This window comes from Stenotrophomonas humi (assembly GCF_001431415.1).
GTDB classification, from domain to species: Bacteria; Pseudomonadota; Gammaproteobacteria; order Xanthomonadales; family Xanthomonadaceae; genus Stenotrophomonas; species Stenotrophomonas humi.
This window is the reverse complement of sequence record NZ_LDJI01000021.1, coordinates 1-54,766: the sequence shown is the minus strand read 5'-3', so window position 1 is coordinate 54,766 and position 54,766 is coordinate 1. Positions and strand designations below refer to the sequence as shown.

The following is a 54,766-nucleotide window of genomic DNA, read 5'->3' as shown; positions in this document are numbered from 1 at the left end:
CCGCCATGCGCTGAACCTGGAATCGGTCATCACCTATGAAGGCACCGAGACCGTGCACCAGCTGGTGATCGGCCGCGAGCTGACCGGCATCAACGCGTTCTGATCAATGGACGGCCTGCACGAAACAATGCAGGCCGTCTGTCTGCGGCGGATTCCACGGGGTATGCCGCAGGCGCAGGACTTCAAGCTCCGGCAGCTGCCGTTGCCGGCAGTCGGTGATGGCCAATTGCGGATGCAAGTGCAGTGGTTGTCACTGGATCCGTTCCTGCGGGCGCAGCTGGGGGGGCGTTATGCGGTGCCGCGTCCGCCGTTGGGCAGCATCGTGCCGGGCTATGGCATCGGCACGGTGGTGGAAGATCGCAGTGGATGCTTCGCCGCCGGTGATGTGGTCAGTGGGCTGACCGGCTGGGCCGAACAGGCGGTACTCGATGCCAAGGTCGTGTCGCGCGTGGACACCGCGCTGGCCCCGGTCAGCACTGCCGTCGGTGTGCTCGGCATTCCAGGCCTCACCGCATGGGCCGGTGTGCGCCGCATTCTTGAACCAAAACCCGGCCAAACCATCCTTGTCTCCACCGCTGCTGGTGCAGTGGGCAGCACTGTGGGGCAGCTGTGCAAGGCGGCGGGTTGCCGCGTGATCGGTATCGCCGGCAGTGCGCGGAAATGCGCCATCGTGGTCGAGCAGTATGGCTTCGATGCCTGCGTGAACTATCGCGATGCGGATTTCCCGCAAGCGCTGCGTAACGCATGCCCCGATGGCGTCGATGGCTACTTCGACAATGTAGGCGGCGCCGTGTTGGAAGCTGCGTTGTCGTTGCTGCGCCTGCATGCGCGCGTGGTGCTGTGCGGCCTGAGTGACCAGTACAACCGCGCCGAGCGCCCGCCCGGGCCCAATCTCGGGCCGGTGATCGCCGCACGTGCACGACTGGAAGGATTGGTGGTGTACGACCACCTGGCGGATTTTGATCGCTGCCGTGGCGAACTGGCACGGATGATCGGTGACGGCACGCTGCGGTACCACGAACACATTCATGACGGGTTGGCCAACGCGCCAGCCGGTTTCATCGGCCTGCTCAACGGCGACAACCTGGGCAAGGCGCTGGTACGGCTTTAGGGAATACGCATGACCTTGATCCAACGCCGCTTCGTGTCCGTCAACGGACGCCAGGTGCATTACCGCATCGCCGGCACCGGCCCAGCCCTGCTGCTGATCCACCAGTCGCCGCAGAACTCGCGCATGTGGCACGCGATGATGCAGCGCTTCGCTGACCGCTACACGGTCGTCGCACCGGACACGCCGGGCTTCGGTTACTCCGATGCGTTGCCCGGCAACCCGATGACGATTGCTGACTTCGGCGCGGCCACGCTTGAATTCGTCGACGCCATCGGTCTGCAGCGCTTCGCCGTGTTCGGCATGCATACGGGGGGCCTGATTGCCACATGGCTGGCATGGGCAAATCCACGACAGGTTGCAACGCTGATCGTCGACGGTTATGCCGCTTTCACTCCGGAAGAAAGCGCGCTGTATGGCGAGGCGTACCTGCCGCCCTTCGTGCCGCAATGGGATGGTTCTCACCTGCGTTGGCTGTGGTCGCGCATGCGCGAGCAGAAATATTACTTCCCGTGGTACGACGGCCGTGCCGAAGCGGCCATGCGGATCGCCCCGCAGACCACCGAAAGCACGCGCGAGACGGTGATGGACGTGCTCGACGTGGGCGACACCTACCGCGCCGGCTATGCCGCCGCGTTCCGTCATAACGATCATCATTGGCTCAACGAACTGAAGATGCCGTCGTGGCTGGTGTTCCGCCACGGTGACCCGCTGCTGGCGCATATGCCGCGCCTGCTCGACCTGCCGGGCAACGTGCAGTTGATCGAGGAGCACGATGGCATCGCGGCGATGCACGCGAAGATGGATGCGTGGCTGGCGCAGGTGCTCTCCGTCGAGCCTGTTTTTGAAGCAACGGTCGCTGATGCATCCAATGCAGGTTGGCAACGCCGCATCATCGCCAGCGCAGCCGGTGACATGGCCGTCTGGGAACGCGCCGGCGAAGGTCCGCTGCATCTGGTGCTGCACGCGCCGGGCACGCGCCCGCTGTCGCCGGCGCAGTTGCCGGTCAGCGAAGGCGCTTGGCTGCTGCCGGATCTGCCCGGTCATGGCGCTTCCTGCGAAACCGACAGCGAACTTGGCGCCGACGTGGTCGTGCAGGCGCTGCTCGACGCCCTGCGCGGTGATGGCGCACAACCACTGCTGATCGAAGCACATGGTGCCGCTGCCGGTTACGTGCCGGCGCTGGTCGATGCATTGGGCGCGCGCGTGCAGAACGTACTGCTGCATTCACCATGGCTGCTCGATGCCGACGAGCAAATGATGCTGTTGGACAACCTACCGACCACCGTCATCGACCGCGCCGGTGGCTATCTGTGCGATGTGTGGCAGTGGGAGCGTGAGCGCCACCTGCTGTGGCCGTGGATGGCGCCCAGCGCCGACGCACGCCGTCGCGTTGATGCACCGTCGCCGGCATGCGTGCATGCCAACGTGGTCGAACTGCTGCGGCTTGGCCCGCGCCTGCACACGCTGCTGCGGGATGCCACCGCACCGGGCCTGGCTGCGCGGCTGCGTGCCTTGCCGGTGCCATTGCAGGTGAACGCCGATTCCGAATCCGACTTCCAGGGCCGCGCTGCCGCGCTGTCCGCCTGATCCCGAAGGACCCCCATGAGCAACGCCACTGCAACCGCGCAAGACGTCATCGCCCAGCTGAAGGTCAGTTGGGGCAAGGACATCGTTACCGATCCCAACGAGCTGGAATACTTCGCCACCGACGTCTATTCGCAGGGCCAGCCGCTGCTGGCGGTACTGCGCCCCGGCAACGCCCAGCAGCTGGCCGGCGCGGTCAAGCAGCTCACCGATGCCGGCATCGCGGTGGTGCCGCGCGGTGGTGGCATGAGCTACACCGGCGGTTACACAGCCGCGCGCAGCCCGAGCGTGCTGGTCGATACCGGTTCGCTGGACAAGATCGTCGAGATCAATCTGGAGGACGCCTACGTCGTCGTTGAAGCCGGTGTCACCTGGCGTGCGCTGAAGGAAGCACTGGATGCCAAGGGCGTACGCACGCCGTACTTCGGGCCGATGTCCGGCTCGCATGCGACCGTCGGCGGTGGCATGTCGCAGGGCGCCGTCTTCCACGGTTCGGCGCGCTACGGCTGCTCGGCCGACGTGGTGTTGGGGTTGCAGGTGGTCACCGCCAACGGTGACGTTCTCACCACCGGTTCGGCCGCTGCAGCCAACACGTCGCCGTTCTTCCGCTGGTACGGCCCGGACCTGACCGGCCTGTTCCTCGGTGATTGCGGCCTGCTCGGCATCAAGACCCGCATCGTGCTCAAGCTGATCCCCAAGCACGCACACATCGATTACCTGTCCTGGCAGTTCGGCACCCCCGATGGCCTGTTCGGCGCATTGAGCGCGCTGGCCCGCGCCGGCCTGGCCAGCGAAACGGCCGCGTTCGATCCGGCGCTGACCCGCATCCGCATGCGTCGCGCCAGCCTGTCCAGCGACGTCAAGGCGCTGACCAACGTCATCAAGAAAGGCGGGCTGATCTCCGGCCTGAAGCTGGCGGTGAAGGGCCGTGACATCGTCGACCAGGAGCAGTTCTCCCTGCACATCACCCTTGAAGGCGACAGCGCCGCTGAAGTGGCCGACCGCGTGGCGCGTGCGCGCAAGCTGGTGGAGAGCTTCGGCCAGAGTGTGGAACCGTCGATCCCGAAGATGATGGCGGCCAACCCGTTCGCCGCCTGGAACTCCATGCTCGGCCCGCAGGGCGAGCGTTGGGCGCCGGTGCACGCCATCGTTCCGCATTCGAAGTCGGTGGCCGTGTTCAATGCGCTGCAGGCGCTGTTCGCCCGTGAGCAGGAAACCATGGACCGGCACGGGATCTTCATCGGCACGCTGATGTCCAGCGTCGGCGCGCAGACCACGCTGATCGAGCCGTGCATCTACTGGCCGGACAGCCACAACGCGTTCCACGTCCGCACCGTGGACGTCGATCACCGCGAACGCATCGGCTGCCCGGGAGAGCACCTGGATGCCCGTGCGGCGGCGGACAAACTCAAGCGCCAGATTGCCCACGTCATGCGTTCCCACGGTGCGGCCAACCTGCAGCTGGGCAAGTTCTACGACTACCGCGCCGGCCGCGATCCGGCTGCGCTGGCGCTGCTGGATGCCATCAAGGCCCAGCTCGACCCCAAGGGCCTGATGAACCCGGGCGTCCTGGCACGCTGAGCGATCAATGCCCTTCTCCCGGGTGCGGGGGGATACTCCCGCAACGGCGCGCGTTCCAGCTTTCTCCCGCCTCGGTTCAAGCAAGCCCAACCCCCAAACGGCCAGGTCCACGGACCCGGCCGTTTCCCATTTCCCGTCGAAATCGGCACGGATCATGGTCACGGGGCGGCGCTGAACACTGTCCGCCTGTTTTCATTCCCCGCCATCGGCAACAATATGCCCCCTTGATCCCGTCCTATCGGGCCACGTTCGACGCCGTTCGAGCGGTCACCCAATCCACACCGAGAGACTGTGAAGACACCCCAGCAACTACAGGCACTGATTGATGACGGTGTCATCGAAGAAGTGCTGCGCCCGCTCAAGAGCGGCAAGGAAGCAGCGGTTTACGTTGTCCGCAGTGGCGGTGAAGTGCGCTGCGCCAAGGTCTACAAGGACATGGCCCAGCGCAGCTTCCAGCAGCGCGTGCAGTACCAGGAAGGCCGCAAGGTCCGTGGCAGCCGTGAGGCCCGCGCCATCGGCAAGGCGAGCAAGTACGGCCGCAAGCAGCAGGAAGTGGCCTGGAAGAACACCGAGGTGGACGCGCTGTATCAACTGCGCGAAGCCGGCGTACGCGTACCCGAGCCGTTCGGTTACTTCCATGGCGTGCTGGTGATGGAGCTGGTCACCGACGCCGACGGCTTCAGCGCCGCGCGTCTGGGTGAGGTGGAGCTCAGCGCCGAGCAGGCACGCGAGTTCCATGAAGTGCTGGTGCAGCAGGTCAAGCTGATGCTGTGCTGCGGCCTGATCCACGGCGATCTGTCGGCCTACAACGTGCTGGTCGGCCCGGACGGTCCGGTGGTGATTGATTTCCCGCAGGTGGTGAGCGCCGCCGGCAACAATGCCGCGCGCACCATGCTGCTGCGCGACGTCAACAACCTCACCGCCAACCTCGGCCGCTGGGCACCGGAACTGCTGGAAACCTGGTACGGCGAGGAGATGTGGGAGTTGTTCCAGGCCGGCGAACTGCAGGCGGATACCAAGCTGACCGGTGAGTTCACCCCGGACGAAAGCGCCATCGACCTGGACAGCGTCCGTCACGCCATCAACGATGCCCGCGAAGAAGCACTCATCCGCCAGCAGGGCCGCGAAGCGGCGGCTGAGGAAGAAGGTTACTGACGCGTCGCCCCCTCCCTTTGCCGCAGGCAAGGGGAGGGTTGGGGAGGGGACGCACGCTGCAACCTCGCCGGGACGGTCAAGCCAAAGCCGGCTGAACCCGACTCCGATCCCGGTCTTCGCCGGTTTTCCCTCAATCAACTCCCTGACTGATTCCACATTGGTGGCATGTCCGTGCAGGAGCAGTCGGTCAGCCAAGCCGGGGTCAGGGTCCGGTTTTCCCTATCCGCAGGTTCAAGGGTTGAGGCAGGCCGTCGGCTTGGCTGTTGTCTCGGTCCGCGCGCTCGGAACCGGTGCGTGACGCTGGGCCTGTTCCGTCGCTTTCCCTTCCCTCCGGCTTCCCGGCGCGGGCGCGGACGGGCTTCCGTCGGTTCCCGCCAACGCCTTGGCCAGTTCCACATTGGTGATATGTCCGTGCAGGAACAACAGGTCGGTAAAGATGCGCATGTCCGTACTCCCACTTGAGTGATGCTCACGGTAGGGCCAAGCTGTCGCCTGTAGTAGCGAGTGTTGTTCAACCAACTCTTGAGTAAAACTAAGGGCTATATGTCCAAGCCACCTCTCCAGTTCCTGCAGGGATTCGTCATTGCCGCGCGGCTGGGCAGCCTGTCGCGTGCCGCCGAGGCGATGAACGTCACCGTCAGCGCGTTGAGCCACCAGATGCGGCAACTGGAGGAACGGCTGGGTTATCCGTTGCTGCTGCGGCAGGCCCGTGGCGTGGCGCTCACCACGGAAGGGCGGCGCCTGCTCGATCAGGTCGGCCCGCATCTGGATGCGATCAACGCGGCGTTCCGGCCGTTCTCGGCGCGGCACGACTGCGTGCTGACGGTAAGCGCGGTGCCGACCATGGCGTCGGCGTGGCTGGTGCCGCGCCTGGGCCGGTTCGTGGCGCTGCATCCCCAGGTCGAGATCAACCTGCAGTCCAGCCCATACCTGGTCGATTTCGAGCGGCAGCTGCAGTTTGATGCGGCCATGCGTGTGGGTGATGGTCGCTGGCCGGGGGTGATCGCCGAGCCGCTGATCGATGAGTGGTTGGTGCCGATGGCCAGCCCGGCGCTGGTGGAACGCATGGGTGGCATGGATGCGCTTCCGTTGTCGCAGTGGCCGCTGCTGGGCGATCCTGATGGCGAATGGGACCGTTGGTTCGCACTGCTCGGTGAGCAGGCGCCCAGGCGCTATGTCGCCATCCTCGATGATTCCGAATCACATCATCGCGCGGCGCTTGATGGCGTTGGCGTGGCGCTGGGCCGGGTGACGCGGGCGCGGCTGCTGCTGGAATCCGGGCAACTGGTGCTGCTGTCGAAGCAGCGTTTGAAGACGCCGTGGTCGCACTGGCTGGTCTATCCCGAGCGCTCGACGACACATGCAGGCTTTCTTGCATTCCGCGAGTGGCTGCATGCCGAAGCCGCCGAACATCGTCGGCATATGGATGAAGCAGACGCATAGTCGAGCGCGCGATCCCGTGCAGCATTCGCCTGCCATGCAGTGGAGGTCGCATCGAAATTCCGATCCACTGTTGCCGCTATAGTCGGCCCATTCCGGCAACTGATTCCCGAGCAGACATGGAACGTCCTCTTCATACGCGTGCGGGTTTCTGGGTTGGCGTGCTGGGCCCGGCGCTGCTGACGCTGCTGGTGCTGGTCGAGTTCAATAAATCCCATCCCGCCGCGCCGAATGTTGCGGGTTTTGGTGCGGTGGTCATGGGTTTTCTGGGTGCCGTGGTGCTGGGCCTCGTCTGGCTATGGGTGATGCTGCACAGTCGCGCGTGGCGGGCCAGTCTCACTGGCGCAGCGCTGGGTGTGGGGCTCGCGCTGGGAGTCGCTCTGGTGCATGGCCATGTCAGGGCTGAGGCCCAACACCGTGCATGGGCCCAGGCCTCCACCGAGGAGGCGATTGAGCGGCAGCGGTTGTTACTGGCCCTGGACGCTGCCCGCCGCGACGACAAAGCGGGAATCCGCTCTGCACTGGCGATGACGTCCTCGTTTCAGCCAACCGAGAGCATGTGCGCGCTGGTCGCTACGCCCAGCCGATCATTGTACTCGGTACTGGATGGCGCAGCCGAAACCCGTCACACGAGCGGTGATGACGGCACAGGCGTGGACAACGAATCGCTGCTGCGCATCGCTGCGGAGATGGTGAGCGATGAAGGCACCCTGCAGACGAAACAGTCGATGCTGTTCGTACTGCTGGAGGCGCTCGCAGCGCGCCATGACGGCGCAGCGATGTTGCCGGCTTGGCGCACTTTGTGGGAGCGCGCGGAGCGTCAGGCAGGAATCGCATCGACATGGCCTCCGGCTTTCGCCGATTCCGGGTCACGCACTTACAGGGATTACTGCGGAGGTGGCACCGACGCAGCGCTGATCAGGATGATCCAGTACATGACGCCGCAACAGGAGCCGGCCAATACGGATGCAGTCGTGACTCCCTCCGCGCGATAGCCAAAGTCGTCATATAGGCGCTGCGCACGCGTGGCCGGTGCCCGGAAGCATGCGATCAAGCGGGTCTGCGATATCGGCTGCGAAGCGTCGGGATGGCGCTTACGGCAGCACCGACAACAAGAAAGGCAAAGAACAGGCCAAGCGAATTCAGCAGCGCCTGTGGATATCCAATGCTCGTCACGTCAATGAAGTGATACGGATACGCGGCAAGCAGTTCCCCCCGTGCAAGCACATAGATGAGGTAGCCCAGCGGATAGGCGCACCAGACCAGCGGTGCGAGCACGTCGAACTTGATGCGGGGAGTAAAGACAAGCCAGTACATCAGCGTCGAGATCGGCACCACATAGTGCAGCAGGTTGTCGGCGAGCAATTGCAGCCCCTGCGGATCCCATACGTTGCGCAGAAGGAAGTGGTAGCCAATGCCAACCATAACGATCGACGTGGTCGCGCATCCGAGCACCATGGGCCGGGCGAAGAAATGACCGAGACGCGTGTTGCCTGCAACGAGCGGCAGCAATGCCGAGAGCGCGACGAACAGATTGCTCAGCACCGTGAAGTAGCCGAAGAACGTGATCGTGCCCTCCAGCACGGTCCCGCCATTGGCGAGCGCCAGCCGGGCCGACAGCCAGAACTGGAGCAGCAGTGCTGCCCAGGCACATATCGCCAGCAGAATGAGCGCGGGTCTGCTGGCCACTTCGTCCATCGCCTTCATACGCTACCTCGAAGAGTGATTGCGGGTGGAGAATCCAGAGTGACTATCCGCCGAGGCTATCCCACAGCAGCCTTTGGTTCCTGCTGCTTGGCACCCGGGTGGGATGTGCCTGGAGCCCGCGTTGGCGGCGTGCATTCATGGCCTGTGCGAGGTCGTGCAAGCACGTCGAAACCCGATTACCCACGCTCGCGGCTTCGCATGGGTCGTCACCCCTGGTGCTGCTCCACCACCACCGCCGTGCCGTAACACAGCACCTCGGTCAGGCCGGTCATCAGCTCGGTGGCGTCATAACGGACGGCGATGATCGCATTGGCACCCAGCTGCCGGGCGTGGGTCACCATGTCCCGATACGTCTCATCACGTGCCTGCTCGCACAGCTCCGTATAGATGGTGATGTTGCCGCCAAAGATGGTCTGCAGGCTGCCGAGGAAGTTTCCAACGATCGACCGCGAGCGCACTGTGATGCCACGCACCAGACCGAGGTTGCGCACGACCCGGTAGCCCGCCAGCTCGGGAGCAGTGGTCACCATTGAGTCGTTCAGCAATACCGTGACCGAACGGGGGGAAGAGGAGTTGTAGGGGTCCGCCATGGGGTCGCCTTGGATGGGGTGGGCAGCAGCGTTTGGTAGCGGATTATGGGTGCCCGTTGCAGGCAACGCATCCAGCATCGGGACGTAGTGCGCTGCCCGTCACTACTGCAGCGGGTACCACGTCGTCGAACAGTTCGGGTCAATCTCCCGCTTGGGATTGCCAGCGAAAGCTCAGGAATAATCCCGCAAGGCAGAGCGGCACGCATATCGCCCAAGCGAGGGTGGCGCTTGGGGCAACCAATACAACCAGACCGCAAAGCAGCGCGGTAATGCCGATGCCGATGAAGAAGCGCCAGTGAACGAGCATATCGGCAACATCAAGTAGGTCCAGCAGTGACATGTATCCCCCAAACGTCAAACTGAAAGGACCGCGCGCTGGCGGCACGCCGCCGAGTATGGCGGCTTCTCCTGCCGGGTGGAATCAATGGCTAGAGGGTGGCCTGCGTTGCCTCTCTGGACGTGCAGGCACTCGCTGCGCTCGCCGGGGCCACGTCGCGCTCTGCCAGACGCTTGAGCGACGCCAAGGTGATTGGGAGCCCCGTGCGCAATGGATTGCCGACGATACGTCCCAGCAGAAAGGACAGTGCACCGGAAAAAGTAACTCTGTGGACGACTTCGGTTCCAGTGGCGGTGACGTTGAGTTCGTGTTCGAACATCATGCGGAAGAGTGGAATCCGGGACTCCACAGTGAACGAGGTGTTGGGAATCACCGAAATGAAATCCATTGGAACCGCCATCCCTTTGGGCGGGGTGATCCTGCCCTTGCTGCCGGTCTGGAAGGGCCCGTAGATCACCGAATCCTTGGTGTCCGGGTCCCACTGCTTCCAGTTGCTGACATCGGCGTAGATCTCGAAAATCTTCTCCGGTGAAGCCGCAACGGTGATTCGACCTTCCACTTGCATTCGAGTGTTCCTACATGGGGTTGAAAATCTCTCGGCGTACTTTGACAGTTCTGCTGAAGTATCGATATCTCGCCAGATCTCTGTTCGGCGCTGCCGGAGTCGGGAGCGGCATGGCCGTCTGCCTGAAGCGGGTAGCCAGGGCATGCATGACGCTGAGGCAGCAAGCGCTGCCCCGATAGAGGCCAGAGGCAACGACAACAGGAGGCGAGCCGCAGTGGCGTCCGGTTCGCCTCCCTTGCTGAGCGCCGGAGCCTGCCTTATGCCCTTATCAATGCAATGCGCAGCGATGTCGGCCTCACGCCGTGATCAGCTTTATCGCCCAATAGACCGCAATCACCATCTGCACCGTAAATGCGGTAAACCGCAGCGTGACAGCCAGCGACGACTGCGAGCTGAGATGAATGATGGATTGCAGGATGCGCGCGGCGAGAAACACATACGCCAGTGAGTTGGTGATCGTGGATCTGTCGCTTACCAGTGCAATCAACATCAAGCCGCCGAAGATGGGCAGGCCTTCTATGCAGTTGGCGTGGGCCCGCGCCAGGCGCTGCATGAAAGGGGAAAGATTGGAATTCTGCGGGTTGAATGCTGTGGCTGCGAACGCGCCAGTCACGACCAATTTGGCGCGGATGATTTCCATGAGTACCAACAGCGACAAAGACCAGACAACAAATCCAGTGAGGGCGGCGAGCGTGGGGTTCATTCTGCTATGTCCTGAGCATGTGGGTTGATGGGTGACATCCGGGAACTCCGCTGCTGCAATACACGGAGTTCACGTGTCGACGTGAGGTTCTTCGAGCAGCAAAAACCGGAGCCCTGCAGGCTTGATCAGCCGCAGCCGCAGCCGCAGCCGCAGCCGTCGAGTCTTGTTGTGGCCGTCAAGCGCGCTCCAACCTGAGTTTGATCCACGGCTGCCAGCCAACCTTCTTGCCTTTCAGCTCCCAAAGGCCGGTCAGCTGATTGTTGTCTGCACTGAACTTGCCCTTGAAGCGAACGACGTCACCGGTGATTGTCCAGTTCTTGCCTCTCAATGCGACCTCAAGCATTTCGGTTCCCCCCTGATCGTCGTATGACCGGGCGACATACTTCCTGCTGGCACGGTCGTAGCCAACGATCTCCATCGAGCGGGTTGGGCTCTGGCCGAAGCGCGCGTCAACGTCATGCAGCATGAAGTGCCTGCCAGGGAGCCACCGGTAGGTATCAGTCGCGGACAGGGTCGTCGCCGGCGCGTCCTCCGTCTCGAGCACTTCTCCGGTGGTGTTCCAGGTGCCAATGAATACTTCCAGGCGCGACATTCGATTCGTGGTCATCCACAGCTCCAATACAGTGAAATTGGTGATCAGAGTCGAGCCCGACAACGGCTCCGATGCCACCTTTCAATCCCTGTTTCTTTCGCCATCCCGGCTCACAAGCACATGCAGGAAAGGACGAGGCTCGTGCCAGCGTCGAGTCCGCTGCCTGGACTGTACACTCTGATTCCTGTTCTGGGCTCTGGTTCTGTTCTTGCTCCCACCAGGCAGGTGCGTGACCCCGGTCACCTCACTTCAAACAAATGCCAGAGGCCTTACAGGCCAGCCCGATGCCGCAAGATGTGAACGGAGTGCCGCCAGTTCCGAACTCTGCGCACTCAAGCCCCTGCCTTAGACATCATCGCGGACAGCCTGAAATAGCCTAGGTTGAAAACTGGTGGCAAGCATCTGGTCCAGTGCACCAAGAGCTAACGTAGCTTGCTCCGGATTGAACTGGCCGCCTTGCAGGACGGTCGCAGCTTGATTGTGCAGAGCATATGCCAGATGGGCGGCAGCTTGAGTTGCTGGATCTTGACTCTCTCCGGAGCCTAGATGATGAGCGAGCAAAAGCCGGATCTCGTAAATGGCGAATGCGAGTACCTGTTCTTGTGTCACGGCCATTCGAGTGTCGCTCCTTGAGGCCTAACGCCTGAGTTAAGCCAACCCACGAAGCGGCGTCGGCTTGAATGAACGGTTAGGCCGCGCTATTCGATCCGAATTGACTCGCCGGGCCCGGCAACTTGGCCGCTGCCAGTGTTGACTGACCAAGTGCCAACGACCTTTCCGTCAATAGAGTAGCTGACCTGAAAGTAGTGCGTGCTATCAACTATGCCGGGGCCGAAAGGACGCTTTACTGACCAAGTACGTTCCTTTGTGTCATGCCACCAGTCAGGGCTTCGATCCAGTCGTTGAATCTCATCGCCACGCAGTTGCATGACTAAACGAATGGCGTCGGCATGGGGAAAGCCCTCGGGAACGCCAGCGGCCAGCGAAGTCGGGGAGATGGCAACGAGAAGCAAGAGCAACAGGGACTGAAGTGTTTTCATGGCTGTCAGATCGCGAAAGGGGCCTAACTCTGGAATTAAGCCGACCCGCAAAGCGGGTTCGGCTTGAATGAATTGTTAGGCCGCCGCGCCATTGCTAGCAATCTCTAGTGCTCTTGCCACCGTAAGCGGCCCGTTGACTTCCGGGTCTGTGCACTCTGCCAGATCACTGGCGATATCAGGGCCAGAAAACTCAACGCGGTCGGCCATTTGTAAGGCATCAGCAGTGTAGGCAAGCTCAGCGGCAGTTAGCTTCCCCGATGCGAATAGGCGGCACAAGACTCCGAGCCCAGCGCGATCCAAGGTGAGATCAGTGTCCTCCGTGAGCGCGACCGAAGCAGTGCCGCCCGCCATGGCAACGCCTTGGGTGTGCTGAGCCAACTCCGCGGAGATCTCTGCAGAGTAGTCGTCGACCGGCATTGCCCCGGAGAGAAGTTTGGCTAGCGAGCGAAGTCTCATGCGGCCTAACTCTAGAATTAAGCCGACCCGCGCAGCGGGTTCGGCTTGAATGAACTGTTAGGCCTCGGTTGGCCTAGCTAAATAGATGCAGAGGCTTGATGCTCCTGCGACAAGCTCAATGATCACAGATTGCTGGTTATCAGGATCGGTGAACTCAAGTCGAGCTCCATCCGTATACCCCTGCTGATTGGTCATGAGCCAAGTCCACTGCAGCGACTTGCCGATGCAAGAGGCCCATAGAGAACTTATGGTTTGGCGGGAGGGACCTGAGTATGAGCCAGAAGTGACCGCAATTGTGTCGTCGTCAGCTATGGCAGAAAAGGCGATCGTAAGCGTGTCGAATTGCAGCTCAACAGCCATGATGGGCAGATGGTTGGGGTCAAGCGGGATCTCGCGGACGCGCCGGAGATTGCCGCCGTCATAACAAGCATTTCTGAGTAGTTCGAGCATGCGGTCCGAGGCCTAACTCTGGAATTAAGCCGACCCGCGCAGCGGGTTCGGCTTGAATGAAGTGTTAGGCCCAGCCGCCAGCTTGGTGGCTGATCCTGCCGTCGTTGCAAACCCACACGACCAATTGAGCATCAAACGCTAGCTCGTTTGGTAGCCACATGACCGACCAGCAACTCTTCTCTGGATGTCCGGGCTCCTCATGCCAAGAGATGCTAGCAAGATAACGCTCGGCGTTTGGAATCTCACGGTCTGAGACATAGGCCTCCGCCAAGCGCAGTGCCTCAGGAAGCTCAGTGCTGGGTTTGGCTAAGGATGCCCCACTAGCGAGTAACAGTGTGCCCAGCAGACAGACGCGGTTGAGCATGGATAGAGTCTCGTGAGGATGTCTAATACTGGCCTAACTCTGGAATTAAGCCGACCCGCGAAGCGGGTTCGGCTTGAATGAATTGTTAGGGCGCTATTCCACTACGCCCGTGCCCCAGCCATCGTAGTCACCTCCATGCTTGGTCGCTACTGCCTCAAGAGCACGTGTCGTCGCGGTCATTGCATCCAACTGCGGCACCATCTCACGGGTAGCATGAATTTGCCATTGAGACTGTCCGGACATGCGATCTATCGAACTGATGGTGTAGCCGAGCTGCTCCATATCCGCAGCCGCAGCCTTAGCTTTCCTTTCGGTTGGTACGAACATGAAGAAATCAATGTTATGCGGTTTTGAAACGTTCGATCCGGCAGAAACCAAGTTCTCTATGACGCGAGCGTCCTGTTGTTCTGCCATGGACTGAGCCATGCAAGGGCTGGAGATGAGCAGAGAAAGAAAAGTCAGATGGATGAGGATTTTCATGGCGCCCTAACTCTGGAATTAAGCCGACCCGCGAAGCGGGTTCGGCTTGAATGAACTGTTAGGCATCAGTTAGTTCCCACTGGGCGTCCGAGAACGATAGTTCCCAGAAGCCAGCTTGCCCAGGCAGGAGGCCGATTGTGCCTGTGATCCTTCCTGAAGGTGCAGTCGAATAGGTGAAGGTACTGATCTCCATGGAGCTAAGGTCCTTGGCCGATACCGTCCCGGTCATGTTGAAGCTGATTGTCTGTGCGTTGGTGATGCGAAGAACACGCGGCTCATAGGAGCAGCTGGCTTCGTTGTACGGAGCGATTACCAGTGATATGCCTGTCTCTGCGATGCGGATGTCGGAGGCGGGCAGGTCATGCCATTTAATAGCCGCGAGTGGGATGCTGGACATGATGCCTAACGCCTGAATTAAGCCGAGCCGCGAAGCGGGTTCGGCTTGAATGAACTGTTAGGCGGCAGCACCCTCATAGCGTAACGAGACCGCTGAGCCAGCGCACTGAAGTAACAAATGCAAGCGTGAACAAAAAAAGCAGAGTGGCGCGAGTAGCGACACTTGAGTGCATGCAGCGAACAACTGAGGCTGCCAAAGCCAGCGAAGCAAGAGCACAACCAATGCCAATGGCCAGCGTCATTGGTACATATTTGGCCAAAGCGACCGATCCGAATAATCCAGCCACAAGCGCGACGCAGATGAGCCAATCTTGTGAGGGTCTAGTAACTCTGTCCATACCGCCTAACGCCTGAGTTAAGCCGCGCCGCGAAGCGGCGTCGGCTTGAATGAATTGTTAGCTGCCGCCCGAGAAGCTAAGGACGGCGCTGCTTGAACCACCCTTGGGATCATAGCCCGACCAAACAGAGCCCCAAGCGTAAGTTTTGCCGGGTGTAAGGCCTTTGCTGAGTAGCCATCTGTCGTTCGCCTCTTTGCGCCGAAGCTCAGCCTCGTGGCTCCAGGGCGCGGAGTCGGCGTCAACAATGGCCAGATGCATGGCTTGAATGGATTCGCCATTGAAGAAAACCGCCAGGACTAACGACTCGGCCTGAACCGCAAACTTGAACGAGCACCAGGGCTCGTTCCGGACGAGCATGGACGAAGCTGCGCCCTCGGGAGAGCGAAGAAAGTCAGAGCGAGTTGTGCGAGGGGAGAGGACTGTGCCGCTTTCAAGGACGATCTCACCGGTTTCGCGATTGGCAATCATAGGCGGTTAACTCTGGAATTAAGCCGAATCGCGAAGCGAGTTCGGCTTGAATGAACTGTTAGATGCCATCTGCGCGAGGGTGAAGTGTGGATACCAACTCCGTAGCCAGCTGTTGCACTGTGGTGGGAGATGAATCAATCAGAGGCCTTTCAAATCCGTACAGAACAGAGACTCGCAGATCTCCCAATGCACGCAGTGTTTGGCTGTAGTAGGCAGTAGCCAGCGCCTTTTCGGCTACAGGAACTCTCTCGTGCTCGCTGAACATCCAATCCATGTTTTCCCGCAGGAAGACAATGTCGTATCGAGGAAGGTTGCGGTAAGCCTCAAACGCCTTCGTCATAGCACCACTTTGGATAAGGGCATGAATGGTGGTGAGCTCTGCCGCGACGTCAATGCGCCCAGATGACGCGAGGAGAGGAATGGTTGCGGCGCAAAGAGCCATCGCGGCCTCTTCCTTCGACTTCAGGAGATCTGGCATGGCATCTAACGCCTAAGTTAAGCCGACCCGCGCAGTGGAGCGGAGCACATGGCAAGCTTTTCCTGCCATGTGAGCCGCGTAACGAAGCGGGTTCGGCTTGAACGCATTGTTAGGCCTCACCCGCGGAACTCGCGCTTTGTCCCCACCCAGTAAATCGGATGATTCGCTTAGTAACGCGGCGGCCCTCACCGCTAGCACCTACAGCGATTGACTCTCCCTCGGTCTTAAGCCCCACGTGCCCTTTTCCGGAGCCATCGTAGTACTCCTCGATCTGAACCTCGTGAGATGAAGCAATGCGCTCGGCAATTGCCAGCTCCTGAGCAACACGAGCCTGGTGCGCCTGAAACTCCATAACCACGCGTTGCTTCTTTGCTTCTTCTTCGAGGCCGGCGAGCCCTTGAGACTCGGCTGCCTTCACGTCACTCTGAGAATCCGAAAGAGCCGAGTAGATATCCCTGACGTAGCCTGGAACAACAGCTGCGACAGCGGCTCTACCAGCGATTGATGCGATTGTTACAGCGTCCAAACGATACTCCCTTGTTGTGAGGCCTAACTCCGGAATTAAGCCGACCCGCGCAGCGGGTTCGGCTTGAATGAACTGTTAGGGCTCACCGGCATAGAGTTGGAGCCCGCAGTTGGAACAATAGCGCGTTGCGGCCAAGGAAGGTTCTTGGCCAGCAAGAAATGGTTTGGAGCAGCGAGGGCATGGAAAGCGAGTGACACGGAAGCATAACCAAAGCCAAGTACAGCCCCAAGCCATCCCCGCAATGATCAAGGCGACGCCTAGATCCAAGTCCGCGACAGCAAACATGAGATAGCCCATAGAGCATGCTGTTGGAAGGCCAAGCAGAAGCCCGAGGCTTGCAGCCCAATGACGGCGCCGGTAGCTGCTCCATTGTTGTACGTAGCGCTCTGACATTGCTTGTGCGCCCTAACGCCGGAATTAAGCCGAGCCGCGAAGCGGCTTCGGCTTGAATGAATTGTTAGGCGGCACCCGGAGCCCGCAAGTGGACATGCTCCGCCGCAGCCTTGCCATTGAGCGCATCCGTAACTGCCTCCATGCCCGCACCCTCAAGGCGGAGGCCGACGCCCCAGCCCCGAGGTACCACCGCGGTGGATTTGCGGTAGATGATTGCATCCGTTATGCGAAGACTAATAGGGATGGACCACAGCTCAGTAGCGGTAGTGGACCCAGGATTACCCTCAACGCGGACCTTTACGAGCTGGGTAAAGAGCGTGCCGACCGGAATATCGGCGGCATTATTGATGCCCACAACGATCCCGTTAGCTTCAATTCTGTCAAGGAAGATATCCGGAAACGTCATATGCCACCTAACGCCTGAATTAAGCCGAGCCGCGAAGCGGCTTCGGCTTGAATGAATTGTTAGGCATCAACCAGATTTGGCCGCGCCCAGTAGGACAAGTATGACAGCGGCTGACGATCCCATGCCCAGAAACGCGGTAACGGCTGACAGCGCATAGGCTAAGAGCTTGCGAAGCGGCCCGGACGACAAACGACTACCCCGAAAGAACATGACGGATGCCGGCAACATGAGCAAGCCCACTAAGCTCATGTAGAAGAAGGTGGTGAAACCATCCGGCTTAGGAAGCAGGCCACGGCCGAGCGCGACCATCGCCGCTAGGGCGATGAGAGAAAGTGCATATGCAAATGCCAGAGATCTCGCCATTGATGCCTAACTCTGGAATTAAGCCGAGCCGCGAAGCGGCGTCGGCTTGAATGAACTGTTAGGCATCAAGCCGGCACCAGAATGCCAGCGAGTACCTGCCCATGTCGATTGACTCCCAATCAGAGGACTCATGAATTGGCATCTTAAGGACGATTGTGTTGAGGTCAACATGAGTTGGGAACTCTGAAAGAACAATATCCGCCGCTTCCTGCCCGAGCTTGTGAGTAATTTTGAACAGCGGGGAAAAGCTTGAGAGCTCGGCAGCACCTACGCGAAAGCTGTCGCGGGTCAGCAGTTCGTCACCTTCAAAAAGGGCTAAGTCAACGTGCACAGATCTGTCCTTTGCTGCCTAACTCTTAGTAGACCGCCTAAAAGCGGTGTAAAGCAGAGTATGCCCACTTCAATGTCGCTTTCAAGCCGGAAAATTCTCACAAAGAAACAACGGCTTACGAGATTTTCAATTCTGTGCCGCTATTTCAAGCTCCAAGCTTATTGCCGTTTGGAAGCCGTGATATGGAATACACCCCTGTCTCATCGGGCGTAAAAGCCACCAAAGCCCCGAAGCTACTGGATCAGGTCCGCCAGCATATTCGGGTCCGGCATTACAGCTTGCGAACCGAGCAGGCGTATGTGGGCTGGATACGGCGCTACATCCTTGCCAATGGCAAGCGCCATCCGCAGGAGTTGGGGGCGGCGGAAGTTGGGGGCTTCCTTACCCGCCTGGCGACAGAGGGAAACGTGTCGGCTTCTACCCAGAATCAGGCGTTGTCGGCATTGCTGTTTCTCTATCGCGTGGTTTTGGAGATTGAGCTGCCGCGCCTGGATGAGGTGGTACGCGCCAAGCGGCCGCGTCGTCTTCCGGTGGTTCTGTCACAGGAAGAGGTTGCGCGACTGCTGCAAGCCATTCCTGAGGGGCAGACGGCAATGATGGCGCAGCTGCTGTACGGCACCGGGATGCGATTGATGGAGTGTCTGCGGCTCCGTATCAAGGACGTGGACTTCGGGCGTAATGAAATCTGCGTGCGAAGCGGCAAGGGCAACAAGGACCGGCGCGTACCGCTCCCCCTATCGTTGTGTGAGCGCTTGCTGCGGCAACGTGAGCGGACACTGCTGACGCACCGCACGGATATCGACGAAGGAATGGGTCGGGTGCAGTTGCCGCATGCGCTGGCACGCAAGTACCCGAATGCGAACACTGAGCCAGGCTGGCAATACCTGTTTCCGTCCTCTCGGCTGTCTACCGATCCGCGAACGAAGGCAGTCGGGCGGCATCATGTCAGCGAAGAGCCATTGCAGCATGCGGTGAAATCGGCGCGGGCCATTGCGGGCATCGCAAAGCCCGTAACCTGCCATTCCTTGCGTCACTCATTTGCAACGCACCTGCTGGAAGCCGGGCACGACATCCGCACTGTGCAGGAGTTGCTGGGGCACAAGGATGTCGCTACCACGCAAATCTATACGCACGTACTTGGGCGGGGCGCAGGAGGTCTGCTCAGCCCCTTGGACCGGCTACCGGGAGTGCCTTCACCCCCGGTGTGATGGCAGCGGTCAGCCGTCCAGCAATGCCTTGTCGCGCACGGCGCCCTTGTCGGCGCTGGTGGCCAACAAGGCATAGGCCTTGAGCGCGGTGGTGACTTTGCGTGGACGCAGTTCGGCGGGCTTCCAGCCGGTTGCATCCTGTTCGGCACGTCGGCGTGAAAGCTCGGCGTCGTCCAGCAGCAGGTTGATGCCACGCTGGGGGATGTCGATGCGGATGCGATCGCCGTCGCGGACCAGGCCGATGGTGCCGCCAGCAGCGGCTTCCGGTGAACAATGGCCGATGCTCAGGCCGGAGGTGCCGCCGGAAAAGCGGCCGTCTGTGAGCAGTGCGCAGGCCTTGCCCAGGCCTTTCGATTTCAGGTAGCTGGTGGGGTACAGCATTTCCTGCATGCCCGGGCCGCCCTTCGGGCCTTCGTAGCGGATCACCACCACATCACCGGCCTGGACCTCGTTGCCGAGGATGCCCTTCACCGCAGCGTCCTGGCTTTCATAGACGCGTGCATTGCCCTCGAATACATGGATGGATTCATCCACGCCTGCCGTCTTCACCACGCAGCCATCGGCCGCGAGGTTGCCGTACAGCACGGCCAGCCCGCCTTCGTTGGAGAACGCATGGGCAACATCGCGGATGCAGCCTTCAGCGCGGTCCACATCCAGCGACGGCCAGCGCGTGGACTGGCTGAAAGCCACCTGCGTGGGGATGCCGGCGGGGCCCGCCTTGTAGAACTGGTGGACGGCGTGGTCCTGCGTCTGGGTGATATCCCATTGCGCGATGGCGGCGCCCAGCGAGCGGCTGTGCACGGTGGGTACCTCCGTATGCAGCAGGCCACCGCGTGCGAGTTCACCCAGGATGGCCATGATGCCGCCCGCACGGTGCACGTCCTCGATGTGGTACTTCTGCGTGTTCGGCGCCACTTTGCACAGCTGCGGCACACGGCGGGAAAGACGATCGATATCGCGCTGATCGAAGGCGACTTCCGCCTCCTGCGCAGCGGCCAGCAGATGCAGGATGGTGTTGGTGGAGCCGCCCATGGCAACGTCCAGCGTCATTGCATTCTCGAATGCCTCGAACGTGGCGATGCCGCGCGGGAGGACATTCGCCTCCTCGCCGCCATACCAGCGATGGCACAACTCGACGATCAAACGCCCTGCGCGCTTGAACAGCGCTTCGCGGTCGCTGTGCGTAGCCACGACGGTGCCGTTGCCCGGCAGCGACAGGCCCAGTGCTTCGGTCAGGCAGTTCATCGAATTGGCAGTGAACATGCCCGAGCACGAACCGCAGGTGGGGCAGGCGCTGCGTTCGATCACGGCGACTTCTTCGTCGCTGATCGATTCATCGCCGGCGGCGACCATTGCATCGACCAGGTCCAGCTTATGGTCGGCGAGTTTGGTCTTGCCTGCTTCCATCGGGCCACCGGAGACGAATACCGCCGGGATGTTCAGGCGCAACGCGGCCATCAACATGCCGGGGGTGATCTTGTCGCAGTTGGAAATGCACACCAGCGCATCGGCGCAATGTGCGTTTGCCATGTACTCGACCGAGTCGGCGATGATTTCGCGGCTGGGCAGCGAATACAGCATGCCGTCGTGGCCCATGGCGATGCCGTCATCCACCGCGATGGTGTTGAACTCCTTGGCAACGCCGCCGGCAGCTTCGATCTCGCGCGCCACGAGCTGGCCGAGATCCTTCAGGTGCACGTGGCCGGGCACGAACTGGGTGAAGGAATTGACCACGGCAACGATGGGCTTGTGGAAATCACCATCGGTCATGCCGGTGGCACGCCACAGGGCGCGGGCGCCTGCCATGTTGCGGCCGGCGGTGGAAGTTTTCGAGCGATATTCAGGCATGGGGGCGAGCAGGAGCGAGCTAGCAGAAGCGCAGTGGGATCGATTCTGCATGAAGTTCCCGGTTGCAGCTGCAACCATCCAGGCCGCAGGAATCAGGTGCTGCCTGACGCTGAAAGCACCCCCTCCCGGCCTTGCCTTGCTCATGGCAAAGGGAGGGGGTGGGGCATGTGTGCCGCCCCCGCTTCCGCGAAGTTGCTTCTGGCTCCGTCCCTTTCGCAACGCGAAGATGAGGGCTGGGGAAAGGAGGCTTTACGCGCAATTTCGCCCCGCCACCTGAAAACCGGTTCAGTTTCCACAACCTTCCCATTTACGCCTCCCCGGCCGGATCAGGCATCATCCGGAAACAACTTTCACGGGGAATCGACGATGAAGCGATCCAGGACTACCGCGCTGCTGCTGATGAGCGCCGCGCCGCTGCTGTTCACCGCCTGCCAGAAGGAAGAAACGGTGCAGGTGAAGGAAGGGCTGTACACCTCGGTGGAAGCCTGCAGCGAGGCCACGGGCGATCCGTCCAGTTGCCGCCAGGCCTTTGCCACCGCGCAGCAGCAGTCGGCCGATGCGGCGCCCAAGTACGCCAGCAAGGAAGAGTGCGCCAAGGAATACCCGGCCGAGCAGTGCGTGCAGCAGCAGACCAGCGCGGGCACCTCGTTCATCGGGCCGATGATGATGGGTTTCTTCATGTCGCAGATGCTCAACAGCGGCCGTGGCGCCGTGGCTGCGCCGCCGGCATCGCAGCCGGCCTTCAGGGACAAGGCCAACGGCTGGGCCAAGCCCGCACCGGGCGGCAGCGGCGGCCTGAACACCGGCAGCGGCATTGGTGCCGGCAAGGCCGGCCTGGCGCCGGTGACCAGCCAGCCCAACCGCGCCGTGACCGCAAGCCGTGGTGGCTTTGGCAGCCGCAGTGGTGGCCGCAACAGCGTCGGCGGTTGATGCAGTGAAACGTGTTGCGATTGCCGAACGCGGCAACTGGCGTGCCCGTGCCGCTGAAGCGGGATTTCGTTTCCATACCATCGACGGTGCACCGTACTGGGATGAAAGCGCGTACTACGCCTTCACCTTGCGGCAGATCGAGAACGACCTGGAAGATCCCAGTGCCGAACTGCACGCGATGGCGATGGATCTGGTGGGCGAGGTGGTGGCCAGCGAAGCGTTGATGACGCAGTTGGCGATCCCCGAGCCGTTCCGTGACTGGATCGCCGAAAGCTGGCGCCGCCGGGATCCGCATCTGTACGGTCGCCTGGACTTTGCCTACGACGGCACTGGCCCGGCCAAGCTGTATGAGTTGAATTACGACACGCCGACCTCGTTGTACGAGGCATCGTTCTTCCAGTGGCAATGGCTGGAAGACCAGCGCAACCGTGGCGCGCTGCCGCAGCAGGCCGATCAGTTCAACTCCCTCCACGAAACGCTGGTGGAGCGCTTTGCCGAACTGGCCGCACGCCTGCCGCCGCCGCTGTATTTCAGTGCGGTGGGTGAGTCGACGGAAGACCAGGGCACGGTGGACTACCTGCGCGACTGTGCGGCGCAGGCTGGCTTGCACGGTGCGGCCATCGCCATCGAGGACATCGGCTTGTCCGCTGACGGCCGTTTCACCGACCTGGACGATGTGGTGATCGGCAGCCTGTTCAAGCTGTATCCGCTGGAAGACCTGATGCGCGAGGAGTTCGGTGCGGCATTGCCGCGCTCGGGCGTGCAGTTGCTGGAGCCGGCGTGGAAGGCGGTGCTGAGCAACAAGGGCATCCTGCCGTTGCTGTGGCAACGCCATCGCGGCCATCCCAACCTGCTGGAGTCGCATTTCGATGACGGCAGTGCGTTGCCCGCGGGTTGGGTACGCAAGCCGCTGCATTCGCGCGAAGGTGCCAACGTGGCCATGCACATGGCCGATGGCAGCTGGCAGGAAAGCGAAGGCCCTTACAACGGCCCGAGCATCCGCCAGGTGTTCCATGCGTTGCCGGTGTTCGACGGCAACTATCCGTTGGTGGGCAGCTGGGTGGTCGGCGACCGTGCCTGCGGTATCGGCGTGCGCGAGGACAACAGCCGCATCACCCGCGACAGTGCGCGGTTCCTGCCACATGCCATCATCGACGATGCGCCGCAGGGCACTACCCGCATCTACGTTTGATGCGTCGGTGATGTGATTGTCTTGTTGAGAGAGGCTCCGTCATTGGCGGGGCCTTTTTCTTGTGTGTGACTGGCACAGCGAAGGGGCGGGTGGGGAAGTGGTGACGCTGTTGCTTCCACTTCAGGCACAAGAAGCAACCGCAAAGAAGCCGACGGAGATTCCTTTCCCAGTTGCGCTTCCTGCAAATTCCGCAGCTTTAAAGCAACCCATCCCGCTTGACGGCCAGGTAGCGCTCCACCAATGCCGCCGGCAGTTCTTCGGCGGTGACGTCCAGCACCATCACGCGGTGGCTGCGCAGGGCTTCATGTGCATCGGCACGTTGCTGCAGGTAGCGGGCGATGGCACCGGCCTGCACGGCATCGGGCAGGGTTTCCACGTCGCGTTCCAGCGCCTGGTCAAGCTCGCGCTCGCGCAGGCTGGCCACGCAGACCAGATGCCGCTTCTGCAACAGCCGAACGGCGGCCAGCAGGTCCTCGATGTCTTCATCGCGCACGTTGGTCACCAGCATCACCAGGGTGCGGCGCGAATGCAGCAGCGACAGCTCGGTGGCTGCCGCCAGATAGTCGGTGGCCACCGGCTTGGGCTGCAGGTCGTAGCTTGCCCGCAGCAGCGTGTCGATTGCACCCATGCCGCGCTTGGGGGCCACCCAGCGGCTGTCGCCACCGCTGGCGAACAATCCCACACCGTCGCCCTGGCGCAGCGCCAGGTAGGACACCACCAAGGATGCATTGAGCACATGGTCGAAGTGCGACAGCCCGCCTTCGTTGGCCATCATGCGACGGCCGGTGTCGATCATCATCACCAGTTGCTGGTTCTTTTCGTCCTGGTATTCGCGCGAGATCAATTTGCGCGCGCGTGCGGTGGCCTTCCAGTCGATCTGGCGCAGGCTGTCACCGACGCGGTACTCGCGCATCTGGTGGAAATCGGTGCCTTCGCCGCGGCGCCGCTTGAGGTGTGCGCCGACCAGGCGTGAGGCCATCTCCGCGCTGAGCAATGCCAAGCGTGTGAGTGGAGCGAAGTTGGGATAGACACGCACGGTCTGCGGCGTGCCTGCGATGCGCTGATGTCGCCACAGACGCAGCGGTGAATGCAGGCGCAGCTGCACCCCATCAAACACGAACGTGCCACGGTTTGCCGGGGTGAAGCGGTAGCTGAAGCGGCTCTCGCTGGCCGCTGCCAGCGTGAGCCTGCGTGGCAGTCCGTGGCTTTCCCATCCATCGGGAACCAGGTCGAACACGTCCACGCGCTGCCGGCCGAAGGCGTCCAGCTGCAGCCAGCTTTCGCGTTCGATGCCCAAGGCAAGTGAATCGGGCAATTCGCGGCGTACCTGCGGGGTGGGGCGGCGGTACAGCAGCACAGCATCGAGCAGCGCGAGCAATGCGATCGTGCCTGCCGTGGCCGTCCATGCCAGCAGCGGCAGGTAGTACAGGGCGACAGGAATGCCGAGCACGCCCCACAGCACCAGCAGCGTGATCAGCAGCGGGGATGGCCTCACGGTGTGGGCTCCGTTGAGAGTGTGCCAAGCGCATTTTTCTTCAGCCCTTCCCTTCGCGCTGCGCGCGGAAGGGAAGAAGCAGAGCGCAGCCTTCCGCTTCGTGTTGTGCACGAGGGGGAGCGAGCGGGGCGGGCTTGCGCCTGGCTCACTTGCGCGGTGCCTCGACCTTGGCCAGCAACGCGGTGAGGACGTCGTCGGCCGATTGGCCTTCGATCTGCAGCTCCGGGGCCAGTGCGATGCGGTGACGCAAGGCCGGCTTTGCGATCTCGCGCACGTCGTCAGGCGTGACGAAGTCGCGCCCGGACAACACCGCCTGCGCACGCGCGGCGCGCACCAGCGCGATGCTGCCGCGTGGGCCGGCGCCCAGGGCGATGCCAGGCCACTTGCGCGTGGCCGAGACGATGCGCACGGCATAGTCGATCACCTGCGGGTCCACCGTGATCGCCGCCACCGCCTTCTGCAGCGCCACCACGTCGGCGCCGCTGAGCACGCGCGGCACCTGCGACAGGTTGAAATCGCTTGCCGCGCGGCCGGTGGTGATTGCCTCGACCATGCGCTTTTCGTCGTCCAGCTGCGGGTAGTCGATCAACACCTTGAGCAGGAAGCGGTCCAGCTGTGCTTCCGGCAGCGGGTAGGTGCCTTCCTGCTCCACCGGGTTCTGCGTGGCCAGGGTGAGGAACGGTGGAGTGAGCGGGAACGCCTTGCCTTCGATGGTGACCTGGCCTTCCTGCATCACTTCCAGCAACGCCGACTGGGTCTTGGCAGGTGCGCGGTTGATTTCATCAGCCAGCAGCAGGTTGGTGAAAACCGGGCCGCGGCGGATCTTGAAGCTCTCGGTCTTGGGGTCGTACACCGCATGGCCGCTGACGTCGCTGGGCATCAGGTCCGGGGTGAACTGCACGCGCGCGTAGTCCAGTTCCAGTGCCTGCGCCAGGGCGCGCACCAGCAGGGTTTTGCCCAGCCCGGGAACGCCTTCGATCAGTACATGGCCGCCAGCCAGCAGTGCGATCAGGATCTGCTCCAGCACATCGGCCTGGCCGATGAAGGCGTGGCCGACCGCCTCGCGGATACGCTCGACACGCTCGATCAGCGCAGCGTTGTCCGGTGCGGGCGCCGGCACGGGGGCATCGCCGGGAAGGGTGGGCGGGAAGGGCGTCTCGGTCATAGCTGGTTTCTCATCTGGATGAGCAAGCGGATGCGTTCACGCAGGGCGGTGTCGTCCCGTGATGGGGGAACCTGCATTGCGCTCTGCACGCGGGAGATGGGCCATTGCAGGTGGTCGGCGATGGCCTGCACCTGTGCCTCACCGGTGAGCGCGGCAGCCATCGGCGAGCGCCGGCGCAGGCGCGCAAGGAAGGATTGACGCACCGCGTCGTACAGCAGCGGTGTTTTGCCGTAACGGTGCAGCAGTTCGCCACTGGCACGGACGTGTTCCAGCAGCGAGCGCCGTTCCTCGCGTGGCGAAGGCAGCAGTGCGCCGAAGCGTTGGCTGCGCGCCCACAGCCATGCCAGCAGCGCCAGCAGCAGCGGCAACCAGATCGGCCAGCCACGCTTGATCACGGTCTTCCACAGCGACGGCATTTCCATCGCGTAGATCAGGTGGAAGGTGCCCTTGCCGTAGTTGGGGGCCAGTACCAGGCGGGCGAGGTCGCGATGCGGCAGGTCACGCAGGCCGGTATCACCTGGGCCTGCGCCATTGAGCAGGAAGTCCATGTCGCCCAGGACATCGACGCGCCCGGCGCCGTAACGCAGGCGGGCCCAGGCCGTGGTCTTGTCGCCGCTGCTGTCGCCCCAGCGGTGTTCAACGCGGGTGGTGCCGTCCAGCGTGAAGCGATTGCCGCCGCAGAATTCCTGGTGACTTTCCTGCCCGGGCACCTGCCATGTCAGGCATTGTGCAAACCCGTCATGGCCGACGACACCCAGCCGCTGCAGCAGACCATTTCCTTCGGCATCCAGGTCCTCATCCGGCGCCTGTGCACGCAGTACGAGATGGCCGCCGAACTCCACCCAATCCAGAAGACCGTTGACCTGCGAAGGCGTGAGCAGGCGCGGGTCATCGAGCATCAGCACGGTGTCGCCCGGCTGCAGGCGCATGGCCGGCAGGTCGAGCTGGCGGCGCGATTCGGCCTTGCCGCCATCACGACGGATGGTTTCGCGCAGTGCGAACAGCGGGTTGTAGGTGGGCTCGCCGTAAGCCGGCAGGGTGATGTCCTCACTGCCGCGCTCGTAGTTGTGCAGAAACAACGCCACCACCACGCCGCACAGCAGCAGCGCGGCCAGGGCGATCAGGGAGTAACGCAAGCGCTGGCTCATGCCGGCCACCCGTACTGGCGGTGCAGGTCGCCCAGCAATGTCTGGAACTCGTCCTCACGCGGCAGCTGGCCGGCGTAGGCGGCGTACTGCCAGGTGCGCACCATGCGCGCGAACAACAGGCGGTCGGCGTCCTGTGGCATGCGCCGCGAAGCACGCAGGCATTGTGCTTCGGTAGCGCCGGGTGGCAACACCACATCGGCACGTTGTGACAGCACCTCGACCGAGGCGCGGTACAGCAGTGCCAGGGCATGGCGCGGCTTGCCCTGCTGCCAGAGCTGGCGCGCACTGCCCAGGATGTCCGGCGGCAGCACGTCGGGCAGTTGCAGGGCTTCCTGCTGCACGGGGCTTTCGACCTCGCGCTTGCGGCGGCCACTGCCACGCAGCCACGGCAGCCACCAACGGGCGGTAAGTGCCAGGGCGATCACCAGGATGCCCATCACGATCCACAGGAAGCTCTCGCTGATCAGTGCCAGCAGCTTGGCGAACGTGCTGAACGGCATGTCCGGTAGATCTTTCTGCTGCGTTGGCTTGTCGTCCTCGCCGGGCTTCTTCTTCATCCAGCGGGTGACGGTGCGCTTGGCGCCCAGCTGCGGGTCTTCATACACACGGGCCGCGGCCTGGCGAAAGCCAGCAGTGTCGGCCTGGGTTTTGCCGAACACGCTTTCCGGCGTGGCCACGGGCACGTCCGTGCCGGGTGCGGTTTTGTGGTTGTCGTGCAGTTTGGTTTCCGCAGCATCGCTGTGCTGCGCGTGTGCGGGCAGTACCGGCAATGCGAATACCGCCAGCAGCATCACCAGCAGTGGCGTGGCGCGAAGCAGGCGTTCGCGCAGGCGGCGGAAGGCAATCTCGACATCCCAGGCTTCCAGCGCGGTACGTCGGTTGAGGTACAGGCCAAATCCCGCACCGCTGAAGAACGGGCTGATCAGCGTCATCGCAGCCCAGGACAGCAGGTTGAAACCGATCAACGCCCACGCTGGGGTGTCCTTGCCGATCAACTCCCAGGTGGCGCGCAGTGATTCGGACAACCACTCCACCGGCACGAACATGAAGAACAGCGCGACGCCGGCCAGCTTCAACATCACTTCGAAATGCCAGCACGTCCACGTCAGCAGCGTGGCATGGCCATAGCTGCCACCGCCCAGTGCACTGCGGCGCAGGGCACGTTGGCCGGCATCGCCACCTTCGAGCAGATCCACCGGCATCAACAGCGACCGCGCCGGGCTCAGCCGGCGCCATGTCAGATAGGCCAGCGTGCCGCGCCAGCCCCAGGTCCACTGCGCGCGCAGGGTTTCGGCGGTGCCGGGCTCGGCACCGAACGCGCCGCGCGAAATCACATACAGCGGGATGCGTTCGAATGCCGGCTTCAGCCACCACAACACGAAGGCGGACAGCCACAGGTTGTCCAGCCACCAGCCGGCAAGATTGAGCAGTGCGAACACCGGCAACGTCAGCAGCAGCCACGGCTTCCAGATGGCGCCGGCATGGCGCCGCACCAACGCGGTGCCCAGCTCCATCGCTTCCCACTGCGAACGTGCGCGCAGCACCACGTTGAGCTGGTCAATGCGCATTGCCGGCTCCACCACGTCCGCCACGCCACAACCACACGATCACCAGTGTCCACAGCATGCCGGACGCGGTGAGCTTGCCCCACATCGGCACCCAGACGATGGCGGACCAGAATGCCTCGATGAAGGCCGCCACCAGCAGCATGAAGGCCACGCCCAGGCACAGCCGCGCACCGATCACACCGCCTTCCACCAGCGCATCGATGCGCCGCTTGCGGCCCGGCGCCAGCAGGCGCAGGCCCAACTGCAGGCCGGCACCACCGGCAATCACGATGGCGGTGAGTTCAAATGGCGCATGGCCGACGACAAAGCGCCAGAACGGCTCGCCGAAGCCGGCGTTCTGCAGATGCCCTGCCACCGCGCCGATGGTGAGGCCGTTGAACAGCAACACCAGGATCGTGCCTATGCCTGCCAGCAGGCCGCTGGCAAACGTGCGCAGGCCGATGCTGATGTTGTTCATGATGTAGTGGCCGAACATCGCCCAGTTGGTGCCACTGTCGCGGCCCAGATGGTCGGCGGCCGGGTCGTACATCTTTTCCATCTGCGCGATCTGGCGTGGATCGAGCAGCAGGTGGATCAATTCCGGTTTGAATTGCAGCAGCACGAAGATGCCGATCAGCGGCACCGCGAACAATGCGAAGGCCACCCACATCGCGCCGGCCTGGCTGCGCACCAGCTGCGGGAAATCGGCGACGAGGAATTCCACCGCGCGCTGCCAACGGGGCGTCGGCGTGCGATACAGCAGGTTGTGGCCGCGCTGCATCAGCTGCTGCAGGCGCTCCACCAGCTGCGGGCTGTAGCCGCGCCGGCGGGCCAATGCCAGTTGCTGGCACAGGCGGCGGTAGCGCTGCGGGATGGTTTCATCGCCGGGCAATTGCGGATCGAGGCTGCTGCGGCTTTTGCGCGCTTTTTCGCCACGGCGTTGCAGCCAGTCTTCGAATTGCTGCCATTCGTGTTGATAGCGGGTGACGAACTGTTCCTGTCTCATCGCCGCCCCAACAGCCAATTGGCCATCGCATACAGCCGCAGCACGCCGGTCTGCCCGTCGGCCTCGGTCAGCGGTGTGACGATGTGTGCCAACTCGCGCTGACGCGGCGCCGACAACGCCGGGGCGCGCTCGGCAAAGGCAATCAACGCGACCTGCTCACCCGGCTGCAACGGCAGCGGCGGGGCAAGCACGGTATCGATGCGCGGCGGTGCCACGAAGGTGCGCGGCGGGCTGTGCACCACCAGGGAGCCGGCTACCAGATCACCCAGCCGGCGGCCATGTGCATCGCACAGGCAGCTGACCAGACCCAGCGCGTAGCCGAACGGCAGGATGTCCACGGTGCGCAGCAGGTTGCGCACGATCGCCGGCATCCAGCCCAGCGGTGCACCGTCGCGTGCGACCACGCGCAGGCCCAAGGCCCGCTTGCCCAGCGTCTGCCCCAGCCACACTTCCAGCACGATGGGGTAGACCCAGAACACCAGGAACATCAGGCCCAGGTAGATGCCCTGGCCCATGTCGCCGAGCATCAGCAGCAACGGGCTCATCACGATCAGGACGCCGAAGCGGATCACGAGGTCGATCAACCACGCCAGTGCGCGCGGCACCGGGCCAGCTGCCGGCAACTGCAGCGGCACGCCTTCGGGCGTGACGACTTCCAGGTAGGTGTCCAGCATCGGCGCTGCAGCACTCATCGCGGCACGCACCGCGCCGACGGCACGGCATGCATGCGGCGAAGGGAAGTCCGGTTTCCGGCCCGGACGGATGCCTGGGGCATTCGGGTCTCTGCTGCGTCCTGTCAGGACGCAGACTTTAACCGCCACCACGAGGAAAACCCAGCCTGCGGCGCGCGCAGGCCGGGCCGGGCGGGGGATCAGCCTGCGCTGTTCTTGTCGCGCTTGCCGCCGAACAGCTTGCCGATGCTGCCACCCAGGAACAGCACGCCGACCAGCAGCAGCTTCCAGAACTTGGCCAGCAGCAGGCCGATCTTGGCGAACAGGCCAGCCTTGGCCGCCAGCCCGCCGCCGATCAGCGTGGCCACGCCATAGGCGGCGACCTTGTCGGTGCTGGGGTTGTGGTCGGCATAACGTGCGCCTTCGTTGAACTCGGTCATCGGCAGCAGGCGGTCCATGCCTTCGCGCACCATGCCGACCTCGGACATGCTGGAGACCGCGTTGAGGCTCAGGTAACCCTGCCGGCCCAGCACGCGGATGTCATAGTTCAGAACGTGCTTGGGCGTATCGTTGAAGGCAATCTCGCGTGCCCAGTGCAGCTTCTTGCTGGCGGCGTCATAGCGTGGCGGCACCGCCCAGCCAACCAGGTCGAGCGTGCCGTAGCCGGCCTTCTCGCGTTCGGGATTGGCGTCGCGGATGGCGCCCTGCATGTCGCCGAGCAATTCGTCGTAATCGATCTTGTGCGCGTCCTCATCGGACACATAGCCGTCATCGGAGTAGGTGACCACCACCGCCCAACTGTCATCGGCGGTCAGTGCCGGCGAGCGCGGCACGATCAAGCCCAGCACGCTGTCGTCGGGCGGGTTGCCCCACATGTCTTCCAGCACGCGGCGTGCGTCGGCCTTGTCCAGATACCGGAACTCGTTGTCCAGGTTGAAATGGGCCTTGGCCTCGGGCACATCGATCTGCCCGGAACGGAACTGCAGTGACTGCACGAACTGCTCGGCCGTCATGCCCTCTTCTTCCTGGGCAGCGGCGACAAACGGAACCAGCAACAACAGCGACGCCACGGCCAGCAGGCCCAGCGTCCTGAACTTCATCGACTTCATGTCAATCCCTCATTGGGCGTCCCCACGCCCGGACGCGCAGTTTGCACGTCCCGCCGCCGCGCCGACAACCGATGCCGGGTGTCAGCCCTGCATGCCGCGGTACTGGTCCTTGACCTTGACGTAGTGATCAGCCGAATAGCGCAGGCCTTCGATGTCTTTTTCGCTGAGCTGACGCATCAGCCGCGCCGGGTTGCCGGCCCACAACTCGCCGCTGCGTACCACCTTGCCGGGGCCGACCACCGCACCTGCGGCGATGAAGGCGTTGGCTTCGATCACCGCGCCGTCGAGGATGCAGGCACCCATGCCGATCAGGCAGTAATCGCCAATCGTGCAGGCGTGGATGATGCAACCGTGGCCCACGGTGACGCCTTCGCCGATCAGGGTCGGGTAGCCGCCCTTGTTGTAGGGGCTGTCATGGCTGACGTGGATGACCGTGCCATCCTGCACGTTGGTACGCGCACCGATGCGGATGTAGTTCACATCGCCGCGGATCACCGTACCGGGCCAGATCGAGGCGTCATCGCCGATGACGACATCGCCGATCACCGTGCATGCCGGATCCACGTAAACACGCTCGCCGACGACGGGCATCTTGTCCAGGAAGGGGCGTAGGGCGGTCATGGATGAAGCTCTTTCAGTGAACGGGGTGCGGCGCAATGATAGCGCGCGGGGTCGCGGGGCTGGTCGGGAGGGTCTGGCCATGCCTGATGGCTGCGGTATTGCGCTGATGGGGCAACGCTTCGGGTTTCTGTGCAGACCGTTCCACGTGTAAAGGGAGCTTGACAGGTCTGGGATTGCCACGGCAGGATGTGTCAAGCGTCCTTTACATGCATTTCGCACGCAGCTACCGGGGTCGGAGATGAGCCGTAACGTGCAGTCGATGTGGTTGCTTTCCAGTGCCGCGCTGCTCGCCGGCGCAGGGGTCGTGGTGATGCAGTTGGTGCAGTTCTCCGCCAATGCAAAGCTGTCCGGCACCTTGTTCGGCATTGCGGCCGGGCTGGGCATCGCCGCGATGCTGCGGCGCTGGATGCCCGATGGTTGTGATGCCGCACCGCCCGCGCTGCGCAAACGCTATACCCGCGAAGTCATCATCGCCATGCTCGCGTATGTGGTGCTGCTGGTGGTGTCGATCCTGCTGCTCAAGCAGGTCGAAGGTGCACCGCTGCGTGCGCTGATCGCGCTGCTGCCGGTACCTCCCATCGTGTTGGTGCTGCGGGCGATGATCCGCTACATCCGCGATGTCGATGAGCTGCAGCAACGCATTGAACTGGAAGCAGTGAGCTTCGCCACGGCGTTCGTGTCGCTGGTATACCTGACCGGGGGCTTCCTGCAGTCGGCCAAGGTCATCGATGTGCCGTCGAATGTGGCGATGATCTGGGTGTTCCCGCTGGTCTGCCTGGCCTACGGGTTGGCCAAGGCCGTGGTCGCACGGCGTTACAACTGAGGTGGCGGCAGATGGATAACCGCCTGCGTGAGCTGCGCGACGCTGAAGGGTGGTCGCAAGGGGAATTGGCCGAACGCCTGGAAGTATCGCGGCAGACGATCAATGCCCTGGAAACCGGCAAGTATGATCCCAGCCTGCCACTGGCGTTCCGCATCGCACGCCTGTTCGGGGTGCGGATCGAGGAAATCTTCTTTCCGGATGTCACATAGCCACCCCGGGCACGTCTGGGTAATGGCAGAACCGTTGTTTGTTTCCTAAAACCAATCGTGGGGGCTGTTCCGATGATGTCCCGCAAGACCCAAACCCTCCTGGCGATAGCCGTTGTCGCCGGCCTTGTTGGCTACCGCATGACGCGGCCGGCTGCCGATACCGACGCGCCGGGCGCCACCACGCCGGTCGCCGAGGAATCCACTGCCGCGGGCAAGCCCCTGGCGCTCGGCAACCTGCAGTTCCAGCCGTGCAGCATCAGCTCTTCCTTCAGCAAGGACAGCCTGGAAGCGCAGTGCACCACCTTCGAGGTACCTGAAGACCGCGCCAACCCGACGGGCCGCAAGGTGCCGCTCAACATCGCCTGGCTGGCGCCGGAGAAGGAGGGAGACCTGCTGCCGGATCCGCTGTTCTTCCTGGCCGGTGGCCCGGGTCAGTCGGCGGTGGACAGTTTCCAGCAGATCGCGCCGGCGTTCAAAGAGCTGCGCAAGCGCCGCAACGTGATCCTGGTGGACCAGCGCGGCACCGGCAAATCCAACCTGCTGGCCTGTGAAGCATCGCCGGAGGCGGTGAGCTCACCGCAGTCGTACGAGCCGGAAGCGTTTGCGGCGGAAGCGGCCAAATGTGCGGCGGAACTGTCGAAGAAGGCCGACCTGCGCCACTACACGACCACCGAAGCGGTCGCCGACCTGGACACGGTACGCCAAGCCATCGGCGCGGCGCAGATCAATCTCTATGGCGTGAGCTACGGCACGCGTGTGGCCCAGCAGTACGCCATGCGTCATCCGCAGGCCACGCGCAGCATCGTGCTCGATTCGCCGGTGCCCAACAGCCTGCAGCTGGGCAACATTTTTGCCCGCAACCTCGATGATGCACTGGCGCTGCAGTTCGCCCAGTGCAGCAACGTCGCCTCGTGCAAGGACAAGCTCGGAGATCCACGTGCCGAACTGGACGCCCTGCTCGCCAGGCTGCGTGCGCAGCCGGTGACCGTGACCTACCGCGATGCGGCCAGCGGCGAACAACGCGAAGGTCAACTCACCGCGGAGACCGTGGCCGGGCTGGTGCGCATGTACGCCTACATGCCGGCCGCAGGTGCATTGCTGCCCAAGCTGATTCATGAAGCCGGTGCAGGGCGCTACGAGGACCTGATGGCGCTGACGCAGATGCTGCAGAGTGACATGAAGGACAGCATGGCCATGGGCATGCAGTTGTCGGTGGTCTGCAGCGAGGATGGCGAAAGCATGACCGGTGCCGGTGGTGACGAAGGCACCGTGCTTGGTAACCAGATGGCGCAGGGCATGGCCGCGATGTGCAAGGTATGGCCGAAGGGGACTGCGCCGGCCGATTTCCATCAGCCGTTGGCCACGCAGGTACCAGCACTGGTGTTGGCGGGTGAGTTCGACCCGGTCACGCCGCCGCGTTACGGCGAAGAAGTGGTCAAGCATCTTCCCAACAGCCGTTTGTTCGTGCTGCGCGGCCAGGGCCATGCGGTACTCGGTGCGGGCTGCATGCCCAAGCTGTTCGCCCAGTTTGTTGAAAAGGCTGATGCCAAGTCACTCGATGGCGCCTGCCTGGACAAGCTCAACTACGTGCCGCCGTTCACCAGCTTCAATGGCTGGGAACCGTGACGTCATCGCATTGCCAAGGAATCCGCTGAAATGATCGTTGCAGAACGACTCCGCAAGACCTTTCCCGGCAAGGGCAAGGACAAAAGCCCGGTGATCGCCGTGGACGATGTGGGCTTCACCGCCCATGACGGCCAGATCACCGGCCTGCTAGGCCCCAATGGCGCCGGCAAGACCACCACGCTGCGCATGCTCTACACGTTGATGACGCCGGAGAGTGGTCGCGTGCTGGTGGATGGCATCGACCCCGCCGTCGACCCCAACGCCGTGCGCCGCAGCCTGGGAGTGCTGCCTGACGCACGCGGCGTCTACAAGCGCCTGACCGCACGCGAGAACATCGATTACTTCGGTGAACTGCATGGCATGTCGTCGGCCGACATCGCCGCACGCACCGTGCGCCTGGCCGCGGCACTGCAGATGGAGGATTTCCTCGATCGCAGTACCGAGGGTTTCAGCCAGGGCCAGCGCACCAAGACCGCCATCGCACGCGCGCTGATCCACGACCCGCGCAATGTCATCCTCGACGAACCCACCAACGGCCTGGACGTGATGACCACCCGCGGCCTGCGAGGGTTCCTCAAGGAGCTGCGCGAGGAAGGGCGTTGCGTGATCTTCTCCAGCCACATCATGCAGGAGGTAGCCGCGCTGTGTGACCGCATCGTCATCGTCGCGCATGGCCGCGTGGTCGCGCAGGGCACGCCGGACGAGCTGCGCGAACAGGCGCACGAATCCAACCTGGAAGATGCGTTCGTGAAGTTGATCGGCAGCGAAGAGGGCCTGCACGCATGAGCCGGATTGGATTCTTCAGCAACATGTGGACGGTGATGCGCAAGGAGCTGCGCGATTTCTCCCGTGACCGTCGTACCTTCCTGCTGACCTTGTTGACCGCGCCACTGCTGTATCCGTTGTTGTTCCTGGGCATGAACAAGCTCACCAACCTGCGTGCCGAAACGCAGCTGGACAAGGACATGACCGTGCCGGTGGTTGGCATGCAGCAGGCGCCGAACCTGGTGGCTTTCCTTGCCAGCCGTGGCATCAACGCGACGGAAGCGCCGAAGGATTTCGAAGCCCGCATCCGCAGCCAGAAAGAAGACGTGGCCTTGGTGATAGCTCCGGATTTTGCCGATGACTGGCATGCCGGCAAGCCGGCCAAGGTGGAGATCGTGGCCGACACCACGCGCCGTACCGGTGAGGTGCAGGTGGCGCGCGTGCGCGCCACGCTGACCGAGTATGGCCAGTCGGTAGGTGCGTTGCGTCTGCTTGCACGCGGCGTCAGCCCGATGGTGGCGGCACCGGTCAATGTCGGTACCCGCGACCTGGCCACGGCCGAGGCCAAGCGCGGCATCTTCCTGTCCATCGTGTTGCCGCTGGTGCTGATGTTGTTCGCCTTCGTCGGGGGCTCGCATCTGGCAATGGACACGACGGCGGGCGAGCGTGAGCGGCAATCGCTGGAGCCGTTGCTGGCAACGCCGGCATCGCGCAGTGCGCTGGTCAGCGGCAAGATGCTGGCTGCCGTGGTACTAGGCTTGGCGTCGATGCTGCTGATCCTGCTGTCGTTCAAGCTCAGTGCGAGCATTGGCAGTGGTGCGGCGCGCTCGTTGGATGTCAGCTTCGCGGCGATGGGCAAGCTGCTGGTGATCCTGCTGCCGCTGGTGTTGATCGGAACCGCATTGCTGACCTGTCTGTCGGCCAGTGCCAAGAGCATGAAGGAAGCACAGAGCCACATGGTGTGGTTGATGATGCTGCCGATGCTGCCCGGTTATGCGCTGATGGCCTACCCGCTGAAAGACACGCAGTTGTGGCAGTACGCGGTGCCATTCCTGTCGCAGAACCAGATGCTGGTGAAAGTGACGCGCGGTGAGATGCCGTCCGCGCAGCAATGGGCGGTGTATCTGGGGGCGTCGGCATTGTTGGCGGTGCTGCTGTGGCTGATCGCGGTATGGCGTTATCGCCAGGAGCGGTTGGCGATTTCGGGCTGATTGGCCGGAGCTGGTTTTGTGTGGAAGGCCCGGAGCGATCCGGGCCTTTTTTTTGCAAAGCCATTGAGGATCGGGCCGAGGGAATGCAAAAGCAGCCAAAGCAGCTCTCAATCCCCTTCCGGGCCCTTTCTCCCGCGCGGAAAAGGGACAAAGAACAGCAACTATGGTTGCCTTCACCTGTGCTCCCAGCTGCAGGATCAGGAAGCAAGAATGCACGGATCAGCTCCCCTCTCCCACCTGCGGGAGAGGGGGAAGGGCAAGCTTTCTGCTTCTCTGACGTGCTCCTTGCGGCAGCGTGCAATCACTCGCACCCGACCCCGTCCAAAGAAAAAAGCCCGGATCGCTCCGGGCTTTCGCTCCACGGCAATGAACCAACCGCTTACTTGTTCGGCGCAAACGCCAAAGTACGACGCGTGGTCACCGAACTGGCAATCGGTTCGAACTTCCAGCGGCGTACCGCGCTCAATGCTTCGCGGTCGAAGACACGGGCAGGCGTTGCACGCAGCACACGGGCGTCGGTGACCGAACCGTCGGTGCCGATGGTGAGTTCCACCAGCACTTCACCGGAGGTGCCCGAACGCAGGGCGTCGGCCGGGTAACGCGGGGCCGGCGTACTGACCGCACGCAACGACGGGGCGGCAGCAGCGGGCTTGGGTGCGGCGACCTGGGCAGCCGCCTGCGCCGCGCTGCGCTGCTCGGCCTCACGGCGCGTAGCGGCCAGGCGCTCGGCCTCAACGCGCTCGCTTTCCTTGCGCGCGGCTTCCTGCTTGGCCGCCAGCTGCTGGGCGGCGCTTGCCTCGGCGGCCTGCTGTTGGGCCATGCGCTGCTGTTCGACCTGCTGCTTGGCGCGGTTCTCGGCGTCCTTCTTGGCCTTGTCGGCTTCTTCGACCGTGCGCTTCTCGGCCACCTGCATGGTGCTGGTGATGCCCTGCTTCAGACGCGGCAATGCCGGCGCGGTCGGGTCCACCTTTTCCACCAGCGCGATCAGGCGTTGTGCTTCGGTGAAATCCTCACGGCCCAGGGCCTGCTCGGCGGCAATCAGCGTGTAGGGCTGCAGATCGGTGAGCGCGTTCCTGATCGATGCATCGTCCGGCAACTTGTCGCGCAGGACCAGGTAGTACTCCATCGCGTTGTCGCCGGCCGGGGCGTACATGCGGTTCTCACGCAGTGCGGTGCTGGCCGAATCGCGCAGCTGCGTGGTGTCCATTGCCTGCACCTTGTTGGATACCGGCGCTTCGGCGGGTGCGGCGGCGGGTGCAGGAGCTGCGGTACCGGCAGCAGCGGCCGGCGTGGTTTCATCCTTGCCGGAACAGGCGGCCAGCGTGGCCAGCAGAAGCGCGGGCGCGAACAGGCGCGCCTTGCCTTGAATTGCGACGTACGACATCAAACATCCCCTTGAATCGACGAACGTGGACTGCCTGTGCCCGGTGGGCAGTGTGGACGCGGCATTTCCCGATGCCGCGCCGATAGGCAACGTAGCGCGAATCTAGCACCGCCGACCCGGCCTGCGGGAGGGGGCATGCCCAACAAGGGGAAAAAGTGATGGGCGTCACGCTGTGATGGCGCCCATCCGTGACGGACCTCAGTGCGTGGCGCTGGGCTTGCTGTGACCGTTGGACATCAGCTTGTCGGTCCAGGCAATGCCAATGGCCGACAGGATGAAGACGCAGTGGATGATGGTCTGCCACAGCACACCGGCTTCGGTGTACTTGCTGCCCTCGCTGCCCAGCGTGCCGATTTCGATGAAGGTCTTGAGCAGGTGGATCGAGGAGATGCCGATGATCGCCATGGCCAGCTTGACCTTCAACACCGAAGCGTTGACGTGGCTCAGCCACTCCGGCTGATCCGGATGGTTGTGCAGGCGCAGGCGCGAGACGAAGGTTTCATAGCCGCCCACGATCACCATCACCAGCAGGTTGGAGATCATCACCACGTCGATCAGGCCCAGCACCGCCAGCATGATCAGCTGCTCGGTCAGTTGGGTGGCCGAATGGATCAGGTGCCACAGCTCCTTGCCGAACAGGAACACATAGACGCATTGCGCCAGGATCAGGCCCAGATACAACGGCAGCTGCAGCCAGCGTGAAGCGAAGATCAGCGAGGAGAGCGGACTCAGGGAAGTGTTCGAAGACATTGGAAGGAATGCTGCGTTGCAGGAAAGGACGCAGATTACCGGGCTGTTTTAACCCTGCCAAGCAGGGCGCGTGGCTACACTCCAAGGCCCGTCTGCTGGAGCTTTCCCGATGATCGACCTGTACTACTGGCCCACGCCCAACGGACACAAGATCACGTTGTTCCTGGAGGAAACCGGGCTGGATTACCGCCTGCACCCGGTCAACATCGGCAAGGGTGACCAGTTCCTGCCGGAGTTCCTGGCCATTTCGCCCAACAACAAGATGCCGGCCATCGTCGACCACGCCCCGGCCGATGGCGGCGCACCCCTGAGTGTGTTCGAGTCCGGCGCGATCCTGCTTTACCTGGCCGAGAAGACCGGCCGCTTCCTGCCGCCCGACCTGCGCGGCCGTGCCGCCACGCTGGAATGGCTGTTCTGGCAGATGGGCGGGCTGGGGCCGATGAGCGGGCAGATGGGCCACTTCAACGTGTACGCGCCCGAACGCATTCCCTATGCCATCGAGCGCTATGACAGCGAGGTGCGACGCCTGCACCGGGTGATGGACAAGCGTCTGTCCGAATCCAAATACCTGGCCGGCGAGGAGTACGGCATCGCCGATATGGCCAGCTACCCGTGGATCGGCGCCTATTCCAAGCTGCCGGCCGATTTCGTGGCGTTCCCGCACCTGGGCCGTTGGCACCAGGCCATTGCCGAGCGCCCGGCCACGCAACGCGCCTACGCCATCGGCCCGACCGTCAACCCGGACGCGGGCCAACCGCTCAGCGATGAGGAACGAAGGCAGCTGTTCGGACAGCGTTGAGCCTGGGCTGTCCGCACCGGCATGCCGCCCCTCCGGCGGCCTGCCGGCCTGCGGAAGCGGTACTCACCACGCCAACGGCGAGGCTTCCTGCTTCCAGAACAGCCAGCGGCACACTTCGCGATGCGCACGTGCCCCGACCTGCTCGGGATTGGCCTCGGCGGAGTGCAGGTCGATCAGATGCACGGTGCCGGAGAAACTGCCCACGGCCAGCATGCGACCGTCGGCCGAAGTTGCCATCGCACTGAGGGTGCTGCCGACATGCTGCTTCCACAGCAGTGTTCCCGTGGCATCCACGGCCCGCAGATAGCCGTAGGCGTCGCCCAGCACCAGCCCGCCGGCGACCGGCGCACTGGCATAGATGCGGCCACCGGGATCGACCACGCGGACCGCCGGGTGGTCTTCATAGAAGTCGGTGTCGATGCGGTCGAAGGCATCAATGTCCACGGCAATGGTGGCGCCGTTGTAGAAATGGCAGGCGTTGAGCGCCACCTGGCGGCCATCGGCGAAGAAGGCGGCGTGATGGGGATACTCGCCATGCGGCCCGATCTCGCAGACGGCCTGGCCATGGCCATCGAAGATCCGGTGGCGACCATCCTGCTGGCCACAGGCGATCCAGCGGCCGTCGGGTGACACCGCGGCATGGACCATGTCCAGACGCACCGGGCAGGGGTCCTCGTCGTCCGCCTGTTCCTGCAGTTCAGCCGCCGTCGGCAACAGCCGCTGGATGCCGTCCTGACGGCACAGGAATACGCCGTCAGCGCGTACCACCACGGCCCGCAGGCCGTCGTTGAAGGGAATCAGCTGCTGGATGACCGCATCGTCTTCGGCCAGGTCCGCCAGCGTGGGCGGCAGCGCCTCGTCGCGTGGTGGAAGCGGCAGCTCGGCGATGGGGCCGGGTTCGCCGCCGCGCATGATGCGCAGGCGACCATCGCCGGCCAGGGCAATGAGCTGCCGATCCGGGCTGGCGCCGAACATCGCCACGTCGGGCAGCGTACGGGTCTCCAGGCCCCGTACCATCCATACCTGGCCCGGTTCGTACCAGGCACCGGTACGGACCAGCAGGCTGCCGTCCGGCAACCATGCCAACGCGCCGATGCCCTGGGCATTGTCCTCCAGCAGGGGTTGGGTGGCTTCGTGCAGCGGCGGCCACTGGCTGCGGAACGTAGCCAGCGTCGCGGCGTCCCGCTGGGCATTGGCCGCGCGCAGTTGCTCCATCAACAGCGGCAGCAACGGCGACAGTTCCGGTGGGTCATCGGGCTGGCCCATGCCCTCCCAGTCGCATGCATCGCCACGGGCGACATAGTCATTGAGGTGGCGGGCATAGGCGTGGACGGCGGTCTGCCAGTGCGGATGCGGGGACGAATCGGTCATGACAACGTGTAGTGGCTCACGGGAAGCAGGACTTTCGATGGAAGCACAGTGCGTCCCGGTTCGCTAGGATGGTCCGATCCGTGCTGTCTACGACAGGAATTCCATGCGCCCCTTGTTCATTGCCCTTGCCCTGATGCTCACCACGCCCGCCGTCCACGCTGAGAAACTCACCCTTGAGGCCATCACCGGCAACGCGCCGTTGTCCGGCCCCACGCTGATGAAGCCCAAGGTCGCGCCGGACGGTTCGCGGGTCACCTTCCTGCGCGGCAAGGACAGCGACGTCAAGCAGCTGGACCTGTGGGAATACGACATCGCCAGCGGCCAGACCCGGCTGCTGGTGGATTCCAAGGTCGTGCTGCCCGGCACCGAGACCCTGAGCGATGCCGAAAAGGCGCGCCGTGAGCGCCAGCGTATCGCCGCCTTCAGCGGCATCGTTGATTACCAGTGGTCGCCGGACGGCAAGACCCTGCTGTTCCCGCTGGGCGGCGAGTTGTACCTGTACGACCTGGGCAAGCAGGGCCGCGACGCGGTACGCCAGCTCACCCACGGTGAAGGTTTCACCACCGATGCCAAGCTCTCGCCCAACGGCGGCTTCGTCAGCTTCGTGCGCGAGCGCAACCTGTGGGTGATCGACCTGGCCAGTGGCAAGCAGCTGCAGTTGACCCGCGATGGCAGCGCGGTCATCGGCAACGGCGTGGCCGAGTTCGTCGCCGACGAGGAAATGGACCGTCACACTGGCTACTGGTGGGCGCCGGACGACTCCGCCATCGCTTTCGCCCGTATTGATGAATCACCGGTGCCGGTGCAGAAGCGTTACGAAATGTACGCCGACCGCGTGGAGATGATCGAACAGCGTTACCCGGCTGCCGGCGACAAGAACGTGCTGGTGAAGCTGGGCGTGGTCGCGCCGCGCGATGGTGCCGCGCCGACGTGGGTGGATCTGGGCAAGGACCAGGACATCTACCTGGCCCGCGTCACCTGGCGCGATCCGCAGCACCTGACCTTCCAGCGCCAGAGCCGCGACCAGAAGCAGTTGCAGTTGATCGAAGCCAACCTGGCCGATGGTGGGCAGCGCACGCTGGTCACCGAGACCAGCAAGACCTGGGTGCCGCTGCACAACAGCCTGCGCTTCCTCAAGGATGGCCGTTTCGTGTGGTCGTCCGAGCGCAGCGGTTTCGAGCATCTGTATCTGGCCAGCGCCGACGGCCGTCAGCTGACCGCGCTGACCTCCGGCAACTGGCCGGTGGACGAACTGCTGGCGGTGGATGAGGTGGCCGGCAATGCCTACTTCCGCGCCGGCGTGGAATCCCCGCTGCGCAGCGAGATCTACGCCGTGCCGTTGGCCGGCGGTGCGCTGAAGAAGCTCTCGCACAGCACCGGCATGCACAGTGCCACGTTCGCCAAAAACGCCAGCGTCTATGTCGACAGCTGGTCCAACCACACCACGCCGCCGCAGATCGAGCTGTACCGTGCCAATGGCGAAAAGATCGCCACGTTGCTCGACAACAATCTGGCCGACCCCAAGCATCCGTATGCGCGTTATCTCGATGCACAGCGCCCGGTCGAGTACGGCACGCTGACCGCTGCCGATGGCAGGACCGAACTGAACTACAGCCTGGTCAAGCCGGCCGGTTTCGACCCGGGCAAGAAGTACCCGGTGGCGGTGTACGTGTACGGCGGCCCGGCCTCGCAGACCGTGACCGACAGCTGGCCCGGCCGTGGCGACCATCTGTTCAACCAGTACCTGGCGCAGCAAGGCTACGTGGTGTTCTCGCTGGACAACCGTGGCACCCCGCGTCGCGGGCGTGATTTCGGTGGCGCGCTGTACGGTGTGCAGGGCACGGTGGAAGTGGCCGATCAGCTCAAGGGCGTGGAGTGGCTGAAGTCGCAGCCGTGGGTGGATGGCAAGCGCATCGGCGTGCAGGGCTGGTCCAACGGTGGCTACATGACCTTGATGCTGCTGGCCAAGGCATCGGATCAGTACGCCTGCGGTGTGGCCGGTGCACCGGTCACCGACTGGGGCCTGTATGACACGCACTACACCGAGCGCTACATGAACCTGCCGGCGGCCAACGTGGCCGGTTATACCGAAGGCCGCGTACTGACCCACATCGACGGGCTGACCTCGCCGCTGCTGCTGATCCACGGCATGGCCGATGACAATGTGCTGTTCACCAATTCGACCAGCCTGATGAGCGCCCTGCAGAAGCGCGGCCAGCCGTTCGAGTTGATGACCTACCCCGGTGCCAAGCACGGCCTGTCCGGTGCCAATGCCTTGCACCGCTATCGCATCGCCGAGAACTTCCTGGGCCGTTGCCTCGCACCGTGATTGGAGCCGGACAGGGAATGTCGACCAACCCACCGCCACTGCCGGGCAGCCTGCCCGGCAAGCCGCCGCAGAACTGGCTGCAACGCAACCTCAAATGGGTATTGCCGTTGCTGATGCTGGCAGTGACGGCAGTCTTCGTGTGGTTGTTCTGGCGCGGTTACCACCGGATGGAAGGGCACATGCGACAGGATTCGCCCTACCTGGAGGCGATGAAGCGCGCCTCCTCCTCGGAAGAAATGACGACCGTGCTGGGGACGCCATTGCAGGTGATGTTGCTGGAGGTGGATGGCGCCATCGAGGGCGACGCCGTCCTGCCGAGCACCTACCGCTTCAATGCCAAGGGCCCCAAGGGCGGCGCCCGCATCGTCGCCGAGGCGCGCCGGGTGGAGCGGCGCTGGATCTATGACCGCTTCGACGCTGATGTCGAGGGCTGGAACGTGCGGCTGGACCTGCGTACGGATGACGAAAAGGCGTGCGCCGGGCGGCTGCACTGCAATTGACGCCGGCGTGGGGCAAGGGTTGGTAGTCCCAGCCCTTTCCCTTCGCCTTTCCCTTTGCCGCAGGCAGTGCGGCGGGCGCTTTCAGCACGCAGGTACCGCTCCACGTGTGCGCCTCATGGCCCTTGTCGCACCGGCATTGACTGCGTAGGGTCACGGCACTGACTTCAGGAGCCGTGCATGAAACCCCTCGTCCTTGCCGTTGCCCTCGCTCTGGCCGCACCACTGCCCTTGAAGGCGGCCACCGCCGCACCCGCCGCCAAGGCCAGTCCGGCCGCACCCGCCTGGGTCGCGCACAGCAATGAACTTGCGCAGATCCTGTTGCAGGCACAGGCACCGTTCCAGCCGGAAATGGCCAGTTTCTTCGGCGTGCCGGGTTACGACGACAAGGTCGCCGATCTGGGTCCTGACTACACCGGCCGTTACCGCACCGCGCTGGGTAAGGCGCGCGAGCAGCTGCGTGAGAAACTGCAGCTCGAACGCGACCCGAACGTACGCCAGGATCTGGAAATCATGATCGGCGCGGCCGAGCGCAATATCGAAGGCAGCACGCTCAACGAGCAGCATCTGATGCCGTGGGTGGATGTGCCGCAGACCGTGTTCAGCGGCCTCAACAACCTGCTCTCCGACCAGGTCCCGGCGCCACGTCGGGCCAAGGCACTGGACCGGCTCAAGGCCTATCTCGGCCAAGCGCCTGGCACGCAGCCAATGGCCACGCTGGCGCGCCAGCGCTACGAAGAAAAGAGCGGTACACCCAACCTGCTGCAGCCGACCCGGATCGAAGTCGACCAGGCACTGGCCAACGTCGATACCTACATCGCCGGCATCGGCAAGTTGTTCGCCAAGTACAAGATCGAAGGCGCCGACGCCTCTTTGGCCGAGTTGTCCACGCAGATGAAGGACTACATCGCCTGGACGCAGAAGGACGTGCTGCCGAACGCGCGTACCGACACGCGCCTGCCGGCCGAGCTGTACGCGTTCCAGCTCAAGGAAGTGGGCGTGGACATCGACCCGGCGTTGCTGATGCAGCGTGCGCAGCTGGAATACATGGAAACCCGCGCGATGATGCGCCAGCTGGCACCGCTGGTGGTGCAGGCCAAGCGCCTGAAGGTCGCTGACCCGAACGACTATGCCGCGGTGATCCGCGCGCTGAAGCAGGACAAGATCAACAACGATCAGCTCGAATCGCACTACCGCGGTGTGATCGATGCCATCGACCCGATCATCCGCAAGCAGGGCATCGTCGATGTGCCGCAGCGCCCGCTGCAGATGCGCCTGGGCAGTGAAGCCGAAAGCGCCGCGTCGCCGGCACCGCATTACCTGCCGGCGCCGCTGGTGGGCAACACCGGCCAGCAGGGGACTTTCGTGTTGCCGCTGGGCAATCCGGCCTCGGGCGAGAAAGCGCAGTACGACGACTTCAACTTCGGTTCGGCGGCATGGACCTTGAGCGCGCATGAAGGCCGCCCCGGACATGACCTGCAGTTCGCGGCGATGGTCGAGCGGGGCATCTCGCTGGCGCGCACCCTGTTCGCGTTCAACTCGGTCAATGTTGAAGGCTGGGCGCTGTATGCCGAGGCGGAGATGGTGCCGTTCGAGCCGTTGGACGGGCAGATGATCGCGCTGCAGTTCCGCCTGCTGCGTGCCGCACGCGCGATGCTGGACCCCATGCTCAACCTTGGCCTTACCGATCGTGAGCGCGCCCGCAGCGTGCTGGTGGATGGGGTGGGTTTGTCCGAGGCGATGGCCACCCAGGAGCTGGACCGCTACACCGTGCGTGCGCAGGGACAGGCCAGCAGTTACTTCTACGGTTACACGCGGATCATGGAACTGCGCATGCAGACCGAACTGGCGCTGGGTAACAAGTTCGACCGGCTGGCGTTCAACAACTTCCTGCTCGACCAGGGCCTGCTGCCGCCGGACCAGCTGGCCAAGGCGGTCAATGAAGTGTTCGTCCCCGCACAGCGGAAGAAATAAACAACAAGGGCGCCGCAAGGCGCCCTTGTTGTTTCCGTAGGAATGGCTTCCGCCGCAAAGCCGGCGGAGGTCGAAGCCACCAAGGTGCCAGCCATCGCGAAACGCCGCCGCGCTGGCTGGGTCCAGGAGCTTTGAGGCTCAAGCCGCTCCTGCGGGATTACCTTCCCGCGCCCGGCGGCACCCAGATCGCCACGCCGGCAGCGCGCTTCTGCTGGGTCGGGATGCCGACACTCAGGCCGCCGGCGGTGTGCCGGCCGTAGCTGCCGGCACCAACCGACATGCCAACCGGCGAGCCGCCCGAACCCACACCCATCAGGATCACCCCGTTGGCGCCCAGCGCCGCCGCTTCGCGCTTGAGCCGGGCGATGGCGGCGTCGGTCTGGCCCTGGGTGCCGAAACCGACCGCGCTGGAGGATTCCAGCTGCGCGATTTCCACCGAACCGGGTGGCGGGGTGGAATAGATCTGCACGCTGGCCGGGTCCACCGGTGCGCGGGCCTGGCCCAGCATCACCTTGGAGGTACTGGCACAGCCGGCCGTGGCCAGGACGATGCCCAGTGCGAAGGCAAGCGGTAGTTTCATGGTTTCACTCCCCGATGATCGGTGTTTGCGGATGATCCGCGCGGACGGGTGAATTGACCGCGAATGCACGGTTTACTACCTGGGTACTTGAATACGCTCGTTTCCGGGCTATCTTGCTGACAGTGACGTAAGGAAAAAAGCCATGGGATTGATCAGTCTGGTATGGGGCATTGTGGCACTGCTGTGGATGGTGCTGGCGTTCATCCCGCTGCTGGGCTGGGGCAACTGGTTCCTGATCCCGTTTGCCGCGGTCGGTGCGGTCATTGCCGCCATCGGCCTGCTGTTCACCCACGCCAGCAAGCGTGGCCGGGCCAAGACCGGGTTGGTGCTCAACGCGGTGGTCATCGTGGTCGGGGTGATCCGGCTGAGTATCGGCGGCGGCTTCATCTGAGGCCTTTGCGGGGCGAAGCCGCCTTGTACAGGCGGGGGGCGTAAAATACTGCGGTTGACCGGGCACACGCCTGGCGTGATTGCGTCCTGATGATCATCCGTCCCCGCCCCAATGGCTGGCAGCTGCTGTACATCCTGCGCGGCTCCATCGTGCCGGCCATCGCCCCCAAGGTGCTGGCCATCGGCGCATTGGCCGTGGCCGTGGCCGCATTCGAGCGTTACTGGCATCCGTTTGGCCGCGACGGGGTCACGGTGGTGCCGTTCACCCTGCTTGGATTGGTGCTGTCGATCTTCCTGAGCTTCCGCAACAGCGCCTGCTACGACCGCTGGTGGGAAGGGCGCAAGCTGTGGGGACAGCTGTTGATCGAATCACGGGGCTTCGCCCGCGAGGCCGGTGCGCTGCTGGCCGCCGAGCCGGAACTGCGTGCGCGTGCTTCGCAACTGGTGATCGCTTTCGCCCATGCCCTGGCGGCGCGCCTGCGCGGCGCGGACCAGGTGGCGGCTGCTGCACCGTGGTTGGCCGCAGACCAGATGGCGGTGCTGGAACGACGCAACATTCCGGATGGCCTGCTCGCGCAGCTGGCCCGGGAACTGGCGCTGCCGCTGCGCGAAGGTCGGCTCGATCCGTATCTCTACGGCCAGTTCGAGGCACGCCTGCATGGCATGTCCAGCGTGCAGGCCGCCTGCGAACGCATTGCCGGCACACCGCTGCCATTCGCTTACACCTTGCTGCTGCACCGCTGCGCGTGGCTGTTCTGCGTACTGCTGCCGTTTGGTCTGGCGGGTGCGCTGGGCTGGGCCACGCCGGTGGTGTCGATGCTGCTGGCCTACGCGTTCTTCGGTCTCGACCAGCTGGGCGAGGAAATGGAAGAGCCGTTCGGGCTGGAGCCCAACGACCTGCCGCTGGATGCGATGGTGCGTACCATCGAAATCGATGTATTGGATGCGCTGGGCGACCGGCCGATCCCCGAACCACTGCAGCCGCAGGGCTACCAGCTGCGCTGATCACCGTTTTTGAATCAAGGAGTCTTCCATGGGCCATCCCCATTACCGCCCGCGCCGCATGCGCCACGATGAGTTCTCGCGCCGGCTGATGCGCGAGCACACGCTCACCAGCAACGACCTGATCTGGCCGGTGTTCGTGCATGAGTTGGCCGGGCGCGCGCCGGTGGGTTCGATGCCGGGCGTGGACCGCATGTCCATCGACGAACTGCTGCGCGAGGCCGAGCAGGCGCTGGAACTGGGCGTGCCGGTGATCGACCTGTTCCCGGTGATCGACCCGTCACGCAAGACCCTCGATGCGGCCGAAGCGTGGAATCCCGATGGCCTGGCGCAGCGGGCCATCCGCGCGCTGAAGTCACGCTTCCCCGAACTGGGCGTGATGACCGACGTGGCGCTGGACCCGTACACCACGCATGGCCAGGACGGCATCATCGACGAGCGTGGCTACGTGCTCAACGAGATCACCGTGGAGGCGCTGGTCAAGCAGTCGCTGTCGCATGCGCAGGCCGGCGTGGACATCGTGTCGCCGTCGGACATGATGGACGGCCGCATCGGTGCGATCCGCGCCGCGTTGGATGCCGCTGGCGACATCAACGTGCGCATCATGGCGTATTCGGCCAAGTACGCCTCGGCGTTCTATGGTCCGTTCCGTGATGCGGTGGGCAGCTCGGGCAACCTGGGCAAGGCCGACAAGAAGACCTATCAGATGGACCCGGCCAACAGCGACGAGGCGATGCGCGAGATCGCGCTGGACCTGGAAGAGGGCGCGGACATGGTCATGGTCAAGCCGGGCATGCCGTACCTGGATATCGTGCGCCGGGTGAAGCAGGAGTTCGGCGTACCGACGTTCGCGTATCACGTCAGTGGCGAGTACGCGATGCTCAAGGCGGCGGTCGCCAACGGTTGGCTTGACGAGCGCAGCTGCGTGATGGAGACGATGATCGGCTTCAAGCGTGCCGGTGCCGACGGTGTACTGACCTACTACGCGCCGCAGATCGCGCGTTGGTTGAAGGAGGCTTGATATGAACGTCCCCGGCCTGGAGAGCTACAACTGGGTGGTATGGATCCTGGGCGTGCTGGCGTTTGCGGTGGTGATCGGCGTGGTCATTGCCGCCATCGTGCGCGCCTCGCGGCGTCCGCCGGAACTGCACTCGGCCGCCGAGCGCCTGCAGCGCGAAGCGCCGCAGAAGCCGGAGGTGGATGCGAAGCTGCGCGAGCTGAACCTGTTGAAGGAGCGCGGGCAGCTGGGTGAGGCCGAGTACGAGAAGCGACGGGCCGAGGTATTGGCCGGGCATTGAGGCTGGGTGGGGGCCCAAGGTCTGAGACGGGAGCAGAAAGCCCCCTCTGACCGGCCTGCATGCTCTGCCCCCTCCTTTGCGCCGTAGGCGTAGGGGAGGGGTAGCTTCCAAGCAGACTCTCCGCAACACCACCCAGCCTCTACGGGAACTCCCCGGCGCGAACTGAAACACCCCAACTCAACGGCAATCGTCGCTGCCGTCTACCGTGGGTGCCTTCATCCGATAAATATCCAGGCCACCGGCGCGCGGTGCACGTGCCTTGCCGCTGACCACCAGTTCGCTGGGCTTGTTGGCGTCGATCAACGCGCCGCGTGTTTCGCTCCCGGCGGTATTGAACGACAGCGACAACAACGCCGCCTCGCTCCATTGCCGCTGACGGCACTGCGATACCCACAGCTGCGTGCCGCCCTGCGTATTGGTGCGTGCGAACACCACCGCGCGGCCGCCGCCGAGCCAGCTGCCATCCACTTCATCGGCGGCGGTGTTGATGCCGGCCATCCCTACCGGCGCGGCAAAGTCATCGCCGTCGCGTGCGGCTGCCCACAGGTCCCAACCGCCGGTGCCGCCACTGCGGTTGCTGGCAAACAGCAGGCGACCGTTGTCAGCCACGGCCGGCGAGCGTTCGTCCTGGCGGCCATTGACGGTGTTGCCCAGTGGCTGGGCTGCACCGATGTCGCCATTGGCGGCCAGCGGGGCGCGGTACAGATCAAAACCACCGCGGCCGCCCTTGCGGTTGGAGGCGAAGTACAGCCAGCGGCCGTCGGCGCTGAAGAACGGGTCGACCTCGTCGGAGGCGCTGTTGAGCGCCAGCGGTTGCGGGTCCATCCAGCGCTTGTCCCGCAGCGTGGCCTGCCACAGGTCCCAACCACCGACACCCCCTTCACGGTTGCTGGCCCAGAGGATGCGCTGGCCGTCGGTGCTGACCGTGGCGCGCAGCTCATCGGCGCGGCTGGAGACCATGCCCATGCCTTCAATGCCGAATTCGGAAAGCGCCGAGGCTGCCGGGGTAAAGAGTAGACTCGCAGTCAGCGCGAGCAGCAGTGGTCGGGTCCGCATGAAGGTTCCGCAGGCAAGAATCGCGTCCAGTCTAGGTCATGCAGAGGATCCCCATGAGCGCTCCCCGTTACGCCGTATTCGGTCAGCCCATCGCCCATTCGCAGTCGCCACGCATCCAGTCCGCGTTCGGCAAGGCGCACGGTATCGCCGTGGATTACCGTGCCATCGAGGCCTCGCCTGAAGGGTTCCCTGCCGCACTGGAGGCCTTTGCCGCCGATGGCGGTGTGGGTGCCAACGTGACCCTGCCGCACAAGGAAGCAGCGTTCGCGCTGTGTACCACCACGACTTCGCGTGCGCAGCGGGCTGGCGCGGTCAACACGCTGCTGCGCAAGGGCGAGCGCTGGCACGGCGACAACACCGACGGCATCGGTCTGGTACGTGACCTCACCGGCCGTCATGGTCTGGATCTGCGTGGTCGCCGCGTGCTGCTGCTGGGGGCCGGAGGCGCCGCGCGTGGTGTCGCACCGGCGCTGCTGGATGCCGGCATCCTGGAACTGGTCGTGGTCAACCGCTCGCCGGAACGCGCCGATGCGCTGGTTGATGCGATGAGCGAGCCGGGCCGTGCCATCTCCGCATACTGGGAGGCGCTGCGCGAGCAGGGCGACTTCGAGTTGATCATCAACGCCACCTCCGCCGCGCGCGGCGAAGGTACCGGTTTCAACCTACCGCTGTCGCTGATCAACAGCATGACCACGGCGGTGGACCTGAACTATGGTGAGGCGGCGATCCCGTTCCTGGCCTGGGCACGTGCCGCCGGGTGTCGCAACAGTTTTGACGGGCTCGGCATGCTGGTTGAACAAGCTGCCGAGAGCTTCCAGCAATGGCACGGCATGCGCCCGGAAACCGATGCCATCTACGCCGAGCTGCGCGGTCGTGACGCGCTGCTGGTCACGGCGGACTGAGCGCGGGCATGGACAACAGCACCCTGCTGCAGAGTCTGCTGATGACGGTGGGTTATCGGTTGCCGATCCTGATCGCGCTGGGCGTGGCGCTGGTAATGCTGATGGATACGCCCCGCAGCCGCGCGCGCAGCGTGGCCATGAGCGCATTGGTGATGCTGATGCTGGCCGCCCTGGTCGGCGCGGGCTTGAACGTGCTGCCGCTGCTGCTGATCGCTGCCGGCAATTTCAATGGTTTGAGTGGGCTGAATACGCTGCTGAACATCAGCCAGGTGGCGGTGGCGCTGACCCAGGCGGCCGGGTTCATCCTGTTGGCCTGGGCGTTGGTGCAGGCCTTGCGGCGTCCGCTGCCACCCGGAAAACCCTGAGCCACCAGCGCATTCGGTGAATGCGGGCGGGTATGGGAAAATGCCCGTCTTGATGAGTGCAGGTGGCAGGTTGGCGTGAGCGAAAAAGTAGAAGCACCGCGGACGTTGACCGAGGAACTGAAGGCCGGCATCCGCGACGCTTACGCCAAGCTGCAGGCCAACACACCGGGCTTCAGTACGCGCCGTTCGCAGAGCCAGATGATCGGTGTGGTGTCACGCGCGCTGGCCACCGGCGGCGTTGGCGTGGTGGAAGCACCCACCGGCGTCGGCAAGAGCCTGGGTTATCTCACCGCCGGTGTGCCGATCGCGCTGGCCAGCAAGAAGAAGCTGGTCATCAGCACCGGCACGGTGGCGCTGCAGTCGCAGCTGGTCGAGCGCGACATCCCCAATTTCCTCAAGTCCACCGGCCTGCAGGCCACGGTGGCGTTGGCCAAGGGCCGCACCCGCTACCTGTGCACGCGCAACGCCGCCGAAGCGCAGGGCGAGGGCGCGCAGGAGGGCATGTTCGGCGACGACGTGCAGCTCTACGACCGGCCGCTGGCGCCGATTGAAATGGACGTGGCCGAGAAACTGACCAAGGCCTTCATCGAAGGCCGCTGGAACGGCGATCTCGACAACGCTCCGGAAACCGTTTCGACCACCTTGCGCATGCGCATCACCACCCCGGCCTCGGCCTGTGCCGGCCGCCGCTGTGCCTACTCGGCGCAGTGCCCGGTGCTGCGTGCGCGCACCGAAGTACGCGACGCGCAGATCGTGGTGACCAACCACGCCCTGCTGCTGTCGGCGTTGTCCATCGGCGAGAGTGACAGCGGCCAACCATTGATTGCACCGCCCGGCGACATGCTGCTGGTGCTCGACGAAGGCCACCATATCGGCAACGTCGCCATCGACCAGGGCGCGGCCAACCTGCCACTGGACGACATGGCCAAGCGCACCGGCCGCCTGCAGATACTGATCGCGGGCGCCTATCGTGCGGTGGACAAGGACAAGATCGGCAATCTGTTGCCCAATGAAGCCATCGAAGTGGCTTCGCGCGTGAGCAAGCTGCTGAAGAGCTTTCGCGATGACATCGCCAACGTGTGGATTCCACAGCCGGATGATCGCGAACCGATGTGGCGCGCGGCCAACGGCCGTCTGCCCGAAGCCTGGAAGCAGCCCATCGAAGTGCTGGCCGATGAAACCCGCAGCCTGCTCAACTGGGCAACGGCGGCCACGTCCCTGGTTGCCAAGGGCAAGCCGGAGGATGCCGGTCATGAGCGCCTGCAGCGCAACCTAGGCATGGCGCTGGAGATGATCGAGCAGCAGTACAACCTGTGGGCCGGCTGGCGCCGCGAAGACAAGGAAGGTCAACCGCCGATCGCACGCTGGGTGACCCTGTCGCGCGAGGGCGACTACATCCTGCATTGCTCGCCGGTGTCGGCGGCGATGGTGCTGCGCAAGCTGCTGTGGGACGAAGTGAACTCGGTGGTGATGACCTCGGCCACGTTGACCGGTGGTGGTGATTTCCAGTCGCTGGCCATCGACAACGGCATTCCCGAAGAAGCGGAGATGGTGTCGCTGGCCTCGCCGTTCGACCTGCCGAACCAGGCCGAACTGATCGTCCCGCAGTTTCCGGTGACGCCGGATGACCGCGAGCGGCATCCCAAGGAAGTGGCCAAGTACCTGGCTGCTGAGCTGGACTGGGAGAAGGGCAGCATCGTGCTGTTCACCTCGCGCTGGAAGATGGAAAAAGTGGCCGAGCTGATGCCGGCCACGCTGCGCAAGAAGGTGCTGGTGCAGGGCGAAAGTGCCAAGCAGCGGATGATCGACGAACACCTCAAGCGCACCGCCGCCGGAGAGGGGTCGGTATTGTTCGGGCTCAATTCGTTTGGCGAAGGCCTGGATCTGCCCGGCGAAGCCTGCACCACGGTGGTCATCACCCAGGTGCCCTTTGCCGTGCCGACCGATCCGCAGACCTCGACCCTGAGCGAATGGTTTGAGAGCCGCGGGTTGAACTCGTTCAACCTGATCGCCATTCCGCATGCACTGCGCACGTTGACGCAGTTTTCCGGGCGCTTGATCCGTACCTCGACCGACACCGGGCGGGTGATCATCCTGGATTCGCGATTGCTGACGCGGCGCTATGGCAAGCGGATCATCGACTCGCTGCCACCGTTCAAACGGGTGATCGGGTGAGGGAAAGCGTGCCACCACTGGCGCTGCAAACCCCCGATACGTAAAGTTCGCCGCCTCCCCCTTACTGCCTGGCAACCATGCCTACCTTCAACGCCACCTTCCCTTGGGCAACCCAGCTGCAGCGCCTTCAGCAGCGCGAATCCGCATGGGCTTCGCTGGCGCTGTTTGACGCAGCGGGCCTGACTGATGCGGGCCGTGCGTTGGAGCAGCTGCTGCAGGCGGGGCAGGTGTTCGCGCAGAGTGACGTGGATGTGGGCCTGGTCGCCGATGAGCTGCGCCGTTACCAGAAGTTCGCACCGCCGGGACGACCGTCGGTGCAGATCGTGCAGCTGCGGCGCCAGCAGTCGACGGTGCAGCAGGCGCAGCGGATGGCGCGGCAGGCTTTCATCCGCCAGGCCGATGCCCTGGCGCGTGCGTTGCAGTTGGTGGTGCCGGTGAAGCTGGGTCCGGTGGTAACGGTCGAGCGCTGGTTGAAGACCCACCTCGCCTGACAGACGATCATGCAGCCGCAGCCGCAGCCGCAGCCGCAGTTGCTTTTGCTCTTGTAGTAGCAGTGGCTTTCCCTTCTCCCGCGTGCGGGACGAAGGGGATCGTTTGCGAACCAATGGTTCGCGATCCGATGAGTGCCCTTGCGTCAGCACGAGGGATGGGGCGCGGAGCGGGGGTAGGGGTGAGGGCGCTTCTGCTTTTTGCCTTCGCTGTTGCCTTTGACCTATCACGTTCTTCCGCAGCTCAATGCCACAACCCAAGAATCAAACCGAACAGCACAAACTGTGCGGTGTGGTAGCCGCCATCAATCGCCCACAGTTTGCCGCTGCGTTGTGCGAACTGATAGTTGATGCCAAAGCTGGCAGCGACCATGCCCAAGCCCACCACTGCGCCGCATAGCAGCGCCTTGCGCAGTTCCGGTGCCGGGCCCAGGAACCAGGCAAACGCAAACGCGGCCACCAGCGAGAACAGAAAGCTGATGCCGAACACTTTGGCGGGATGGCCCTGCGGCACTTCACCGCCGTTCTCGCGGTTCCAGGCACGGCCAAACAACGCGGGCGAATACCACAGCCCGCCGAGCAGAAAGCTGGAGACAGCGGCAAGCACTACGGCATACACGTTCATGCGTTTCCCCTCGTTCCCGATGATGCGTGCATCGTAGCGCTCCACGCACGGCCTGCGCAGCGTCCATCCGGGCCGTGAATCTCCGTGGAGGTGGCCTCGGCCGGCCAGACAGGTCCGCAAAGAAAAAGGCCGGTGGTTGCCCACCGGCCTTTTCCACCTCGTCGCACGTCTACAACACGCTTCGATCAGGCCTCCAGCGCGGCGGCGGGGCCAAAGAATTCATAACGGCTCTGCGCTTCGGGTACGCCGACATCGCGCAGCAGCTTCTTCACCTGGGCCATGAATGGCTTGGGGCCAAGGAAATAGGCGTCCATGCCGCGCGCATCCGGCAGCCACTGCTCCAGCAGTTCGCG

Annotated in this window: 59 protein-coding genes (1 of these 59 cut by a window edge); 27 read left to right on the top strand and 32 right to left on the bottom strand. The window is 63.6% G+C overall.

Annotation, left to right across the window (positions count from 1 at the left end; translation table 11 throughout):
- The 5 genes from ABB26_RS11560 to ABB26_RS11540 all read left to right on the top strand — a co-directional run.
- Positions 1–103: the end of an acyl-CoA dehydrogenase family protein gene (locus tag ABB26_RS11560; RefSeq protein WP_057634261.1), read on the top strand. The gene continues 1,070 nt to the left of window position 1, outside the view; the window shows 103 of its 1,173 coding nt (coding positions 1,071–1,173); its start codon lies off the left edge, out of view; its stop codon occupies positions 101–103.
- A gap of 3 nt (positions 104–106) precedes the next feature.
- Positions 107–1,111, top strand: a complete 1,005-nt coding sequence (locus tag ABB26_RS11555) for a zinc-binding dehydrogenase (protein WP_083490795.1) — start codon at positions 107–109, stop codon at positions 1,109–1,111.
- Positions 1,112–1,120: 9 nt separating this feature from the next.
- Positions 1,121–2,698, top strand: a complete 1,578-nt coding sequence (locus ABB26_RS11550; RefSeq protein WP_057634257.1) for an alpha/beta hydrolase — start codon at positions 1,121–1,123, stop codon at positions 2,696–2,698.
- A gap of 15 nt (positions 2,699–2,713) precedes the next feature.
- The gene (locus tag ABB26_RS11545; protein WP_057634255.1) at positions 2,714–4,276 is read left to right on the top strand and encodes an FAD-binding oxidoreductase; all 1,563 of its coding nucleotides are present in this window, start codon (positions 2,714–2,716) and stop codon (positions 4,274–4,276) included.
- A gap of 291 nt (positions 4,277–4,567) precedes the next feature.
- Entirely contained in the window at positions 4,568–5,431 is an 864-nt protein-coding gene (locus tag ABB26_RS11540) for a PA4780 family RIO1-like protein kinase (protein ID WP_057634254.1), read from the top strand.
- Between the two features lie 231 nt (positions 5,432–5,662).
- Here ABB26_RS11540 and ABB26_RS19230 read toward each other — a convergent pair whose 3' ends face one another.
- Positions 5,663–5,875 (bottom strand): hypothetical protein, encoded by a 213-nt coding sequence (locus ABB26_RS19230; protein ID WP_057634252.1) that lies wholly within the window; start codon positions 5,873–5,875, stop codon positions 5,663–5,665.
- A gap of 99 nt (positions 5,876–5,974) precedes the next feature.
- Here ABB26_RS19230 and ABB26_RS11530 point away from each other — a divergent pair, with 99 nt between their 5' ends.
- Both ABB26_RS11530 and ABB26_RS11525 read left to right on the top strand, forming a co-directional pair.
- Positions 5,975–6,874 carry a LysR substrate-binding domain-containing protein gene (locus tag ABB26_RS11530; protein WP_057634250.1) on the top strand — a complete coding sequence of 300 codons (900 nt, stop codon included), beginning with the start codon at positions 5,975–5,977 and terminating at the stop codon, positions 6,872–6,874.
- Between the two features lie 116 nt (positions 6,875–6,990).
- Complete coding sequence (locus ABB26_RS11525) at positions 6,991–7,866, top strand: hypothetical protein (RefSeq protein WP_057634249.1); 876 nt, start codon at positions 6,991–6,993, stop codon at positions 7,864–7,866.
- A gap of 55 nt (positions 7,867–7,921) precedes the next feature.
- Here ABB26_RS11525 and ABB26_RS11520 read toward each other — a convergent pair whose 3' ends face one another.
- From ABB26_RS11520 to ABB26_RS11435, 16 genes are all read right to left on the bottom strand, one after another.
- A complete protein-coding gene (locus ABB26_RS11520; RefSeq protein ID WP_057634246.1) occupies positions 7,922–8,578 on the bottom strand; it encodes a Pr6Pr family membrane protein in 657 nt (218 codons plus the stop codon).
- Positions 8,579–8,784: 206 nt separating this feature from the next.
- The gene (locus tag ABB26_RS11515; RefSeq protein WP_057634243.1) at positions 8,785–9,168 is read right to left on the bottom strand and encodes a YbjQ family protein; all 384 of its coding nucleotides are present in this window, start codon (positions 9,166–9,168) and stop codon (positions 8,785–8,787) included.
- A 139-nt stretch (positions 9,169–9,307) separates the two neighbouring features.
- Complete coding sequence (locus tag ABB26_RS11510) at positions 9,308–9,508, bottom strand: hypothetical protein (protein WP_057634242.1); 201 nt, start codon at positions 9,506–9,508, stop codon at positions 9,308–9,310.
- 88 nt (positions 9,509–9,596) lie between these two features.
- Positions 9,597–10,070 (bottom strand): SRPBCC family protein, encoded by a 474-nt coding sequence (locus ABB26_RS11505; RefSeq protein WP_083490794.1) that lies wholly within the window; start codon positions 10,068–10,070, stop codon positions 9,597–9,599.
- Positions 10,071–10,365: 295 nt separating this feature from the next.
- Positions 10,366–10,773, bottom strand: coding sequence for an MAPEG family protein (locus ABB26_RS11500; RefSeq protein WP_057634239.1), 408 nt, complete (start codon positions 10,771–10,773; stop codon positions 10,366–10,368).
- A gap of 175 nt (positions 10,774–10,948) precedes the next feature.
- Positions 10,949–11,380 carry a DUF1579 family protein gene (locus ABB26_RS11495; protein ID WP_152982652.1) on the bottom strand — a complete coding sequence of 144 codons (432 nt, stop codon included), beginning with the start codon at positions 11,378–11,380 and terminating at the stop codon, positions 10,949–10,951.
- A gap of 330 nt (positions 11,381–11,710) precedes the next feature.
- Positions 11,711–11,980, bottom strand: a complete 270-nt coding sequence (locus tag ABB26_RS11490) for a hypothetical protein (protein ID WP_057634235.1) — start codon at positions 11,978–11,980, stop codon at positions 11,711–11,713.
- A gap of 938 nt (positions 11,981–12,918) precedes the next feature.
- Complete coding sequence (locus ABB26_RS11475; RefSeq protein WP_057634229.1) at positions 12,919–13,311, bottom strand: DUF6334 family protein; 393 nt, start codon at positions 13,309–13,311, stop codon at positions 12,919–12,921.
- Between the two features lie 457 nt (positions 13,312–13,768).
- A complete protein-coding gene (locus tag ABB26_RS11470; RefSeq protein WP_057634227.1) occupies positions 13,769–14,155 on the bottom strand; it encodes a ribonuclease E inhibitor RraB in 387 nt (128 codons plus the stop codon).
- A 58-nt stretch (positions 14,156–14,213) separates the two neighbouring features.
- Positions 14,214–14,552, bottom strand: a complete 339-nt coding sequence (locus tag ABB26_RS11465) for a hypothetical protein (RefSeq protein WP_057634226.1) — start codon at positions 14,550–14,552, stop codon at positions 14,214–14,216.
- Positions 14,553–14,946: 394 nt separating this feature from the next.
- On the bottom strand, positions 14,947–15,357 hold the full coding sequence (locus ABB26_RS11460; RefSeq protein ID WP_057634224.1) for a hypothetical protein: 411 nt from the start codon (positions 15,355–15,357) through the stop codon (positions 14,947–14,949).
- 58 nt (positions 15,358–15,415) lie between these two features.
- The gene (locus ABB26_RS11455) at positions 15,416–15,835 is read right to left on the bottom strand and encodes a hypothetical protein (RefSeq protein ID WP_057634221.1); all 420 of its coding nucleotides are present in this window, start codon (positions 15,833–15,835) and stop codon (positions 15,416–15,418) included.
- A gap of 109 nt (positions 15,836–15,944) precedes the next feature.
- On the bottom strand, positions 15,945–16,361 hold the full coding sequence (locus ABB26_RS11450) for a hypothetical protein (RefSeq protein WP_057634218.1): 417 nt from the start codon (positions 16,359–16,361) through the stop codon (positions 15,945–15,947).
- Positions 16,362–16,818: 457 nt separating this feature from the next.
- Positions 16,819–17,160, bottom strand: coding sequence for a hypothetical protein (locus tag ABB26_RS11445; protein WP_057634216.1), 342 nt, complete (start codon positions 17,158–17,160; stop codon positions 16,819–16,821).
- Between the two features lie 66 nt (positions 17,161–17,226).
- A complete protein-coding gene (locus tag ABB26_RS11440) occupies positions 17,227–17,523 on the bottom strand; it encodes a hypothetical protein (protein ID WP_054658880.1) in 297 nt (98 codons plus the stop codon).
- A 58-nt stretch (positions 17,524–17,581) separates the two neighbouring features.
- A complete protein-coding gene (locus ABB26_RS11435; protein WP_057634214.1) occupies positions 17,582–17,854 on the bottom strand; it encodes a hypothetical protein in 273 nt (90 codons plus the stop codon).
- 182 nt (positions 17,855–18,036) lie between these two features.
- Here ABB26_RS11435 and ABB26_RS11430 point away from each other — a divergent pair, with 182 nt between their 5' ends.
- Positions 18,037–19,062, top strand: coding sequence for an integron integrase (locus ABB26_RS11430; RefSeq protein ID WP_057634211.1), 1,026 nt, complete (start codon positions 18,037–18,039; stop codon positions 19,060–19,062).
- 9 nt (positions 19,063–19,071) lie between these two features.
- On the opposite strand, the gene ilvD is transcribed toward ABB26_RS11430, so the two are convergent.
- Positions 19,072–20,910: a dihydroxy-acid dehydratase gene (gene ilvD / locus ABB26_RS11425; protein WP_057634209.1), complete on the bottom strand. Its 1,839-nt coding sequence runs from the start codon at positions 20,908–20,910 to the stop codon at positions 19,072–19,074.
- 366 nt (positions 20,911–21,276) lie between these two features.
- On the opposite strand from ilvD, the gene ABB26_RS11420 reads away from it, so the two are divergent.
- Together ABB26_RS11420 and ABB26_RS11415 are read left to right on the top strand one after the other, a co-directional pair.
- A complete protein-coding gene (locus ABB26_RS11420; RefSeq protein WP_057634208.1) occupies positions 21,277–21,840 on the top strand; it encodes a DUF1190 domain-containing protein in 564 nt (187 codons plus the stop codon).
- Between the two features lie 4 nt (positions 21,841–21,844).
- The gene (locus tag ABB26_RS11415; protein WP_057634405.1) at positions 21,845–23,032 is read left to right on the top strand and encodes a glutathionylspermidine synthase family protein; all 1,188 of its coding nucleotides are present in this window, start codon (positions 21,845–21,847) and stop codon (positions 23,030–23,032) included.
- A gap of 196 nt (positions 23,033–23,228) precedes the next feature.
- Here ABB26_RS11415 and ABB26_RS11410 read toward each other — a convergent pair whose 3' ends face one another.
- The 8 genes from ABB26_RS11410 to ABB26_RS11375 all read right to left on the bottom strand — a co-directional run bounded on the left by ABB26_RS11410 (position 23,229) and on the right by ABB26_RS11375 (position 31,794).
- Positions 23,229–24,527 (bottom strand): DUF58 domain-containing protein, encoded by a 1,299-nt coding sequence (locus tag ABB26_RS11410; protein ID WP_057634205.1) that lies wholly within the window; start codon positions 24,525–24,527, stop codon positions 23,229–23,231.
- A gap of 145 nt (positions 24,528–24,672) precedes the next feature.
- Positions 24,673–25,692 (bottom strand): AAA family ATPase, encoded by a 1,020-nt coding sequence (locus ABB26_RS11405; protein WP_245626205.1) that lies wholly within the window; start codon positions 25,690–25,692, stop codon positions 24,673–24,675.
- On the bottom strand, positions 25,689–26,840 hold the full coding sequence (locus ABB26_RS11400) for a DUF4350 domain-containing protein (RefSeq protein ID WP_057634401.1): 1,152 nt from the start codon (positions 26,838–26,840) through the stop codon (positions 25,689–25,691). The genes ABB26_RS11405 and ABB26_RS11400 overlap by 4 nt, the downstream gene beginning before the upstream one ends.
- The gene (locus ABB26_RS11395) at positions 26,837–28,408 is read right to left on the bottom strand and encodes a DUF4129 domain-containing protein (protein WP_057634399.1); all 1,572 of its coding nucleotides are present in this window, start codon (positions 28,406–28,408) and stop codon (positions 26,837–26,839) included. The genes ABB26_RS11400 and ABB26_RS11395 overlap by 4 nt, the downstream gene beginning before the upstream one ends.
- Positions 28,398–29,393, bottom strand: a complete 996-nt coding sequence (locus ABB26_RS11390) for a stage II sporulation protein M (RefSeq protein WP_057634203.1) — start codon at positions 29,391–29,393, stop codon at positions 28,398–28,400. Before ABB26_RS11390 ends, ABB26_RS11395 begins: the two co-directional genes overlap by 11 nt.
- The gene (locus tag ABB26_RS11385) at positions 29,390–30,085 is read right to left on the bottom strand and encodes an RDD family protein (RefSeq protein ID WP_245626204.1); all 696 of its coding nucleotides are present in this window, start codon (positions 30,083–30,085) and stop codon (positions 29,390–29,392) included. The genes ABB26_RS11390 and ABB26_RS11385 overlap by 4 nt, the downstream gene beginning before the upstream one ends.
- Positions 30,086–30,264: 179 nt before the next feature.
- Positions 30,265–31,164, bottom strand: a complete 900-nt coding sequence (locus tag ABB26_RS11380; protein ID WP_057634396.1) for a DUF2167 domain-containing protein — start codon at positions 31,162–31,164, stop codon at positions 30,265–30,267.
- A gap of 90 nt (positions 31,165–31,254) precedes the next feature.
- On the bottom strand, positions 31,255–31,794 hold the full coding sequence (locus ABB26_RS11375; protein ID WP_057634202.1) for a gamma carbonic anhydrase family protein: 540 nt from the start codon (positions 31,792–31,794) through the stop codon (positions 31,255–31,257).
- 238 nt (positions 31,795–32,032) lie between these two features.
- Between ABB26_RS11375 and ABB26_RS11370 the strand changes: the two genes are divergently transcribed.
- From ABB26_RS11370 to ABB26_RS11350, 5 genes are all read left to right on the top strand, one after another.
- Positions 32,033–32,617, top strand: coding sequence for a hypothetical protein (locus ABB26_RS11370; RefSeq protein ID WP_057634201.1), 585 nt, complete (start codon positions 32,033–32,035; stop codon positions 32,615–32,617).
- A gap of 11 nt (positions 32,618–32,628) precedes the next feature.
- Entirely contained in the window at positions 32,629–32,826 is a 198-nt protein-coding gene (locus ABB26_RS11365) for a helix-turn-helix transcriptional regulator (protein WP_057634200.1), read from the top strand.
- 75 nt (positions 32,827–32,901) lie between these two features.
- The gene (locus ABB26_RS11360) at positions 32,902–34,452 is read left to right on the top strand and encodes an alpha/beta hydrolase (protein WP_161809042.1); all 1,551 of its coding nucleotides are present in this window, start codon (positions 32,902–32,904) and stop codon (positions 34,450–34,452) included.
- 30 nt (positions 34,453–34,482) lie between these two features.
- Positions 34,483–35,238 (top strand): ABC transporter ATP-binding protein, encoded by a 756-nt coding sequence (locus tag ABB26_RS11355; RefSeq protein ID WP_057634197.1) that lies wholly within the window; start codon positions 34,483–34,485, stop codon positions 35,236–35,238.
- Positions 35,235–36,428, top strand: a complete 1,194-nt coding sequence (locus ABB26_RS11350) for an ABC transporter permease (RefSeq protein WP_057634194.1) — start codon at positions 35,235–35,237, stop codon at positions 36,426–36,428. The genes ABB26_RS11355 and ABB26_RS11350 overlap by 4 nt, the downstream gene beginning before the upstream one ends.
- 379 nt (positions 36,429–36,807) lie before the next feature.
- Here ABB26_RS11350 and ABB26_RS11345 read toward each other — a convergent pair whose 3' ends face one another.
- Both ABB26_RS11345 and ABB26_RS11340 read right to left on the bottom strand, forming a co-directional pair.
- Positions 36,808–37,812 (bottom strand): energy transducer TonB, encoded by a 1,005-nt coding sequence (locus tag ABB26_RS11345; RefSeq protein WP_057634190.1) that lies wholly within the window; start codon positions 37,810–37,812, stop codon positions 36,808–36,810.
- 198 nt (positions 37,813–38,010) lie between these two features.
- Complete coding sequence (locus ABB26_RS11340) at positions 38,011–38,562, bottom strand: TIGR00645 family protein (protein ID WP_057634188.1); 552 nt, start codon at positions 38,560–38,562, stop codon at positions 38,011–38,013.
- Positions 38,563–38,671: 109 nt separating this feature from the next.
- Between ABB26_RS11340 and ABB26_RS11335 the strand changes: the two genes are divergently transcribed.
- The gene (locus ABB26_RS11335) at positions 38,672–39,361 is read left to right on the top strand and encodes a glutathione binding-like protein (protein ID WP_057634186.1); all 690 of its coding nucleotides are present in this window, start codon (positions 38,672–38,674) and stop codon (positions 39,359–39,361) included.
- Between the two features lie 63 nt (positions 39,362–39,424).
- Here ABB26_RS11335 and ABB26_RS19185 read toward each other — a convergent pair whose 3' ends face one another.
- Positions 39,425–40,732, bottom strand: coding sequence for a WD40 repeat domain-containing protein (locus ABB26_RS19185; RefSeq protein ID WP_057634184.1), 1,308 nt, complete (start codon positions 40,730–40,732; stop codon positions 39,425–39,427).
- A gap of 103 nt (positions 40,733–40,835) precedes the next feature.
- Between ABB26_RS19185 and ABB26_RS11325 the strand changes: the two genes are divergently transcribed.
- The 3 genes from ABB26_RS11325 to ABB26_RS11315 all read left to right on the top strand — a co-directional run bounded on the left by ABB26_RS11325 (position 40,836) and on the right by ABB26_RS11315 (position 45,532).
- Complete coding sequence (locus ABB26_RS11325) at positions 40,836–43,061, top strand: S9 family peptidase (protein ID WP_057634182.1); 2,226 nt, start codon at positions 40,836–40,838, stop codon at positions 43,059–43,061.
- 17 nt (positions 43,062–43,078) lie between these two features.
- The gene (locus ABB26_RS11320) at positions 43,079–43,561 is read left to right on the top strand and encodes a Coa1/Tim21 domain-containing protein (RefSeq protein ID WP_057634180.1); all 483 of its coding nucleotides are present in this window, start codon (positions 43,079–43,081) and stop codon (positions 43,559–43,561) included.
- 177 nt (positions 43,562–43,738) lie between these two features.
- The gene (locus tag ABB26_RS11315; protein WP_057634178.1) at positions 43,739–45,532 is read left to right on the top strand and encodes a DUF885 domain-containing protein; all 1,794 of its coding nucleotides are present in this window, start codon (positions 43,739–43,741) and stop codon (positions 45,530–45,532) included.
- 157 nt (positions 45,533–45,689) lie between these two features.
- Here the strand turns inward: ABB26_RS11315 and ABB26_RS11310 are convergent, their stop codons facing one another.
- The gene (locus tag ABB26_RS11310) at positions 45,690–46,112 is read right to left on the bottom strand and encodes a hypothetical protein (protein WP_057634176.1); all 423 of its coding nucleotides are present in this window, start codon (positions 46,110–46,112) and stop codon (positions 45,690–45,692) included.
- A 142-nt stretch (positions 46,113–46,254) separates the two neighbouring features.
- On the opposite strand from ABB26_RS11310, the gene ABB26_RS11305 reads away from it, so the two are divergent.
- The 4 genes from ABB26_RS11305 to ABB26_RS11290 all read left to right on the top strand — a co-directional run bounded on the left by ABB26_RS11305 (position 46,255) and on the right by ABB26_RS11290 (position 48,802).
- Positions 46,255–46,503 carry a hypothetical protein gene (locus ABB26_RS11305; protein ID WP_057634175.1) on the top strand — a complete coding sequence of 83 codons (249 nt, stop codon included), beginning with the start codon at positions 46,255–46,257 and terminating at the stop codon, positions 46,501–46,503.
- Positions 46,504–46,592: 89 nt separating this feature from the next.
- Positions 46,593–47,507, top strand: coding sequence for a bestrophin family protein (locus ABB26_RS11300; RefSeq protein WP_057634173.1), 915 nt, complete (start codon positions 46,593–46,595; stop codon positions 47,505–47,507).
- A 28-nt stretch (positions 47,508–47,535) separates the two neighbouring features.
- Positions 47,536–48,525 (top strand): porphobilinogen synthase, encoded by a 990-nt coding sequence (gene hemB / locus ABB26_RS11295; RefSeq protein ID WP_057634172.1) that lies wholly within the window; start codon positions 47,536–47,538, stop codon positions 48,523–48,525.
- Between the two features lies 1 nt (position 48,526).
- The gene (locus ABB26_RS11290; RefSeq protein ID WP_057634169.1) at positions 48,527–48,802 is read left to right on the top strand and encodes a hypothetical protein; all 276 of its coding nucleotides are present in this window, start codon (positions 48,527–48,529) and stop codon (positions 48,800–48,802) included.
- Positions 48,803–48,979: 177 nt separating this feature from the next.
- Here ABB26_RS11290 and ABB26_RS11285 read toward each other — a convergent pair whose 3' ends face one another.
- Positions 48,980–49,858 carry a TolB family protein gene (locus ABB26_RS11285; protein ID WP_057634168.1) on the bottom strand — a complete coding sequence of 293 codons (879 nt, stop codon included), beginning with the start codon at positions 49,856–49,858 and terminating at the stop codon, positions 48,980–48,982.
- A 53-nt stretch (positions 49,859–49,911) separates the two neighbouring features.
- On the opposite strand from ABB26_RS11285, the gene aroE reads away from it, so the two are divergent.
- The 4 genes from aroE to ABB26_RS11265 all read left to right on the top strand — a co-directional run bounded on the left by aroE (position 49,912) and on the right by ABB26_RS11265 (position 53,791).
- Positions 49,912–50,760 carry a shikimate dehydrogenase gene (aroE, locus tag ABB26_RS11280; protein WP_057634167.1) on the top strand — a complete coding sequence of 283 codons (849 nt, stop codon included), beginning with the start codon at positions 49,912–49,914 and terminating at the stop codon, positions 50,758–50,760.
- A gap of 8 nt (positions 50,761–50,768) precedes the next feature.
- A complete protein-coding gene (locus tag ABB26_RS11275; protein WP_057634165.1) occupies positions 50,769–51,125 on the top strand; it encodes a hypothetical protein in 357 nt (118 codons plus the stop codon).
- Between the two features lie 75 nt (positions 51,126–51,200).
- On the top strand, positions 51,201–53,300 hold the full coding sequence (gene dinG / locus ABB26_RS11270; RefSeq protein WP_057634163.1) for an ATP-dependent DNA helicase DinG: 2,100 nt from the start codon (positions 51,201–51,203) through the stop codon (positions 53,298–53,300).
- Positions 53,301–53,377: 77 nt separating this feature from the next.
- Positions 53,378–53,791, top strand: a complete 414-nt coding sequence (locus ABB26_RS11265) for a hypothetical protein (RefSeq protein WP_057634161.1) — start codon at positions 53,378–53,380, stop codon at positions 53,789–53,791.
- Between the two features lie 241 nt (positions 53,792–54,032).
- On the opposite strand, the gene ABB26_RS11260 is transcribed toward ABB26_RS11265, so the two are convergent.
- Positions 54,033–54,413 carry a DUF1761 domain-containing protein gene (locus ABB26_RS11260; protein WP_057634393.1) on the bottom strand — a complete coding sequence of 127 codons (381 nt, stop codon included), beginning with the start codon at positions 54,411–54,413 and terminating at the stop codon, positions 54,033–54,035.
- Positions 54,414–54,766 lie beyond the last annotated feature (353 nt).

What these genes read in the sequence shown, in the direction of transcription:
- ABB26_RS11555 (WP_083490795.1), top strand. Translation starts at nt 107, where the DNA reads ATGGACGGCCTGCACGAAACAATGCAGGCCGTCTGTCTGCGGCGGATT.
- ABB26_RS11420 (WP_057634208.1), top strand. Translation starts at nt 21,277, where the DNA reads ATGAAGCGATCCAGGACTACCGCGCTGCTGCTGATGAGCGCCGCGCCG.
- ABB26_RS11475 (WP_057634229.1), bottom strand. Translation starts at nt 13,311, where the DNA reads ATGCTCGAACTACTCAGAAATGCTTGTTATGACGGCGGCAATCTCCGG.
- ABB26_RS11300 (WP_057634173.1), top strand. Translation starts at nt 46,593, where the DNA reads ATGATCATCCGTCCCCGCCCCAATGGCTGGCAGCTGCTGTACATCCTG.
- ABB26_RS11510 (WP_057634242.1), bottom strand. Translation starts at nt 9,508, where the DNA reads ATGTCACTGCTGGACCTACTTGATGTTGCCGATATGCTCGTTCACTGG.
- ABB26_RS11335 (WP_057634186.1), top strand. Translation starts at nt 38,672, where the DNA reads ATGATCGACCTGTACTACTGGCCCACGCCCAACGGACACAAGATCACG.
- ABB26_RS11350 (WP_057634194.1), top strand. Translation starts at nt 35,235, where the DNA reads ATGAGCCGGATTGGATTCTTCAGCAACATGTGGACGGTGATGCGCAAG.
- ABB26_RS11490 (WP_057634235.1), bottom strand. Translation starts at nt 11,980, where the DNA reads ATGGCCGTGACACAAGAACAGGTACTCGCATTCGCCATTTACGAGATC.
- ABB26_RS11530 (WP_057634250.1), top strand. Translation starts at nt 5,975, where the DNA reads ATGTCCAAGCCACCTCTCCAGTTCCTGCAGGGATTCGTCATTGCCGCG.
- ABB26_RS11390 (WP_057634203.1), bottom strand. Translation starts at nt 29,393, where the DNA reads ATGAGACAGGAACAGTTCGTCACCCGCTATCAACACGAATGGCAGCAA.
- ABB26_RS11430 (WP_057634211.1), top strand. Translation starts at nt 18,037, where the DNA reads ATGGAATACACCCCTGTCTCATCGGGCGTAAAAGCCACCAAAGCCCCG.
- ABB26_RS11400 (WP_057634401.1), bottom strand. Translation starts at nt 26,840, where the DNA reads ATGAGCCAGCGCTTGCGTTACTCCCTGATCGCCCTGGCCGCGCTGCTG.
- ABB26_RS11445 (WP_057634216.1), bottom strand. Translation starts at nt 17,160, where the DNA reads ATGACGTTTCCGGATATCTTCCTTGACAGAATTGAAGCTAACGGGATC.
- hemB (WP_057634172.1), top strand. Translation starts at nt 47,536, where the DNA reads ATGGGCCATCCCCATTACCGCCCGCGCCGCATGCGCCACGATGAGTTC.
- ABB26_RS11290 (WP_057634169.1), top strand. Translation starts at nt 48,527, where the DNA reads ATGAACGTCCCCGGCCTGGAGAGCTACAACTGGGTGGTATGGATCCTG.
- ABB26_RS11260 (WP_057634393.1), bottom strand. Translation starts at nt 54,413, where the DNA reads ATGAACGTGTATGCCGTAGTGCTTGCCGCTGTCTCCAGCTTTCTGCTC.
- ABB26_RS11375 (WP_057634202.1), bottom strand. Translation starts at nt 31,794, where the DNA reads ATGACCGCCCTACGCCCCTTCCTGGACAAGATGCCCGTCGTCGGCGAG.
- ABB26_RS11365 (WP_057634200.1), top strand. Translation starts at nt 32,629, where the DNA reads ATGGATAACCGCCTGCGTGAGCTGCGCGACGCTGAAGGGTGGTCGCAA.
- ABB26_RS11465 (WP_057634226.1), bottom strand. Translation starts at nt 14,552, where the DNA reads ATGTCCAGCATCCCACTCGCGGCTATTAAATGGCATGACCTGCCCGCC.
- aroE (WP_057634167.1), top strand. Translation starts at nt 49,912, where the DNA reads ATGAGCGCTCCCCGTTACGCCGTATTCGGTCAGCCCATCGCCCATTCG.
- ABB26_RS19185 (WP_057634184.1), bottom strand. Translation starts at nt 40,732, where the DNA reads ATGACCGATTCGTCCCCGCATCCGCACTGGCAGACCGCCGTCCACGCC.
- ilvD (WP_057634209.1), bottom strand. Translation starts at nt 20,910, where the DNA reads ATGCCTGAATATCGCTCGAAAACTTCCACCGCCGGCCGCAACATGGCA.
- ABB26_RS11455 (WP_057634221.1), bottom strand. Translation starts at nt 15,835, where the DNA reads ATGCCAGATCTCCTGAAGTCGAAGGAAGAGGCCGCGATGGCTCTTTGC.
- ABB26_RS11360 (WP_161809042.1), top strand. Translation starts at nt 32,902, where the DNA reads ATGTCCCGCAAGACCCAAACCCTCCTGGCGATAGCCGTTGTCGCCGGC.
- ABB26_RS11500 (WP_057634239.1), bottom strand. Translation starts at nt 10,773, where the DNA reads ATGAACCCCACGCTCGCCGCCCTCACTGGATTTGTTGTCTGGTCTTTG.
- ABB26_RS11395 (WP_057634399.1), bottom strand. Translation starts at nt 28,408, where the DNA reads ATGCGCATTGACCAGCTCAACGTGGTGCTGCGCGCACGTTCGCAGTGG.
- ABB26_RS11515 (WP_057634243.1), bottom strand. Translation starts at nt 9,168, where the DNA reads ATGGCGGACCCCTACAACTCCTCTTCCCCCCGTTCGGTCACGGTATTG.
- ABB26_RS11275 (WP_057634165.1), top strand. Translation starts at nt 50,769, where the DNA reads ATGGACAACAGCACCCTGCTGCAGAGTCTGCTGATGACGGTGGGTTAT.
- ABB26_RS11460 (WP_057634224.1), bottom strand. Translation starts at nt 15,357, where the DNA reads ATGATTGCCAATCGCGAAACCGGTGAGATCGTCCTTGAAAGCGGCACA.
- ABB26_RS11525 (WP_057634249.1), top strand. Translation starts at nt 6,991, where the DNA reads ATGGAACGTCCTCTTCATACGCGTGCGGGTTTCTGGGTTGGCGTGCTG.
- ABB26_RS11315 (WP_057634178.1), top strand. Translation starts at nt 43,739, where the DNA reads ATGAAACCCCTCGTCCTTGCCGTTGCCCTCGCTCTGGCCGCACCACTG.
- ABB26_RS11380 (WP_057634396.1), bottom strand. Translation starts at nt 31,164, where the DNA reads ATGAAGTTCAGGACGCTGGGCCTGCTGGCCGTGGCGTCGCTGTTGTTG.
- ABB26_RS11550 (WP_057634257.1), top strand. Translation starts at nt 1,121, where the DNA reads ATGACCTTGATCCAACGCCGCTTCGTGTCCGTCAACGGACGCCAGGTG.
- ABB26_RS11345 (WP_057634190.1), bottom strand. Translation starts at nt 37,812, where the DNA reads ATGTCGTACGTCGCAATTCAAGGCAAGGCGCGCCTGTTCGCGCCCGCG.
- ABB26_RS11305 (WP_057634175.1), top strand. Translation starts at nt 46,255, where the DNA reads ATGGGATTGATCAGTCTGGTATGGGGCATTGTGGCACTGCTGTGGATG.
- ABB26_RS11520 (WP_057634246.1), bottom strand. Translation starts at nt 8,578, where the DNA reads ATGAAGGCGATGGACGAAGTGGCCAGCAGACCCGCGCTCATTCTGCTG.
- ABB26_RS11470 (WP_057634227.1), bottom strand. Translation starts at nt 14,155, where the DNA reads ATGAAAATCCTCATCCATCTGACTTTTCTTTCTCTGCTCATCTCCAGC.
- ABB26_RS11370 (WP_057634201.1), top strand. Translation starts at nt 32,033, where the DNA reads ATGAGCCGTAACGTGCAGTCGATGTGGTTGCTTTCCAGTGCCGCGCTG.
- ABB26_RS11495 (WP_152982652.1), bottom strand. Translation starts at nt 11,380, where the DNA reads ATGACCACGAATCGAATGTCGCGCCTGGAAGTATTCATTGGCACCTGG.
- ABB26_RS19230 (WP_057634252.1), bottom strand. Translation starts at nt 5,875, where the DNA reads ATGCGCATCTTTACCGACCTGTTGTTCCTGCACGGACATATCACCAAT.
- ABB26_RS11505 (WP_083490794.1), bottom strand. Translation starts at nt 10,070, where the DNA reads ATGCAAGTGGAAGGTCGAATCACCGTTGCGGCTTCACCGGAGAAGATT.
- ABB26_RS11310 (WP_057634176.1), bottom strand. Translation starts at nt 46,112, where the DNA reads ATGAAACTACCGCTTGCCTTCGCACTGGGCATCGTCCTGGCCACGGCC.
- ABB26_RS11405 (WP_245626205.1), bottom strand. Translation starts at nt 25,692, where the DNA reads ATGACCGAGACGCCCTTCCCGCCCACCCTTCCCGGCGATGCCCCCGTG.
- ABB26_RS11545 (WP_057634255.1), top strand. Translation starts at nt 2,714, where the DNA reads ATGAGCAACGCCACTGCAACCGCGCAAGACGTCATCGCCCAGCTGAAG.
- ABB26_RS11320 (WP_057634180.1), top strand. Translation starts at nt 43,079, where the DNA reads ATGTCGACCAACCCACCGCCACTGCCGGGCAGCCTGCCCGGCAAGCCG.
- ABB26_RS11355 (WP_057634197.1), top strand. Translation starts at nt 34,483, where the DNA reads ATGATCGTTGCAGAACGACTCCGCAAGACCTTTCCCGGCAAGGGCAAG.
- ABB26_RS11325 (WP_057634182.1), top strand. Translation starts at nt 40,836, where the DNA reads ATGCGCCCCTTGTTCATTGCCCTTGCCCTGATGCTCACCACGCCCGCC.
- ABB26_RS11265 (WP_057634161.1), top strand. Translation starts at nt 53,378, where the DNA reads ATGCCTACCTTCAACGCCACCTTCCCTTGGGCAACCCAGCTGCAGCGC.
- ABB26_RS11385 (WP_245626204.1), bottom strand. Translation starts at nt 30,085, where the DNA reads ATGAGTGCTGCAGCGCCGATGCTGGACACCTACCTGGAAGTCGTCACG.
- ABB26_RS11440 (WP_054658880.1), bottom strand. Translation starts at nt 17,523, where the DNA reads ATGGCGAGATCTCTGGCATTTGCATATGCACTTTCTCTCATCGCCCTA.
- ABB26_RS11285 (WP_057634168.1), bottom strand. Translation starts at nt 49,858, where the DNA reads ATGCGGACCCGACCACTGCTGCTCGCGCTGACTGCGAGTCTACTCTTT.
- ABB26_RS11340 (WP_057634188.1), bottom strand. Translation starts at nt 38,562, where the DNA reads ATGTCTTCGAACACTTCCCTGAGTCCGCTCTCCTCGCTGATCTTCGCT.